This is a genomic window from Kamptonema formosum PCC 10802 (assembly GCF_000332335.1).
In the GTDB taxonomy this organism is placed as follows: Bacteria; Cyanobacteriota; Cyanobacteriia; order Cyanobacteriales; family Oscillatoriaceae; genus Oscillatoria.
Genome location: NZ_KB235948.1, coordinates 6854899 through 6899927 on the forward strand (window position 1 = coordinate 6854899; position 45029 = coordinate 6899927).

At 53.1% G+C, this 45029-nt stretch carries 51 protein-coding genes, 1 tRNA gene, 1 rRNA gene and 1 pseudogene (1 of these 54 running past the window's edge); 33 read left to right on the forward strand and 21 right to left on the reverse strand.

From position 1 onward, the window contains the following. On the forward strand, positions 1 to 297 hold the 3' end of the coding sequence (locus tag OSC10802_RS42475; protein WP_052334344.1) for a glycoside hydrolase family 31 protein. The gene continues 1416 nt to the left of window position 1, outside the view; 297 of the gene's 1713 nt are visible here — the last part of the coding sequence; its start codon lies beyond the left edge, outside the window; its stop codon occupies positions 295 to 297. Positions 298 to 446: 149 nt separating this feature from the next. On the opposite strand, the gene OSC10802_RS0130145 is transcribed toward OSC10802_RS42475, so the two are convergent. After that, positions 447 to 641 carry a heavy-metal-associated domain-containing protein gene (locus OSC10802_RS0130145; protein WP_017720503.1) on the reverse strand — a complete coding sequence of 65 codons (195 nt, stop codon included), beginning with the start codon at positions 639 to 641 and terminating at the stop codon, positions 447 to 449. Between the two features lie 384 nt (positions 642 to 1025). Then, on the reverse strand, positions 1026 to 1358 hold the full coding sequence (locus OSC10802_RS0130150; protein ID WP_017720504.1) for a four-helix bundle copper-binding protein: 333 nt from the start codon (positions 1356 to 1358) through the stop codon (positions 1026 to 1028). Positions 1359 to 1702: 344 nt separating this feature from the next. Between OSC10802_RS0130150 and OSC10802_RS55935 the strand changes: the two genes are divergently transcribed. The 4 genes from OSC10802_RS55935 (at position 1703) to OSC10802_RS0130170 (ending at position 4510) form a co-directional block, all read left to right on the forward strand. Beyond that, positions 1703 to 1825 carry a hypothetical protein gene (locus tag OSC10802_RS55935; protein WP_017720506.1) on the forward strand — a complete coding sequence of 41 codons (123 nt, stop codon included), beginning with the start codon at positions 1703 to 1705 and terminating at the stop codon, positions 1823 to 1825. Between the two features lie 128 nt (positions 1826 to 1953). After that, positions 1954 to 2487: a hypothetical protein gene (locus OSC10802_RS42480; RefSeq protein WP_017720507.1), complete on the forward strand. Its 534-nt coding sequence runs from the start codon at positions 1954 to 1956 to the stop codon at positions 2485 to 2487. A gap of 279 nt (positions 2488 to 2766) precedes the next feature. Next, on the forward strand, positions 2767 to 3138 hold the full coding sequence (locus OSC10802_RS0130165; RefSeq protein ID WP_017720508.1) for an AI-2E family transporter: 372 nt from the start codon (positions 2767 to 2769) through the stop codon (positions 3136 to 3138). A gap of 283 nt (positions 3139 to 3421) precedes the next feature. Continuing rightward, complete coding sequence (locus tag OSC10802_RS0130170; RefSeq protein WP_017720509.1) at positions 3422 to 4510, forward strand: AI-2E family transporter; 1089 nt, start codon at positions 3422 to 3424, stop codon at positions 4508 to 4510. A 23-nt stretch (positions 4511 to 4533) separates the two neighbouring features. Here OSC10802_RS0130170 and OSC10802_RS0130175 read toward each other — a convergent pair whose 3' ends face one another. From OSC10802_RS0130175 to OSC10802_RS0130190, 3 genes are all read right to left on the reverse strand, one after another. Then, the gene (locus OSC10802_RS0130175; protein ID WP_044171820.1) at positions 4534 to 5115 is read right to left on the reverse strand and encodes a DUF2238 domain-containing protein; all 582 of its coding nucleotides are present in this window, start codon (positions 5113 to 5115) and stop codon (positions 4534 to 4536) included. A 136-nt stretch (positions 5116 to 5251) separates the two neighbouring features. Beyond that, positions 5252 to 5755 (reverse strand): DUF421 domain-containing protein, encoded by a 504-nt coding sequence (locus OSC10802_RS0130180; RefSeq protein WP_232731790.1) that lies wholly within the window; start codon positions 5753 to 5755, stop codon positions 5252 to 5254. A 226-nt stretch (positions 5756 to 5981) separates the two neighbouring features. Beyond that, positions 5982 to 7250, reverse strand: coding sequence for a cation:proton antiporter domain-containing protein (locus OSC10802_RS0130190; RefSeq protein WP_017720513.1), 1269 nt, complete (start codon positions 7248 to 7250; stop codon positions 5982 to 5984). A gap of 125 nt (positions 7251 to 7375) precedes the next feature. Between OSC10802_RS0130190 and OSC10802_RS44980 the strand changes: the two genes are divergently transcribed. The 9 genes from OSC10802_RS44980 (at position 7376) to OSC10802_RS0130235 (ending at position 15061) form a co-directional block, all read left to right on the forward strand. Then, positions 7376 to 7804, forward strand: a complete 429-nt coding sequence (locus OSC10802_RS44980) for an NAD-binding protein (protein WP_017720514.1) — start codon at positions 7376 to 7378, stop codon at positions 7802 to 7804. Positions 7805 to 8044: 240 nt separating this feature from the next. After that, positions 8045 to 8683, forward strand: a complete 639-nt coding sequence (locus tag OSC10802_RS56820; RefSeq protein ID WP_369797106.1) for a DUF389 domain-containing protein — start codon at positions 8045 to 8047, stop codon at positions 8681 to 8683. After that, a complete protein-coding gene (locus OSC10802_RS56825; RefSeq protein ID WP_369797107.1) occupies positions 8587 to 9330 on the forward strand; it encodes a DUF389 domain-containing protein in 744 nt (247 codons plus the stop codon). The genes OSC10802_RS56820 and OSC10802_RS56825 overlap by 97 nt, the downstream gene beginning before the upstream one ends. Before the next feature lie 179 nt (positions 9331 to 9509). Next, positions 9510 to 10160, forward strand: a complete 651-nt coding sequence (locus OSC10802_RS0130205) for a hypothetical protein (protein ID WP_017720515.1) — start codon at positions 9510 to 9512, stop codon at positions 10158 to 10160. A 246-nt stretch (positions 10161 to 10406) separates the two neighbouring features. Next, the gene (locus tag OSC10802_RS0130215) at positions 10407 to 11420 is read left to right on the forward strand and encodes a mechanosensitive ion channel family protein (protein WP_017720517.1); all 1014 of its coding nucleotides are present in this window, start codon (positions 10407 to 10409) and stop codon (positions 11418 to 11420) included. 326 nt (positions 11421 to 11746) lie between these two features. After that, positions 11747 to 12268 (forward strand): SDR family NAD(P)-dependent oxidoreductase, encoded by a 522-nt coding sequence (locus tag OSC10802_RS42495; RefSeq protein WP_017720518.1) that lies wholly within the window; start codon positions 11747 to 11749, stop codon positions 12266 to 12268. Positions 12269 to 12385: 117 nt separating this feature from the next. Further along, positions 12386 to 12577, forward strand: a complete 192-nt coding sequence (locus OSC10802_RS46830; protein WP_071593368.1) for a hypothetical protein — start codon at positions 12386 to 12388, stop codon at positions 12575 to 12577. 344 nt (positions 12578 to 12921) lie between these two features. Beyond that, entirely contained in the window at positions 12922 to 14274 is a 1353-nt protein-coding gene (locus tag OSC10802_RS0130230) for a DUF2254 domain-containing protein (protein ID WP_017720520.1), read from the forward strand. Further along, positions 14246 to 15061, forward strand: coding sequence for an ion transporter (locus OSC10802_RS0130235; RefSeq protein ID WP_198525221.1), 816 nt, complete (start codon positions 14246 to 14248; stop codon positions 15059 to 15061). The genes OSC10802_RS0130230 and OSC10802_RS0130235 overlap by 29 nt, the downstream gene beginning before the upstream one ends. Before the next feature lie 8 nt (positions 15062 to 15069). Here OSC10802_RS0130235 and OSC10802_RS0130240 read toward each other — a convergent pair whose 3' ends face one another. The 4 genes from OSC10802_RS0130240 to OSC10802_RS0130255 all read right to left on the reverse strand — a co-directional run bounded on the left by OSC10802_RS0130240 (position 15070) and on the right by OSC10802_RS0130255 (position 21295). After that, positions 15070 to 15639, reverse strand: a complete 570-nt coding sequence (locus OSC10802_RS0130240) for a DUF3611 family protein (RefSeq protein WP_017720522.1) — start codon at positions 15637 to 15639, stop codon at positions 15070 to 15072. Positions 15640 to 15921: 282 nt separating this feature from the next. Beyond that, entirely contained in the window at positions 15922 to 17496 is a 1575-nt protein-coding gene (locus tag OSC10802_RS0130245; protein ID WP_017720523.1) for a Na+/H+ antiporter, read from the reverse strand. A gap of 128 nt (positions 17497 to 17624) precedes the next feature. Next, complete coding sequence (locus OSC10802_RS0130250) at positions 17625 to 18620, reverse strand: alpha/beta hydrolase (RefSeq protein ID WP_017720524.1); 996 nt, start codon at positions 18618 to 18620, stop codon at positions 17625 to 17627. Between the two features lie 239 nt (positions 18621 to 18859). Next, the gene (locus tag OSC10802_RS0130255) at positions 18860 to 21295 is read right to left on the reverse strand and encodes a glycoside hydrolase family 31 protein (RefSeq protein ID WP_026098946.1); all 2436 of its coding nucleotides are present in this window, start codon (positions 21293 to 21295) and stop codon (positions 18860 to 18862) included. A gap of 643 nt (positions 21296 to 21938) precedes the next feature. On the opposite strand from OSC10802_RS0130255, the gene OSC10802_RS55940 reads away from it, so the two are divergent. The 7 genes from OSC10802_RS55940 to OSC10802_RS0130290 all read left to right on the forward strand — a co-directional run bounded on the left by OSC10802_RS55940 (position 21939) and on the right by OSC10802_RS0130290 (position 27310). After that, a complete protein-coding gene (locus OSC10802_RS55940) occupies positions 21939 to 22070 on the forward strand; it encodes a hypothetical protein (protein WP_017720527.1) in 132 nt (43 codons plus the stop codon). A 70-nt stretch (positions 22071 to 22140) separates the two neighbouring features. Beyond that, positions 22141 to 22833 (forward strand): dienelactone hydrolase family protein, encoded by a 693-nt coding sequence (locus OSC10802_RS0130270; protein WP_026098947.1) that lies wholly within the window; start codon positions 22141 to 22143, stop codon positions 22831 to 22833. A 209-nt stretch (positions 22834 to 23042) separates the two neighbouring features. Then, the gene (locus OSC10802_RS42500) at positions 23043 to 23576 is read left to right on the forward strand and encodes a hypothetical protein (RefSeq protein WP_017720529.1); all 534 of its coding nucleotides are present in this window, start codon (positions 23043 to 23045) and stop codon (positions 23574 to 23576) included. Between the two features lie 104 nt (positions 23577 to 23680). After that, positions 23681 to 23875, forward strand: a complete 195-nt coding sequence (locus tag OSC10802_RS0130280; RefSeq protein ID WP_017720530.1) for a hypothetical protein — start codon at positions 23681 to 23683, stop codon at positions 23873 to 23875. 31 nt (positions 23876 to 23906) lie between these two features. After that, complete coding sequence (locus tag OSC10802_RS55045; protein WP_155968584.1) at positions 23907 to 24077, forward strand: hypothetical protein; 171 nt, start codon at positions 23907 to 23909, stop codon at positions 24075 to 24077. Positions 24078 to 24089: 12 nt separating this feature from the next. Continuing rightward, entirely contained in the window at positions 24090 to 26060 is a 1971-nt protein-coding gene (locus OSC10802_RS0130285) for a transketolase (RefSeq protein ID WP_017720531.1), read from the forward strand. Positions 26061 to 26323: 263 nt separating this feature from the next. After that, complete coding sequence (locus tag OSC10802_RS0130290) at positions 26324 to 27310, forward strand: zinc-dependent alcohol dehydrogenase family protein (protein WP_017720532.1); 987 nt, start codon at positions 26324 to 26326, stop codon at positions 27308 to 27310. Positions 27311 to 27417: 107 nt separating this feature from the next. Here OSC10802_RS0130290 and OSC10802_RS51560 read toward each other — a convergent pair whose 3' ends face one another. Continuing rightward, a complete protein-coding gene (locus OSC10802_RS51560; RefSeq protein ID WP_155968586.1) occupies positions 27418 to 27618 on the reverse strand; it encodes a hypothetical protein in 201 nt (66 codons plus the stop codon). Positions 27619 to 27837: 219 nt separating this feature from the next. Between OSC10802_RS51560 and OSC10802_RS0130295 the strand changes: the two genes are divergently transcribed. The 4 genes from OSC10802_RS0130295 to OSC10802_RS0130320 all read left to right on the forward strand — a co-directional run bounded on the left by OSC10802_RS0130295 (position 27838) and on the right by OSC10802_RS0130320 (position 32789). Beyond that, positions 27838 to 28500 (forward strand): glycosyltransferase family 2 protein, encoded by a 663-nt coding sequence (locus OSC10802_RS0130295; RefSeq protein WP_026098949.1) that lies wholly within the window; start codon positions 27838 to 27840, stop codon positions 28498 to 28500. 403 nt (positions 28501 to 28903) lie between these two features. Next, positions 28904 to 30390, forward strand: a 16S ribosomal RNA gene (locus tag OSC10802_RS0130300). Between the two features lie 142 nt (positions 30391 to 30532). Beyond that, positions 30533 to 30606, forward strand: a tRNA-Ile gene (locus OSC10802_RS0130305). A gap of 1187 nt (positions 30607 to 31793) precedes the next feature. Further along, a complete protein-coding gene (locus tag OSC10802_RS0130320) occupies positions 31794 to 32789 on the forward strand; it encodes a nucleoside hydrolase (protein WP_017720537.1) in 996 nt (331 codons plus the stop codon). Positions 32790 to 33438: 649 nt separating this feature from the next. Here the strand turns inward: OSC10802_RS0130320 and OSC10802_RS0130330 are convergent. Both OSC10802_RS0130330 and OSC10802_RS0130335 read right to left on the reverse strand, forming a co-directional pair. After that, complete coding sequence (locus OSC10802_RS0130330) at positions 33439 to 33795, reverse strand: hypothetical protein (protein WP_017720539.1); 357 nt, start codon at positions 33793 to 33795, stop codon at positions 33439 to 33441. A 206-nt stretch (positions 33796 to 34001) separates the two neighbouring features. Continuing rightward, entirely contained in the window at positions 34002 to 34802 is an 801-nt protein-coding gene (locus OSC10802_RS0130335) for a DUF362 domain-containing protein (RefSeq protein ID WP_017720540.1), read from the reverse strand. A 97-nt stretch (positions 34803 to 34899) separates the two neighbouring features. Here OSC10802_RS0130335 and pip point away from each other — a divergent pair, with 97 nt between their 5' ends. Together pip and OSC10802_RS0130345 are read left to right on the forward strand one after the other, a co-directional pair. After that, on the forward strand, positions 34900 to 35850 hold the full coding sequence (pip, locus tag OSC10802_RS0130340) for a prolyl aminopeptidase (RefSeq protein ID WP_017720541.1): 951 nt from the start codon (positions 34900 to 34902) through the stop codon (positions 35848 to 35850). 75 nt (positions 35851 to 35925) lie between these two features. Continuing rightward, positions 35926 to 36156 carry a hypothetical protein gene (locus OSC10802_RS0130345; protein ID WP_017720542.1) on the forward strand — a complete coding sequence of 77 codons (231 nt, stop codon included), beginning with the start codon at positions 35926 to 35928 and terminating at the stop codon, positions 36154 to 36156. Here the strand turns inward: OSC10802_RS0130345 and OSC10802_RS0130350 are convergent. The 4 genes from OSC10802_RS0130350 to ccmP all read right to left on the reverse strand — a co-directional run bounded on the left by OSC10802_RS0130350 (position 36137) and on the right by ccmP (position 39301). Further along, entirely contained in the window at positions 36137 to 36859 is a 723-nt protein-coding gene (locus tag OSC10802_RS0130350; protein WP_017720543.1) for an iron-sulfur binding domain-containing protein, read from the reverse strand. The genes OSC10802_RS0130345 and OSC10802_RS0130350 overlap by 20 nt on opposite strands. 202 nt (positions 36860 to 37061) lie before the next feature. Further along, a complete protein-coding gene (locus OSC10802_RS0130355; RefSeq protein WP_017720544.1) occupies positions 37062 to 37502 on the reverse strand; it encodes a KTSC domain-containing protein in 441 nt (146 codons plus the stop codon). A 235-nt stretch (positions 37503 to 37737) separates the two neighbouring features. Beyond that, complete coding sequence (locus OSC10802_RS0130360; protein WP_017720545.1) at positions 37738 to 38484, reverse strand: pentapeptide repeat-containing protein; 747 nt, start codon at positions 38482 to 38484, stop codon at positions 37738 to 37740. 175 nt (positions 38485 to 38659) lie between these two features. After that, complete coding sequence (ccmP, locus tag OSC10802_RS0130365) at positions 38660 to 39301, reverse strand: beta-carboxysome protein CcmP (protein WP_026098951.1); 642 nt, start codon at positions 39299 to 39301, stop codon at positions 38660 to 38662. Between the two features lie 383 nt (positions 39302 to 39684). Between ccmP and OSC10802_RS0130370 the strand changes: the two genes are divergently transcribed. Beyond that, entirely contained in the window at positions 39685 to 40164 is a 480-nt protein-coding gene (locus tag OSC10802_RS0130370; RefSeq protein ID WP_017720547.1) for a GAF domain-containing protein, read from the forward strand. Between the two features lie 142 nt (positions 40165 to 40306). After that, on the forward strand, positions 40307 to 40930 hold the full coding sequence (locus tag OSC10802_RS0130375) for a metallophosphoesterase family protein (protein ID WP_017720548.1): 624 nt from the start codon (positions 40307 to 40309) through the stop codon (positions 40928 to 40930). Positions 40931 to 41060: 130 nt separating this feature from the next. Here the strand turns inward: OSC10802_RS0130375 and OSC10802_RS0130380 are convergent, their stop codons facing one another. After that, positions 41061 to 41387, reverse strand: a complete 327-nt coding sequence (locus tag OSC10802_RS0130380) for a hypothetical protein (protein WP_017720549.1) — start codon at positions 41385 to 41387, stop codon at positions 41061 to 41063. 63 nt (positions 41388 to 41450) lie between these two features. Continuing rightward, a complete protein-coding gene (locus OSC10802_RS0130385) occupies positions 41451 to 41990 on the reverse strand; it encodes a hypothetical protein (protein ID WP_017720550.1) in 540 nt (179 codons plus the stop codon). A 111-nt stretch (positions 41991 to 42101) separates the two neighbouring features. Here OSC10802_RS0130385 and OSC10802_RS53415 point away from each other — a divergent pair, with 111 nt between their 5' ends. Continuing rightward, a complete protein-coding gene (locus OSC10802_RS53415; protein ID WP_198525318.1) occupies positions 42102 to 42317 on the forward strand; it encodes a hypothetical protein in 216 nt (71 codons plus the stop codon). Here OSC10802_RS53415 and OSC10802_RS56830 read toward each other — a convergent pair. After that, positions 42228 to 42776: a YHYH domain-containing protein gene (locus tag OSC10802_RS56830; RefSeq protein WP_155968588.1), complete on the reverse strand. Its 549-nt coding sequence runs from the start codon at positions 42774 to 42776 to the stop codon at positions 42228 to 42230. The two genes, OSC10802_RS53415 and OSC10802_RS56830, sit on opposite strands and share 90 nt — an antisense overlap. 343 nt (positions 42777 to 43119) lie before the next feature. Then, the gene (gene cas2, locus OSC10802_RS0130400; RefSeq protein WP_198525313.1) at positions 43120 to 43407 is read right to left on the reverse strand and encodes a CRISPR-associated endonuclease Cas2, Ssr7093 family; all 288 of its coding nucleotides are present in this window, start codon (positions 43405 to 43407) and stop codon (positions 43120 to 43122) included. On the opposite strand from cas2, the gene OSC10802_RS57240 reads away from it, so the two are divergent. From OSC10802_RS57240 to OSC10802_RS51575, 3 genes and pseudogenes are all read left to right on the forward strand, one after another. Beyond that, complete coding sequence (locus OSC10802_RS57240) at positions 43390 to 43551, forward strand: hypothetical protein (protein ID WP_512699235.1); 162 nt, start codon at positions 43390 to 43392, stop codon at positions 43549 to 43551. The two genes, cas2 and OSC10802_RS57240, sit on opposite strands and share 18 nt — an antisense overlap. Positions 43552 to 43686: 135 nt before the next feature. Then, positions 43687 to 44076, forward strand: a pseudogene (locus OSC10802_RS51570) (transposase); the annotation flags it as partial. 396 nt (positions 44077 to 44472) lie between these two features. Next, positions 44473 to 44766 carry a transposase gene (locus OSC10802_RS51575; RefSeq protein WP_155968590.1) on the forward strand — a complete coding sequence of 98 codons (294 nt, stop codon included), beginning with the start codon at positions 44473 to 44475 and terminating at the stop codon, positions 44764 to 44766. A 106-nt stretch (positions 44767 to 44872) separates the two neighbouring features. Here the strand turns inward: OSC10802_RS51575 and OSC10802_RS57080 are convergent, their stop codons facing one another. Further along, on the reverse strand, positions 44873 to 44974 hold the full coding sequence (locus tag OSC10802_RS57080) for a transposase (protein WP_445727660.1): 102 nt from the start codon (positions 44972 to 44974) through the stop codon (positions 44873 to 44875). Positions 44975 to 45029 lie beyond the last annotated feature (55 nt).

Sequence of the window (45029 nt, forward strand, 5' to 3'; positions counted from 1 at the left end):
TGGTATGATTTTTGGGAGGGTGCCGTTGCGGAAGGTCCGGCGCAGATTGAGGTGGCGGCACCCCTGGAGCGGATTCCGCTTTTTGTCAAGGCGGGAACTGTCCTGCCAGTGGAACAAGACCGGCAGTTAACTCTCCACCTCTACCCGCCGGCAGAAGGAGCCGGTGCTGGCTCGCTCTACAGCGATGCCGGAGATGGTTTTGGAGAGTGGCGGCTCGACCGGTTCCGCATGGCGATCGGCGGAAGCGGTTTGCAGCTCACCTGGGAGGAGCGCGGGGATTTTGCTTTTCCTTATTGAGCTGTTCAGCTGCATTTCCACGGGTTCCAGCCGCAGCGCGCTCTGGTGGATGGCACAGAGGTTGCCTGTCCGGGGTTCCAGCTGGAGGTCGGGCGCTTTCAGGAGGTGCGCTTTCCGGGAGAAACGCCCGCTTAAAAGTCAATGAACAATTAAACGGCTGGATAGCCGGCAGCGGCAATCGCTGCTTGAATAGCTGCTGCCGGTGCTTCAGTTTCTACCCTGACGAGCTTGGTTTTTGGATCGGCTTGAACAGTCGCGCCGGCATCCACTGTCCTCACTGCTTTGGCGATCGTATCCACACAAGCAGAACAGGCCATCTTAGGAACGGTTAGTTGCAGTACCATAATCTCAGAATCTTCCCGAAGTAAACCTAATATAATTCTATGCTATACTTATTAATTGACGGAAATACTTAAAACAATTCTCAATCGCCTCTCTTTTCTTCTTGGCGATCTTGGCGTCTTGGCGGTCAACACAACGGAAACCATTCCCCTAAATCCAGTTTGGGCAGGGGCGCTTTTATTTACCACTTTTGCATCTGGCAGATATTTGCGGCCACCCCGCCCTCCCCTAAAACAAAGATGCCAGCGAAATTGATATCATTGCGGGGGAGATGTGAATGGCTGAATCCGAAAACCCTCCAATAGATGTTTCCGTGCTGCTGCGGGAGGGGGTCGCATATCGCCAGCGAAGCAGTATGCGCCCCCGCCTTATCGCTTCAATTTTTACTAGGCGATCCCGGCAACACTGGCGATTTTGCGGTACTCACCAGCAGCCCGCCGGCAAGCTTCAGCGCACTTCTGGCAGTGTTCGTCTGAATGCTTCTCGCATTCGCTGGCACACGCTTCGCAGATGGAGATGCAGGAGCGAGCGACTTCCGGAATGAAGCCCGAACTGCGACTCATGAAAGCAGCAATAGTCCAGCACATTTGGGCGCAATCTCTGCAGAGGCTGGCGCATTTGGGCATATTGCCAATGCACTTGTCGGCACAGTGTTCGCACTCATAGGCGCAGTGAACTGCAATATCCACACTGGATTTGGAGAGTTGACTGGCAAGCATGAAAGTTCTCCTTACAAGACTTGATTGATTTTGCCGGCCCATTTGGGCGCTGACTTTTTGGGAGCGACTTTTTAAATTTATCGAAAACAGTTCATCTTTTGCAAGAGCCGCCCTCCCAGTTATTATTTAAAATCGCTGCCTTTGATTTGGCATCTTCCTAATGGCAGACCTCTGGCTTCTTTCTAATGAGATAGGAGAGGCTCACTCAAATTTAATTTTTTTAGGCGGGGGAACAGAAGCTTGCGGGCGATTTTGGACAGACCTTTTTCGGTCTGGCAGAGCCCGTATAATCTGGAGGCGCTGGCGCTCGCACGCTTGGGTGAGCGGAATAAAAGTTGCTTACTATGGCTAAAAACGTTAGTGCCAGAACTTTGTGGCAGTTTGCTTTAAAGTCGAGTTTGCTGGAAAGCGAAATTTTCTTTCTTTTGGCAGACGCTAAACAGGAGTTGATGCTTTTACTGTGGTAATTGGGCACTTTTCCAGCGCCACAAGTCGGCTGTCTAAAGGGGCGTGACGGTGCCGGGGCTCTACTGGCGCAACGACTGACGCATCTTAGAAAGAGTAGCCCAGAAGTATGCTTTAGGAGGTTCTTTCAATGAAGAATAGACTTGCTGATAGCCTTTTTGCTGAGCGCGTTCGCGCACACGGTAACGGTTTCGCCCGAGGGCTGTGGAACTGTCGGGGAGTGTTCGCCTTGGCAAGCGTCGCTCTGCTTTTTTCCGCTTGCAACGTAGAGGAGAGACAGGCGGGTGTTCGCGAGCCTGGGGTACCTGCGGCTCCCGGAGGCACAACCGTGGAAAGAGTGGCTGAAGATCCGAACAGACTCCTGGGTCAGACAGTGACTGTGACAGGCGAAGTCGAAGAAATATTTGGCCCGCGCGCGTTCCAGATCGAAGACAAAAGCATCTTCAGCAGCGACGAAGTGCTGGTCGTGAATGCGACTGGGACAGCAATTCCCATTGTTGAGGGCAGGGATATCCGGGTGACGGGGGAAGTTCGCAAGTTCGTGCTGGCTGAGTTCGAGCGCGATTACGATTTGGGCTGGGATTTGGACTTAAAGAGAAAGGTAGAAGCGGAATATAGAGACAAGCCGGTGATCGTCGCTCGGTCAATCCAAGAGGTGCGATAATTTGTCTAGATCCCAATAGATTTTGGGAGCCGGTCGCTCTCCCTTGCCTGCAAAATTGTTGGTTTGGGGACTGTCAAGTCTAGCTGCCGGTCAGGGGTTTACAGTCAGAATGGGAACCCTAACCGATTCTTGCCGAGTCGGAACGGAGCCAACTGGCCGGCTTTTAACGCCGGTGACAAAAGTTGTCTAATGGCTTAACCTAAGTGGATAGTGCTATAAGTTGAAAAAAAAATAAACTGATCGCAACAGCTCGAACAGCCAGCAGAGGGAGGCAGCACTGTGCGTCTCGGACAATGGATCGGCTTAATCGCCCTGCTCATCTCTATCTATATCCTGTGGCAAATTAGGCCCATATTTTTTTTAGTTTTTCTATCGGCGATTTTGGCAACGGCTTTAAACTGGAAAGCCGGTGCGGTAATAGTTCTGTACTTCGCTATTCAGCCAATTGAGGGAAATTTCGTCACCCCCGTGATTATGGAAAAGCAAGTCTCTTTGCTGCCGGCATTCACCTTGGCACTTATGACTGCTTTCGGACTCTTTTTTGGCCTTTTGGGATTGTTCTTGTCTCTCCCGATCTTGGTCGTCGCCCAAATTTGCTTGAAAGAGATACTGATTAAAGACGTGCTGGACAAGTGGCAGGAAATAGATTAAGGCCATTGGGGTCTGTTTTGGCCAAGAATCGCTTGAGGCCAAGTGTAACAGAGGGGGATTCACTGCGCTCTCCTATCCCAGCGCCATCATATTTTTACTTTTTATAACCCAGCACCGAATGAGGCAGAGCCTCCTTTCATTGCCTTCCCAGGCAGAGCCTGGGAATGAGGGGACGAGGGGAAAAGTGAGTGCCAGTATGAGATTTATAGAGTTGAGCTAGCTGTCTTTAAAATCCCAAATCCCAAATCCCAAATCCTAAATTGGCCTAAATGGGGGAATCATTGTGACTTTAGGAAAATGGATCGGCTTATTCGCTCTTATAGTAGCTCTCTACATTTTGTGGCAAATTCGGCAAGTTATTTTGCTGCTGTTTGTAGCTGTAGTATTGGCGACAGTCTTGAACAGGTTCGTGGAGCGACTGCAGCGCTCCCGCATCAAGCGAGGCGTTGCCGTTGCCCTATCAGTTTTTATTGTAGTGGTGCTCATCGCTGGCTTCTTTGCCTTGGCTGTACCGCCCATTATCGACCAATTTCAAAAGCTAGTTGAGCTTTTGCCGCAGGCATTAGAGCGGTTGCGCGGGTGGCTGTACGGGCTGCAAAATGTCATCCCCCAGCAACTGATAGACGATATTCGCAACCTCAGGGGTTTCACGCAAAATCTGCAAACTTGGGGCACTCGGATATTTGGCAACTTTTTTACCTGGTTTAATAACTCGATTGGTACTGTACTGAACATTCTATTGGTTTTAGTCCTGACCGTCATGCTCTTGGTGAACCCTTCACCTTACCGGCGGGTTTTTATCCTGGCATTTCCTGCCTTCTACCGACGGCGAGTCGCTCAAATCCTTTCTGAATGTGAGAGCTCTTTGGTTGGCTGGATTAAAGGCACGCTTTTTAATATGTTTGTCATTGGTTTACTTAGCTATATTGGCCTGCGGATTTTGAACGTGCCACTGCCGTTCGTGAATGCCATTTTAGCAGGATTATTAGAGTTTATCCCTAATCTCGGCCCCACCCTGAGCGTGATTCCTCCAATGCTGCTGGCCCTGCTCAATGCGCCTTGGAAAGCCGGTGCGGTGCTAGTGATGTACATTGTAATCCAGCAGTTGGAAAGCCTTATTTTGGTTCCCTTTGTCATGCAGGAAACGGTATCTCTGCTGCCAGCATTTACGCTGCTAGCCGTAGTGATTTTTGCCGCTTTTTTCGGATTTTTAGGTTTATTTATGGCGGTTCCCCTGCTAATTGTGTCACAAATTTGGATAAAAGAAGTCTTGGTTCACGATATACTTAACAAGTGGCACAAAGATGCAACAGACGACCGCCGGCAAGATTTCCCAACACAAGATTTACCAACAGAGCCTGGGATGCGTTAATAACGCACTGTGCTGGTATGGGTTCAGTGATGGTGCGCTCCCACCGGCTGCCGGTTGCCGCTCCCTGGATGGGTGCGCTCTTGCAACGCCCACAGACTCATCCCCGCCGCCAGACCAGCCCCGAGCGCGTCCATCATTAAGTCAACAATGGTGTCATTGAGGCTGTCGATCACTTGGGTCAGCCACTCAACTATCTCCCAGAGCGCACCGATGGAAATTCCGAAACTGGCGATCGCCAGCAGATACAGCCAGCGGTGATCCTGGAAAAGGGGCAGCATCGGGCTGTAAAACAGGAAACTCAGGGCCAAGGTTACGGAAAAGGTTGTGAAAGCGTGGGTAATTTCATCATAAGGGCCGGGCATGTAAAATAGATCCCACACCCAGCCCCCCGCATTGAGCAGCGCCGCTACCACAAACAGAAAATCGAACAGCGTCGGCAGTCGCTGGTCAGCGGTAACGAAAATAAATGAGCCTACTAAAAAGCAAGCTAGGGCGGTCGCGCCCTTCCAGTCGCCCTGAGCCATTTCATAGGCAGTCGCTACAGCCAGAAGAAACTGCCCGACCCAAGCCGCTACTCGATAACCTCGCCAATTGGTACTTAACACGGTTTTTCCCTGATTATTTGCCAAAATATAGATAGCGGTTTTAATCCCCTCCTTCCCCAACTCTGCCTGGGAATGAGGGACTCGGAGGCTCCGCCTTCTTTTCGGAGGGAAAGCCTACTAAAAGCGTAACAGCTTATCATAAAGTCCGGCTCTCCGGTACTTTGTCTTCCCTGTCAGAGTTTTTCGGGATGACACTGATGCGACCGTCCCCCTCAATATAAGCCCTTTTCACCTCGGATACCTGTTCCACACCCTGCAGGCGCAGCTGGTTCATCAGCTCATCTTCAGTGATTAATTCCTTGCGCATATTGTGTCGCAGCAACTGGCCCTCTTTCACTAGCGGTAGGGGGTCTGGGTGGGTGAAGCGCTGAAATCTCGGAAAATAGTACCCGAGCAGATTGAGGAAGTAGCTCCAAAAAATAATTGTCCCGACGAGAATTAACCCCTCAGAGATAGACTTGTATTGGCTTGCCATTGCATTCTGGGCAGCATCGGCGATCAGAACCACTACAAGCAAATCCGTGATTCCCAGCGTCCCCGACTGACGCTTCAAAACTAGGCGCAAGAGTGATAAAAGCCCTAGGTAGACAAGTGTTCCCCGCATAACCATCTCGGCGATGGAGGCAGTGGGAACGAACATCTCCTCCCAATTAAGTCTAAAAAGAATATCCATTAAACTAGCGGTATTCCAGCTCTCTCTGCCTATAGCTTATTCGTTCAACTCGCCGCCGCTATCTCACAGGAGAGGGAAATATAGCTCTGACTTTGGGCATATTTAAGAAACCGCCTGCCGTTTCCTTGTTTTTGCATTCCTGCTGCGAAACCGGCCCGAATGCTATTGTCGGGGCGGCGTTTCTGTTGAGAATTCATTTAGCCCCCTCTGGCAACCCACTCGCGCTTTGAACGCGCTTTCCATAGAGTTTAGTCAGGGGGACAGCGGTCAAACCGTGGGCGAGTATGGAGGCGCAAATTATCAGGCTGCCAACTGCCCAAGCTTCCTCCACTCCCGTCGCGCGCTGCGAGAGCATGGCATAGAAAAGCGCTGCCGCGCCGATAGGGCCGAACCATCCCACAAACAGGGCGTCCTGAAGTCCTTGCAGTCGGGGCAGGAATTTCCTCAGCGCCACCACCGCCGGCAGCCGGCGCAGCAACAGCACCGCCACTGCCAAAAACAGGCCGCGCCACCCCAGCTCCAGCCATTTCTCCCAGGGGAGCGCTAAACCCAGCAGCACGAAAATATACATCGTAAAAAAGCGGTCTACTGCCTCCTGCACCTTCCCTTCTTCTGCTCTTTCATGACCGCTCACGACCATGTTAAAAACCGTTCCGGCGGCGAAAACTGCGAGGATGCCATCGCCGCCCAGCAGCTTGACTAACCCCAGCACCGTCAGAGAGAGGGAGACACTATAGGCTAAAAACGACTGCTTGTCTATGGTTTTTTTTGCTTCAGCCCACTGCAAGAGCTGGCCAGCTGCCCAGCCTAAAATTGCTCCTAAAATTACAGCTGCTAGCACTTCCCATAACAGGGTTTTAGTCAGCCAGTCAAACAGGGCTTCCCCAGGCCGTTTGGTCAGTATCAGAATCGGCAAAAGTACAAAAGGGTAAGCTAAACCGTCATTGGCGGCAGACTCAGCAGAAAGGGTGTGCCGTATGCGTTCGGGCAGGTTCCGCTCTGCAATCTTGCCGGTAACAACGGAAGTAGAAACGACCGGATCGGTGGGAGTAATCACAGACCCGACCAGCATGGACGCCCAAAAAGGCAGGCCCAAGATCAGCCACACCAGCAAACCGCTGCTCAGCCACATGAGGAGCATTACCGGCCCTAGCAGGAGAGATAGTGACCGCCAATGTTTGAGAGGGTAAGCCTTTGGCAGTCGCAGCGCCACCCCCATCAGTTGGATGGAGATTGCCAGGCGGGCTCCCTCTTCCAGAATCCCCTCCGGGCTGCCCCAGTGAGCGAGGTCAATCCAGCCAAAGACCGCTGGACTGAGCGTCACCCCGACTAGCAGGGCCACTAAAGGGTCTGAGAGAAAAAGGCGCTCTTTGAGAAATCCAGAGAACAGCCCGAGCACTATAACGAGCCCGCCAAGGGCCAGCAGGACTATATTGATCTCACTCGCTCCTAACTGACTCATAACTTAAATTTTTATAGCTATAGGGGTCATGTATGCGAAACCAACGATCTTTTCACCCGTGACCCGCAACCGGAAAAGAGCGGCTCATATCGGCGCTCAATACTAAAAACTCTATCCAATTCCAGATGCCTCGCACTCCTCTCAAAGGTAGATTCAGAAGCAGAGGTCTGCATGCAGCCCAGCTGGGTGAAGTTGGGGAAACGCGCTCGCCGGCAAGCATGCCGGTCTGGCTCTGTCCTGTCAGCGAACTGCTATGTATCTATATGTATTTAATTGTCGTCGGTGCGGGGCCGGAAGGCTCCAGCCTAGCAGAATTAGCGCTTAAAGACGGTCACGAGGTCGCCATCATCGAGGCTTCCTCAGAACGCGCCCGAGCCGTCTTGCAGAAGTGCGACGCCCGAGTGTTCCACGCCAGCATCGCACAGGGCGAGATTTTGGATGAGGCGGATGCGGATCGCGCGGACGCCCTGATTGCCATTATCCCTGTACTGCTCCTGTTTTCCTCGCTGCTCCGTCCCTTGAGGCGAGCCATTCACCGGCAGCGGCGGTCGTGAGATCACTTCCTTTATAGCGCCTCTCAGTTGCGTGATCTCCCGCCTTTGAAACCCGGTTTCTTAAAGACCCCGGGTTTCTCAGTCCCTCACAAAGGATGAGAGACGCGCTGCTCTCTACTGAATCTTAAACACTCGTGAATCAGCCTTGCGACTGATGAAGGTGCGGGAGTTTTTGCGTCAAGCTAGTTTGTGACCGCTGGTGAGGGCTGCGGCTAGCGCCGGCACAGGAGAGAGAGAAAGATGCGCCAGCTACTGATTCAGGTTCCTCGGGGGTGCGGGAAAACTGTCCTCGACATCGCCCAGTCTCATGACGGGGTGAATCTCGCCCAGTTTGAAGCGACTGGAAAAGATCAGCCGGTAGAGGTGGTAATCGCTCACGTTTCTAATCAAAAAATTGAGGATTTGCTAGAAAAATTGCAAGACCTGCCGGATGTGCACGTCACCCTAATTCCGACTGGGGTAATGGCCCTGCAACCGCCGGCTTCTGAGGCTCCGCAGCAGGTGAAAAATGTAGAGGAGCGCAGCCCCATTGAGGTGTTTCTCGCCGGTTTGCAGAGCGTCGGTTCGTGGCGGGGCTTTTTGGGGTATGCGGCGGCGGCGGGCTTTGTGGTCTGGACCGGCCTTTACACCAATACAATTTACCTGCTGACTGCTGCCATGCTGATTGCGCCGTTCGCCGGGCCGGCAATGAACGTGGCCATCGCCACAGCCCGAGGCGACCGGCAATTGCTCTGGCGGAGTCTGTGGCGCTATTTTGCAGCACTGGGGGTGACGGTACTGGTGTGTGCGGCGCTCAGCCTGCTCCTGCGGCAAGAAATCCCGACGAGTTTAATGGTGGAAAGGAGTCAGGTTTCCTCGGTGGCGGTGAACAGCCCCTAGCGGCGGGCGCTGCCGGTGCCCTGAATCTGGTTCAGTCGGAAAGGAGCAGCTTGGTGTCGGGTGCGGCTGTCGGCATGCTGGTGGCGGCTTCCCTGGCACCGCCGGCGGGCATTGTGGGCATGGCCAGCGCTATCGGCAAGTGGGATATGGCGGTCAGCGGTTTGTTCCTGCTGCTGCTGCAACTGGCCGGCATCAATTTAACCGCCTCCCTCCTGTTCCGGGTTTTTGGCTTGTCGGCGCGGGGAGCTCGCTACAACCGGGGGAAGAAATGGGTGTTTCCCGCTGCTTTGGGGGTGACGGTGGCGGTACTGGCGGGCTTGCTCGCGTGGCAGTTTTCCACCCCCCCCAATCTGCAGCGCTCCACTCGCGCCGGGCGAGCCGCTGCCCAAATCCAGAACGTGGTGGAGAGCAGCGGTCTGGCAAAACTGGTGGAAGCCAATGTCCGCTTCACCCGCCCCAGCATTAAAGGTCAGAATACCCTGCGGGGCGTTGTCTACGTCCAGCGCCAAGCCGGCGTCACTGAGCCAGACCAGCAGATCCGCGCTCGCCTCACACGCGCCATCCAAACCGATTTGCTCGCCGAGGGATTCAATGTTACGCCGCTGATTGATGTCAGTGTTCTGGAACCCCCAACTAGCAGTCAATAATTGGCACGACAGCTTGCCTGTTTAATTATAGCGTATTGCTTTTTCATTCCTACAGATCGGCTCACTATTCCATTAGATAGAAGCAAAATCGTTTCCCAAGTGGTTAAGGTAAGTAAAAAGGGAACGGCCAGACTTATTAAAGAGAAAAATGCTTGCTGACAAGGAGGCTTTGCAGAACTATGACACGCACGAATAATTTTGTTGCCACATGGATGCGGGTGAGCGGGGCAACCGTCCTGGCACTGCTGGCGGGTTCAGTCGCCGCTTGCCAAAGGACACCAGACCGCCGCGATGTCGCCACCACCCCTCCGCCGCAGCCCGAACCCACTCGGACGGTGGTGATCAGCCCCACTCCGCAACCGGCACCCACTCGGACGGTGGTTGTCAGCCCGGCACCGCAGCCGGCACCCACTCAGACGGTGGTTGTCAGTCCTAGCCCGCAACCTGCGCCCACTACTGCTGCGGTTCCTCGCGAACCCATCACCAATCTCGTCGTAATTGCCGCCGCGCCGAACCAGGAGTTGCTTGCCGGCAAACGGGTGCAATTTACCAACGTCAGGGTTCGCAGTGTCGTGGGGGACAGGACCTTTTGGGTGGGGCCAAATAATACCCAAAAGCTGTTTGTTGTTCTGGCACCGCCACTGGATGAAGGGAGTGCTGAGGAGCGGATTGTTGTTCGAGAGGGACAGACTCTCAATCTGACCGGCGTGCTCAAAATCTTGCCAAACCCACAGCAAGCCCAGCAGCAATGGGATTTGAGTTCCGCTGAGGCTCAAGAACTGAACGGCAAAACGCTCTACATGGAAGCTGAACAAATCAAATTTAAGTAGAGATGGCGCTCAATATTTATAGCGTTCTGTCTACTTTTTTAGTACCTGAGCAAGCCGGTGACTGTAGGGACGCTACCGCCACGTTACTTCCGGCTTTATGGGGCGAATTTCATCCAACAGCTTCATCTGGAGCAAGCCCCATTTAACAGCTATTTTGGATTGTGGCTTCTGCATTTATAGACGAATAAGTCAATACTATTTCCGGAAATTAAGGACAGAGATGTTTTCAAGAGAGCCCGAGGTGTGATGAATCTCCACAAAGCAGTCCTGGCAGCGTGGTCAAAAATTCAGGGAATGTTAAGCGGCACAATCGTCATGCTGCCAAACCTTGTGCTGGCTTTAATCGTCTTCGCGCTTTTTTGGTGGGCCGGCAAGGGGTTCAGAATGCTGGTCAAACGCCTCACCCGCCGGCACCGGCAGGCGAGGAATTTAGGGCTTGTACTCGGACGCCTGTCGCAGGGCATAACCATTTTAATCGGTTTATTTGTCGCCCTGTCTATCGTCATCCCGACGTTTAAGGCAGGGGATTTGGTGCAGCTGCTGGGGATCAGCGGTGTGGCGATTGGTTTCGCGTTCCGCGACATCCTCCAGAACTTCTTAGCCGGCATCCTGATTCTGTTGACTGAGCCGTTCGAGCTGGATGACCAAATTGTCTTTAAAGGCTACGAGGGAACGGTGGAAAATATCCAAACGCGAGCCACGACGATCAGGACTTACGATGGCCGGCGGGTGGTGATTCCCAACGCGGAACTTTTCACGAATTCGGTAATTGTCAACACCGCTTTTGAGAAGCGCCGGCTGGAGTACGATGTCGGTATCGGCTACGGCGACGACATCGAGCGGGCGAAGCAGCTGATTTTGGAAGCGATGTGGGGCGTGGATGGAGTTTTGCGCGATCCGCCTCCCGACGTGCTGACGATGGAACTGGCGGAAAGTACCGTCAACATTCGCGCCCGCTGGTGGATTCAACCGCCGCGAAGGGCGGACGCTCTCGACATGCGGGATAAAGTGCTCACGGAGATTAAGAACAAGCTGGTTGCTAACGGCATTGACCTGGCTTTTCCGACAGTGCAGGTGCTCTTCCACGACCAAACCGAGGAGACGGATGGCGACCGGTCCAGGCAGCGTGAGGGATGGCCGGCAGGTCAGGGCGAAGTGCCTTCGCCGCGCAGCATTGCCGGTGGGCTCAGGAAACTTGCCGAAATCCGGGAGCGAACAAATGGGAGCCGGAGCGCTCAAAACGCGGACGGCACTCCATGAAAATCAAACTCAGCGCTAGACTGGGTTGAGCTAAAAACCCCCTCTCTCTCAGGGAGAGTTTCTTTACAGTTTTTTTACAAATTGGCTAGAATTATAGGGGGGATACTGCGCTATAATGAAAGCAAAATTGGAGCCAGCAGTGTGTGGCGTGGAAAACCTTACTGCTGGAGCTTCCCAAAGCAGGCTGTCAAGTTAAATGTTTTAGGTTTAATTAGATAATTCTACTTAACTGAACCAGTAGGTCTGCGTTCAGGAATTAGCTAAGCTGGCTGCTGAACTCTACCTCAGATTGGCTGGATTGCCTATTTCTTAAGGAGTAAAATTATATGCCTCGCTCGATTAAAGATTCAGTTATCGCGCTCACCGGCGCATCTAGCGGTATTGGGCGCGCTGCTCTAGAGCTTGCCAAACAGGGCGCAACCTTACTTTTAGCAGCCCGCCGAGCAGGTGTATTGGAAGAAGTTGCTGCTGAGTGCGAAAGACTGGGTGGGCGCGCCCGAGCCGTGCCAACTGACGTTACCAGCGAGGAAGCTGTACAGGAACTGGCGCAGCGGGCGGTGAATACATTTGGCCGCCTGGATGTCTGGATTAATAATGCTGCCGTCACCTTATTTGCCCGTTTTGAAGACGCCCCCTCCCAAGTTTACCGCCGGGTGATTGAAACCAATTTATTTGGTTACATTCATGGAGCGCGGGCGGCGCTTCCTTATTTTCGCGAACAGGGGAGCGGCATATTAATCAATGTTGACTCGGTAGTTGGCGCTGCCGGTCAACCGGGAGCATCCCATTTTTGTAATCCCCCTCACCCCCAACCCCTCTCCCACAAGGGGAGAGGGGAGAATGCTTGATTTTTCCCCCCTCTCCCATGAAGGGAGAGGGGGGTTAGGGGGGTGAGGGTGACAGTCTTTGCTTGCTTCGGGATGCTCCCGGTCAACCTTACACCAGCGCTTATGTAGCGACTAAGTTTGCCATTCGCGGATCGCTATCGCGTGCGGCGAATTGTGTTTCAGGAACCAGAAAATCTCAGCCAGTTTGTGGCTGAACTCTACCGCTGGCAGTACAGACAGCGCAAAATTTTTAGCAACCGCTTAGTCGTTGAGTATTTTATATTGCTTGAACCCCTGTGGGCGTTGCGAACGGGTTCAGTCCCCTTCTGAATGAAGTTCAATATGGAACCCACTGGTGCGGCGATAGAGGGCGACAGAGTGAGAGCCGAGCCAACTTTTTCAGGTTTTGCATCGCAAGTTTTTTTTAGCTGTTGCGCATTTATAGCGGTTTTCATCTGCGTGAGGTACTGACCAACCCGGTTTCTTAAAGAAACCGGGTTTCTGGCATGTACTTCATCCAACTGAAAACCGCTATAATTTTTGCTATCCATCTCTATCCCTCGTTCGGAGGGCGGCCACTCTGAAACGCCCCTACGGCTCTGCCCCCTCTGTACAATAAGCATATTAAAAGCGTAACAGCATACTTACATCCGGCAATACGCCGGCGGCACTGTATGAAAACCAAACTCAGGCAAATTTGGGACGCGCTGCGCACCAGCTACTGGTTCGTGCCGGCGCTGATGGTCGCCAGCGCCATCTGGCTTTCCGTCGTGACTGTTGCGCTTGACCAGCGGACAAACGAGTGGTTCGGAAGCCTTGCCTTTACCTACACTCGGGGACCGGAGGGTGCGCGGGCGATTTTGTCAACGGTTGCCGGCTCAATGATGACTGTCGCCGCCACCGCCTTTTCCATCGCCATCGTCGCGCTGCAGCTCGCTTCCTCCCAGTTTGGCCCGCGACTGCTGCGCAACTTCATGGGGGATACCGGCAATCAAATTGTACTCGGCACGTTTATCTCCACATTTATGTACACTTTGCTCGTACTCAGGACGATCCGAGCGGGAGAAGAAAGCGAATTTGTGCCGAACATTTCTGTGACGCTGAGCGTTTTCCTGGCGATCGCCAGCGTCGGCGTGCTCATTTTCTTCATCCACCACACGGCATCATCGATTCAGGCAGACACCGTTATCGCCGAGGTAGGCGTTGAACTGGACCGGGCGATCGACCGGCTATTCCCGAAAAAAATAGGGCGCGGCGCATCGGGGGACTCCCAGCAGCCGGTGGGAGAGGACATCCCAGAAAATTTTGACCGGGAAGCGGGGGCTGTTTTAGCCGGAAAAAGCGGTTATATCCAGGCCATTGATGAGAAAAAGTTGCTGGAACGAGCCACAGAAAATAACTTAATTTTGCGTCTCAACTGTCGCCCGGGAAACTTTGTCGTGCAGGGGAGCCACCTCCTGAAGGTTTGGCCCGGGAAGCTGCTGAATCAAAAGCTTGCCAAAGAAATCCATGAGGCGTTCATTTTCGGCAACCAGCGCACTCACCAGCAAGATGTGGAGTTTGCTGTGAACCAATTGGTTGAGATTGCCGTGCGCGCGCTTTCTCCTGGCATTAACGATCCCTATACTGCCATCCGCTCCGTTGACCAACTCAGTGCGGCGCTCAGCCATTTGGCGGAAAGGAATATCCCCTCCGCCTACCGCTACGACGAGCACAATAAACTTCGCGCGATCGCCGAGCCGGTGACATTTGCGGGAGTAACCGACACTGCCTTCAACCAGATCCGGCAGTACGGGAAATCGAGCGTAGCGGTTACGATTCGGTTGCTGGAAGCGATTGCAGCTATCGCTCCCCACACCGGCAGCGAGAGCGACAGGGCGGTTCTTTTGCGTCACGCCGGCGAGATCGAGCGCAGCAGCCGCGAGACTGTGACGGCAGAGTGCGATCGCAAGGATATTGAGTCGCGATATCAGGTGGCATTAAAAGCCCTAAAACCCGATGAGCAACCCGATGAAAAACCCGAATAAATTTGAAAAACAGGAACTGGAAACAGAACGGCAGGAAATCCTGCAACAGCTAGAAGACTGGCTGGAAATCCCCATGCTATTGCTAGCCATCGCGTGGTTAGCGCTGCTGGTCGTCGAGCTGATTTGGGACTTAAATCCGCTGCTCGAAGCCGTCAGCAACGCCATCTGGATTGCCTTCTTACTCGACTTCGCCTTGCGATTCACTCTGGCTCCTCAAAAAGTCGTCTATCTCAAGCAAAATTGGCTGACAGCTTTTTCTTTGCTACTCCCAGCGCTGCGCGTTTTGCGGATAGGGCGGGTTTTCCGCCTGCTGAGAGCCACCCGGGGACTGCGACTGGTGCGCGTCATCACTTCTTTAAATCGCGGTATGCGCTCGCTGAGAGCGGCGATGAGGCGTTACGGGTTCAGCTATGTCCTGGCGCTGACTGTGACTGTCACCCTGGTGGGAGCTGCAGGAATGTACGCATTTGAAAGCAACACTGCTGGTGGGGGGGGACTGAATGACTACGGCGCGGCGCTGTGGTGGACGGCGATGCTAATGACAACAATGGGTTCGGAATACTGGCCAAAAACGCCAGAAGGTCGGGTGCTCTGCCTGTTTTTAGCACTGTATGCCTTTGCTGTATTTGGTTATGTGACGGCAACACTCGCCACATTTCTTGTCGGGCGCGATGCCGAAGACGAAGAGGCAGAAATCGCCGGTGCCAAATCCATCGCAGCCCTGCACGAGGAAATCGCCGCATTGCGGGCTGAGATTCAGGCGCTTTCCCGCCAGCACCGCACCTGACTGACCGGCTACTCAGACTGAATCCAGTTGAGCAGCCCCAGAGACGTTAAAACAGCCACAAAGTTAGCAGCAATGCCGTTGATGTTCGCGACTTCCACAAAAACGTCAAGCGCTCGAATAATCCTGTTGGGGTCGGAGATCGCCACTCCAGGCGGTTGGGATACCGCTTTTGCCACCAGCACTCCTGAAGTCGAACCGGCACCCACGAGGCACAGGAATATCCCCACCAAACCGACAATTAATCCCAGTCGCAGGAGCTGAACCGTATCCCCTTTCTTGGGGTGCCGGTCGGTATTTGGATTTTCTAGACCTTTGGCTATGCGAGTGTAGCGAAACGCCAGAAAAGTATTGAATAGCAGCGCGATAACGCCGCCTATCGCCCAAAATATACCGATTCCAATGCCGGCATTGGTTTCCGCTGCGAAGTTCTGCCCGGAAATAGCAAACAGCAACACTAATCCAGAAGCGAGAGCGAGCGCTAACTCTAACCAGAAGGCCATCCAGCCCACCAGGCGAAAAGTTGTTACCGTTTTTTGTTTAGCCGGCGAAATCGAGGAGTAGTCTGACTGAGTTTGCATATCTGTATCCCTGTGCGATCGAGCCCGATATATAGCGGTTCTATATGATTTGCGCGTCTGGGTTTGGGGCCAGAAACCGGGAAGGGGCGTGGCGGGACGCGCCCCTACGAAACCGGGTTTCTCTGCTGTCACAACTGAAATAGAAACGCTACACTACCTTTGAAGAATAACTCCACCGGCATTTCTTGCACCTCTGCCCACAGAGAGAATGCGGCTCCGCCCAAAGATGATGGCAGCGAGGACAGGCCGGCGTGCGCCGGCAGGCAAGGGTATTAGCGCACCCTATTCCTTTTTCTCACCCCCATCCTGGAAAACTTCCCGCAGCAAGGGGGAGGGAAATTCACTCAGCCGGCCAGTCCGAACAAAATCTGCATAGGTATCTGATTCTAGCGCTATTAGCTCTTGCTGAATTTGCTTGATAGAGAACTCCTGCAATTCCGGGGATTGCCGGCGCAATTCCTCAATTTCTTCCTGAACGCCATTCAGCTTTTCTCCCACGCGATTTAGCAGTTCCCGCTGGTACTCAGGCTCAATTTCCGGGCGGGTGGCGAGCTGAGATATGCGGTCGATAACCCGATTTAGGGCAGCCCGACGAGCGAGCGCCTCCAAATATTCCTGGCGCTTGGGTTGCGCATTCAACAATCCCAATTTGTCAATGACTGGTTTAACTGTCAAACCTTTCACCAGCAGCGTAAACAGGACCACTCCAAACACAATCGCGATTGTATCTTGCCGGTCTGGCAAGCTATTTGGTATACTTAACGCCAGCGCTATCGATACCGAACCCCGCAAGCCCCCCCACCAGATCACGGTTTGATCCGGTAAGGAAATTTGTGATTTGGCTAGCCTATTGCTCAAGGCGCTCAAACTGTAGATGGCGACCCCTCGCGTCAGGATGACAGCCGCAATCGCTACAGCAATTGGGGTTAAATTTTTTGCTAAAATAGCAAAGTGGATCTGGTCGCCAATCAGGAGAAAAACAATTGAATTGACGAAAAAAGCCAAAAATTCCCAAAATTCAGTGACAATCAGCCGGGTTCGCGGGTTCATCCCGATGCGCGAGCCAAAATTTCCCAAGATCATGCCGGTGGTGACAACGGCAATCACACCAGAACCGCCCAAGTCTTCCGAGATCAGATAGGCACCGTAGGCTGAAACCAAAGTAGCCGATTGCTCCACAAAGGGCAAATCGAAGCGTTCGGTGAGGTAAGAAATCCCAAAACCGATTAACGCCCCGATGCCTATCCCAATTCCCATAAAAGCAAAGAATTGAGCCACACTATTCGTCAGGGAAAATTTCTCGGTTCCGGCAGAGATGCCCACCAGGAGACTGAAAGCGACGACAGCAATGCCGTCATTAAACAAACTCTCCCCTTCCATCAGGGTGGAGAGGCGTTTCTCCACTCCCAGTTCGCGGAATAAGGCAATCACAGAAACGGGATCGGTTGCGGAGACGCTAGCGCCCACCAGCAAGGCTGTCGCCAGGGAAATTCCAGGCAATGACTTCAGCCCGAAAGCCACGCCGGTGACAGAAATGATCACTCCCACCACAGCGTACAAACCAATCGGGATCAAATCCCGCTTCAGGTTAGACCATTCCAGATTCCACGCAGCTTCAAATAAAAGAGGGGGCAAAAAAATTAAGAGAATCAGTTCAGGCGAGAGATTAACCAGCCGGACATCCACAAAGGCTAAGCACAGCCCCACAATCACTAGCAGCAAGGTGTAGGGGATCTTGCGAAACCAAGTGAAGGATTGAGATAGCGTCGCCACGCTTAAAGAAACGAGAAGAACCAGCAAAAATTTCTTCAGATTTTCTTCAATGAGAAGTTCGCCGGTGAGATTGGCTAAGAGCATGGGTAACTGGCCAATGTGACTTTACGAGTATTCAATATAAGTGTAACGCCACACCGGCACTCCTGTAAAGAGCCAAATGTGCCAGCGCTTTGCCAACTTTGGGCCAGTCCGCAGCCGGCTCAACCTCTCTAACCAACTTTTGCCACCGGCGCAAGACGTGTGACAATCGCCGGCAGTTCCCGAGAAACCCGCTGACTCAGGTGGAGAGTCTTAACCGCCGTCTCGAAAGAGTAGCCCTCCCTCATGCGCTCGCCAATCCCCTCAACTTCCGCCCAAGTCAAATCGCTCCCCACATAAGCTTTCGCTAAAGCAATCAGCAAATCTATACAGCTGTTCCCCTCAGCTTTTGTCATCATCGTGTGGGGAATATCCAGCCCTCGCTCAAAACAGTGATACCAGGTTTTGGGCTGAAACTTGAGTGCCGCCTCAAACAGAGCTTCGTGATCCTCCTTGCCAACAGCGGCGTCGCTGTCACTCGACACAATCAGCATCGGAGCGGCAAAACTCTTTTTTGCCCGTTTGAGAACCCGCTCTCCCATATCTAAAAAAATTCGCAAAGCCCGCATGCGAAAGCCCTTATAGCCAAAACGCACTCTTCCCAGTTGAGTTTTCCATTCAAAGTAGATATTAAATAGGCGCACGAACCAATCCACCCACTTGTTGCTGCCACTCAAATAGGGGGCAAACAGCAAAGCCTGGGAAATTTCTTCGGGGCGTTCTAGCGCCAGCCAAGCCGCCAGCGTGCCGCCGCTGGACAGCCCGCCGGTGACAACTTTTTTCCCCATTTGTCGAGCAATTTCTAGCCATTCCAAAGCGAAGTCTTGATAAATCTGCGGATCTTCGGGCAGGGGAGGGGGGTTGTTTCCATCCCAGCTGCCGGCAATCCCGTGTCCAGGCTGCAAAGGAATCAACACATTGCAGCCGGCATTAAAGAAAGCTTCTCCTAAGGGCACAAACTGCTCTGGCGTTGCGGTAAACCCGTGAAAAAACAGGCACACCTTATTTGTTGGGCTGGGGTGAAGAAAAAACCGAGAGGGACAGGTTTCATCCATCAGGTGCCGCGCATCTTCACGCGCTTCTGTCTCTTGAATAATTGCTGATGTTAGCTGCGAATAGTTAGACATTTCTGCTTTTAAACTGCGATTGTTTGTCGTGGGCGCTTTAGCGCCTATTCCTCAGGTAAGTAGGGGGCAAATTTGTAATTTTGGATTTTGGATCTCTTTCGTTCCCAGCCTCAGGCTGGGAACGCCGTCCTGGAGGCTCTGCCTCCTTGGGGCAGATAGGAAGATTAAAAGCCTAAAAGCTTACTATAAACCCGCACCTGCCTTAGCCTATAATAGCAGTGCCTCCGGATTTGATCCAACTAGCACCTGTTCTTAAACTCTCCAGAAATGCGAACGTGTTGAAAGCGCTCGCACTCCACCGGCTGCCCCTGACAGACAACCTCTGTGCCGTCGGCACAGACTTGCTGCACCACAATCCCGTGCGGATGCAGTCTCACACTTTTATAAGGGAAAGGATAATTCCCTTCCTGATTCCAGCTTAGCTCTAAACCCTTCTCGGAGCGCGCCAAAAGGAATTGATCGAGGCGACTTTCTCCATACCCATCCCCCGCATCGCTGCAGACAGAAGCCTCACAAGTTCCTGCCACCGGCGGGTAGAGGTGGAGAGTCAGCAGCTCCCCTTCCCCCACAGGCAGAATACTTCCCGCCCTCACCAGCAGCGGAATCCGCTCTAGCGGCGCTTCCAGCTCAACCTGCTGCGAACCTTCCATCACCGAACCATCCCAGAAACTGTACCAGCGCCCTTTCGGCAAGGTGACTTTCCGCGAACGCGCCCCCGGTTCCAAAACCGGACACACCAGCAGCGCATCCCCCAGCAAGAAAGCATCATCCACACCCCAGAGCGCCCCGTCACCGCTATCGCGCCAGAAGACAGGGCGCACCGGCGGATAGCCCTTCTGACTCGCTTCCCACGCCAGGGTGTAGAAGTACGGCATCAGCCGGTAGCGCAGTTGCAAGAATTCCCGAATCAAACTCAGGTAAGGTTCGCCATAGGTCCACGGCGTGCGGTGTTCAGCATTATTAGAGGAGTGGGTGCGGCAGAAGGTGAGAAAACTGGACATCTGGCACCAGCGCAGGTAAAGTTCAGCCTCTGGATTTCCCTGGAAGCCGCCGATATCTGGCCCGCTGTACGGAATTCCCGACAGTCCCAAACCCACGACTGTGGCGACAGTTTGGCGCAGCGCCGCCCATGTGCACTCAATATCTCCTGTCCAAGTCCAGGCATAGCGCTGCAACCCCGCCCAACCGGCACGCGAGACAATGAAAGGGCGCTCGTGAGATCGGTAGTTGCGCAGACTTTCATACGCCGCCTGAGCTTGCAGCAACCCGTAAACGTTATGAGCCTCGCGGTGATCGCCGCCTCTCCCTTCCATATAATGCTGCGTGACTTTGGGAAGCGAGCGATCGCCCCAGAGGATAAAGGCTGCCGGCTCGTTCATGTCGTGCCAGAATCCCGCCACGCCCACATCGAGCAGGTACTGGTACTGCCGGCTCCACCACTTGCGCACGGCGGGATTGGTGAAATCCGGGAAAACGCACCACCCAGGCCAGACCGGGCCGGTGGCCAGCTCGCCGTTGGGGAGCCGGCAAAACCCGCCCAGCACCTGACCTTCCAGGAATAAATTGCTCTGCCGGCTGTACTTAATTCCAGGGTTGAGAATTGCGATAAACCGCACCCCTTGCGCTAACAGTTCTTGCGTAAAACTGCCCAGGTTGGGAAAGCGATCCGGGTCGATGGTGAAAGCGCGGAATCCCACCTGACAGTCAATATCCAGGTGAATCGCACTCAAAGGCAAATTGTGCGACTGAAATCCCTGAGCTTCTTCTCGGACGGCTTGTTCGGTGCGGTATCCCCAGTGCGACTGGTGGTAGCCCAAAGCCCAGCGCGGAGGCAGTGGCGGGCGTCCAGTCAGCTCCGTATAGCGCTCCAGCAGTTGCGCCGGCTCTCCTGCAGCGAAGTAGTAGCGCAGCCCCCCGCCCTGGAAGTCGGCTGTCGCCATCTCCCCAAAGGTAAAATAAGCCTCAAAAGAATTTTCATAGAAAACCAGGTAACTGCCTCCCTCGTGCAGGCCCAAATATACAGGAATGCAGATATACATCGGGTCGGAACCTGGCCCGTATTTCCCCGCTGCGTCGAAGTTCCACATCCGGTATTTGCCTTCCAGCCTGCCGTCTTTTGGCCGGCGCAAGTCCAGAGGGGCGGCGCGCTCTCCCAATCCGTAGAGGCTTTCTTCTTTTCGCAGTCGCGCTTGATGAACCCACCCCTCGTTTTTTCGCCTTGGGGGCAATTCTTCTCGCAGGGTAACTCCAGCTGAGTCACTCCATTTCAGGCTGCCATCTACTCCCACGGTGACTTTCAGGCTCTCGCTCGACACGCTCCAGCCCTCATCAGTCTTTTCCAGCGCCTTTTCTACTTCGGGCCAATCGTGGCGGCAGATGCCGTAGGGAACGGGAGGAATGCCAGGAAACCAGTCAACTCGGACGAAATCGGGAGCCAGAAAACTGACTTCAAGCTCGGCTCGCTCGAAATAGAAGTGAGCGCCTCTGACTGCCGGCTCAGCCTGCAGCAGTTTGCCTGGGCTGTCAAAACCTTCCCCTGCCGGCGGAGTGAGAAACTGGCGCTCTATGCAGTCGCGCTTGCGCGAGTAGAGGAATGCCTGCGGGGCGTAGCCCAAATAGAAGAGTGAGCCCAGAAAATATTTTAATTTCAGTGAAATTTGCTTGAATAGATTCATGGCACTACCTTCAGGCGGGAGAGTTTTCACCGGCATGACCCTTTATTTTCTTACCAAACTCTTCAATTATTGACACGGGTTTGACCGTAGCTACATCGACCTTTAGAGGGATTTATAGCGGTTTTCAGTTGGATGGAGTGCATGCCAGAAACCCGGTTTCTTTAAGAAACCGGGTTTCTCAGTACCTCAGATGAAAACCGCTATAAAAGGGAAAGTGAGCCCTAGACTTCGCTACCTCCCGTAAACCGGCTCTCACAGCTAGCGGGAGTGAAGACAGTTAACAAATCAGGATTTAGGGAGCCCATCCTACGGGCTCAAATGCCAGAGGAGTTTAGGGTTCGCTTTCCGTCGCTATACCGCCAGCAAATGATCGGGAATGGGGCCTGCAATAACTATAGCGAGTAACTGCTTTATCGGAAAAAATAACATAATTTTAGGGGGGGCAGAGGGCGGCACTCTCTGCCTGATTTTGAGAAAAATTTTAGCGGGCGCTGGGGGAATATATTCCCAAAGGAGGATGAAACTGCAAGCGGCTTTGGCTAAACTTGACTTTCAGATAGAATGCCCAGTAATTTGTGAGAGGAAAAGACCGAGGGGGAACTGCAAACACCCGTGGAGTTGAGATAGGGCCACACAGGGCGCAATGAAATGGGCAGGCGCGGTTGTGATGGGTGAATTGGATGAATGTCTGGGCAGCATGCCGGTGCGTGCCGGCCTTGAGAGAGATTTGGCCCAAATGGGTGGGGCAGCTGCCGGCAGGACCAGCTGTGGCTGACGCCCTTCCGGCACCTCTACAGCTATTGCCGGCGAATTTGAAACGTTAATAACAGAATAGGAATACAGCAATGGATAGAACATCAAAAATAAAGGTTGAACATCGCTCAGTCCAGGTGCCATCAGGCCCAATCAGCTTGGAAGGCCATTTGAGCGTGCCGGAAAACGCCCGTGGGGTTGTGCTGTTCGCCGACGGCAGCGGCAGCAGCCGGCACAGCCCCCGCAATCGCTATGTGGCAGAAACGCTCAACCAAGCGGGGTTCGCCACCCTGCTGGCAGACTTGCTGAGCCCAGATGAAGAGGCGGAAGACCGCCAAAAAGAACACCTGCGCTTCAACATTGACTTTTTGGCAGAGCGGCTGATTGACGCCACGGAATGGATCGCCCAAAGCCTCGACACTCACCACCTGAAAATCGGTTACTTCGGTGCGGGCACCGGCGCTGCAGCCGCCTTGGCTGCAGCTGCGAAACTCGGAGAAGCCATTAGCGCGGTTGTCTCGCGGGGGGGCCGGCCTGACTTGGCTGGGACAGCCTTGCCGAATGTTAAGGCACCGGCACTGCTGATTGTGGGCGGGAATGACCTGCCGGTGATTGACATGAATCGGGGGGCGCTAGAGAAGCTGGGCGGGGAAAAGAAGCTGGAAATCGTTCCCGGAGCGACTCACCTTTTTGAAGAGCCCGGTGCCCTCGAAGAAGTGGCGCAACTGGCGCGTGAGTGGTTCGCGCACTATTTGGTGCGCGTCAAGCAGCCGGTGGCAATCTAAGCGCAATTTTGGATTTTAGATGCCCGGATTTTGGATTAGAAACCCCAGACATCTAGGGGTTTTCGCCGTGAGGAAAAAACGGGTGCCGGCCCTTGGGCGTAAGTTCGGGAAAGCAGCAAAAAGTTTACAAAAAGTTTAAATAACCAGCAGCCCGATCGCTCACTGGCTGCTGTCAGCGATCAGTCTCACACACAAGGAGAACAAAAAAGATGGTAAACGCTCTGGGCAGACATCGCGCTATTGGCGTATTTCCGACCCGCGAAGCCACAGAAGCAGCTCTCACGCAGCTGAAGAATTATGATTTTCCTATGGAGAAGGTTTCTGTGGTGGCGCGGGAAGTCAGCGAAGGTGATGAGCTAGCCCGCACTCCAGAAAAATTCATTCAAGATAAATCTATTGAAGGCTTGGGAAAGGGCATCGTTGCGGGGGGATCTTTGGGAGGAATTGCCGGCTTGTTAGCGGCGGGTCTGACTGCAGTGGCGGTTCCTGGATTGGGTTCTGTCGCCCTGGCAGGAGCTGCTGGGATGTTTGCCGGTGGCTACTATGGCGCAGCTGGGGGCGGCATCATCGGCGCGATCTTGGGAAACGGCGTCTCGAAAGAGCAAACCCGACTTTACAGCGAACACCTCTCCGAGGGTCATTATTTAGTCACGGTGGAGGGCACGGATGAGGAAATCCGTCAAGCTGAATCTATTTTGACCGGTCAGGGCGTTCAAGACTGGGGAGTCTACAGCACCGCCTGAGTTTAATACCTTTGGCAGAGATGGGAGATAAGCCTTAGGATAGTTTATTTCTCCCAACAGCTGAATCTAAGCTTGAGATATGTTGAGTCAGGGAGGAAAAAATCATGCCGAGCGGTCATGCTAGCCACAAAGGCTATTCCGTAAAACCCAATACGAATGCTGAGGGTCGGCTCGATACTGCTGCTGACACGGAAGTGGAGCCGCAAGATATTCTCGGGGAAAGGGCGAATGCCACTAGAGATGGCGAAGAAACCGTGGTGAATCCGGCGGCTACTGAGCGACCGAAAAATCCATCATAAGGCAGGGAATAACAGGAGTAAATCTGTCAGGATGGAGGCAGCGGTTCTGGGAGAGAGGCACCCTGGGGGAATCGTGTTTGAAGCAACTGCCGGTCTAACCCGCCGCACAGCAGTTCCCCTATCAAAGGCTCCGCCGGCACGCTATGGATTTTCTATTGGCCGAGGGCTGCCGGTCTGCCGGTTTAAGATTGCGTCTGGTTGATGAATCTTAATAATGAACCGCCAAGACGCCAAGGACGCCAAGGACGTGATATCACCGGTTCAAGACGCAAAGGAGATGGCGATGGCTACTTTAACTCAACCGCACGAATGGCACGAACTAGCCCAACAGTTGCGAGCGGACAGCATTCGCGCTACAACCGCCGCCGGTTCAGGACACCCCACCTCGTCGATGTCCGCTGCTGACTTGATGGCGGTGTTGCTGGCTAAATACCTGCGCTACGATTTCAGCGATCCGGACAGCCCCAATAATGACCGCTTTGTCCTCTCTAAAGGGCACGCCGCACCGCTGCTGTATGCGATGTATAAGGCAGCCGGCGCTATTTCGGATCAGGAGTTGATGTCGCTGCGGAAATTTGGCAGCCGCTTGGAGGGGCATCCCGTGCCGGTGCTGCCTTGGGTGGATGTGGCCACCGGCTCTCTGGGACAGGGACTGCCAATGGCGGTAGGGCTGGCTCTCGCCGGCGAGTATTTGGACAAGCTCCCCTACCACGTCTGGGTGCTGCTGGGCGACAGCGAGATGGCTGAGGGCTCGGTTTGGGAAGCCTTCGAGCTCGCCGCGCACTACAGTCTGGACAACCTGATCGCGATCGTAGATGTCAACCGGCTGGGGCAGCGCGGACAGACAATGCTGGGGTGGAAAACCTCCTGTTACTGCGATCGGGCGAAGGCATTTGGGTGGGAGGTGATTGAAATCGACGGTCACAATATTGAGGAGATTGACCGGGCGTATGGCGAAGCGGTGAGTGTCATTGACCGCCCCACATTAATTGTGGCTCGCACCGTGAAAGGGAAGGGCGTTGCTTCTGTGGAGGATATCAATGGCTGGCACGGCAAAGCGCTCAAACCCGACCAGGCAAAGGAAGCGCTGGCGGAACTCGGCGGGGAGCGGAATATTATTGCTGAAGTAAATAAGCCGGAAGAGGGAGCGCAACCGGCACCAGCAGCACAGGCTGAATCGCTACAGCTTCCCACTTACCAGGAAGGCTCGCAAGTGGCAGCGCGCCGGGCTTACGGTGACGCCTTGAAAGCTTTGGGAGCCGCCCGACCCGATGTGGTCGCTCTCGATGCGGAGGTGAGCAACTCAACGTATGCGGAGGAATTTGCGAAGGAATATCCGGAGCGCTACTTTGAAATGTACATTGCCGAGCAGCAAATGGTGGCTGCGGCGGTTGGTTTGCAGGTGCGAAAATATAAACCATTTGCCTCAACTTTCGCGGCTTTCTTGACGAGAGCTTACGATTTTATCCGCATGGCTGCTGTCTCCCGCGCTAGCATCAAGCTGGTGGGATCTCATGCCGGTGTGTCCATCGGTGAGGATGGCCCCTCGCAGATGGCGCTGGAAGATTTGGCGGCGTTTCGGGCGGTCTGGGGCAGCACGGTGCTCTATCCCTGCGACGCCAACCAGACGGCTAAACTGGTCGCTCAGATGGCGGACAGGGAGGGGATTGTTTACCTGCGCACCACCCGCGAAAGCACGCCGGTTATTTATGGGGCGGATGAAGATTTTCCCATCGGCGGGAGCAAGGCGGTTCGCATCTCTGACCGGGATGCGGTGACGGTTGTCGCTGCCGGCATCACTGTGGGCGAAGCGCTGAAGGCTTACGACCGGCTGAAAAAGGAAGGCATCACGGCTCGGGTGATCGATGCCTATTCGGTTAAGCCGATTGACGCGCAGACGCTGCATCACGCGGCGCACGATACGAATGGCAATTTTGTGGTTGTGGAAGATCACTGGAGTGAGGGGGGGCTCGGTGACGCTGTGCTGGATGCTTTTGCCGGTGCCGGTGCCGCTCCTAGCTATGGCCCTGCGAACCTGTCCCTGATTAAGCTGGCCGTGCGGGACATGCCCGGTTCTGGCACGCCTGAGGAACTGCTCCACGCCGCTAAAATTGATGCTGATGCCATTGTTGAAGCGGTGCGGTCGCTGGTCAAGCAGGCGGTTTGGGTGCCAACGGAACAATAAGCTGTTAAGTTTTTAATCTGCTTTTTTTAGAAAGGAGTCAGAGCCTCCATAGCAGGGTTGCCAGGAAGAGCCTGGGAACGAAGCATGGATAGTTGTAATGCGAATTAAATGCGTATTAATGCGCAGCGTCCGATCGAATCGGTTGTGTGCCGGTGATTCATTTGGCGGGACTGTAGGGTAAGGGGATACCCCAGCCCTGCACTTGGGCGTAAAGGCTGACCGTATAATAAATATGTCCTGTGCGGCTATTGGTGTTTGCGGTCATGCGCGCAATGATTTTGGAAACGCCCGGTCAACCCCTGCGCTTTGCTGATTTACCCGTGCCAGTGCCGGGTGCGGGGCAAGTTTTGCTCCGGGTTCACGCCTGTGCTGTGTGCCGGACGGATTTGCATATTGTCGATGGAGAGCTCGCGAGTCCCAAACTGCCTTTAGTGCCGGGGCACCAAATTGTCGGGACAGTGGTGCAGACGGGTGAGGGGGTTGAGAAATTTGCTGCCGGCGACCGGGTGGGGGTTCCCTGGCTGGGCTATACTTGCAACCGCTGCCGCTACTGCCGGTCAGGGCGGGAGAATCTTTGCGATTGTGCGGCGTTTACCGGCTATCAAATCGATGGGGGTTATGCGGAGTGTGCGGTGGCGGACGAGCGCTTTTGCTTTCGCATTCCTGCCGGCTATCCGGATTTGCAAGCGGCTCCTCTTTTGTGTGCGGGATTGATTGGCTATCGCTCTTTGAAGATGGCCGGTGATGCGGAGCGCATTGGTTTTTATGGATTTGGCGCGGCGGCGCACATTCTGGTGCAAGTCGCCGGCTATCTCGGGCAGCAAGTGTTTGCTTTCACTCGCCCTGGGGATGTTGAGGGGCAGGCGTTTGCGCGTCAGTTGGGAGCGGTTTGGGCCGGCGGGGCTGACGAGTTGCCGCCAGAAGAGTTGGATGCTGCGATTATTTTCGCACCGGCAGGGCAGCTGGTGCCGGCGGCGCTGCGGGCTGTTGCCAAGGGAGGGGCGGTGGTGTGTGCCGGCATTCACATGAGCGATATCCCTTCGTTTCCCTATGAAATTCTGTGGGGAGAAAGGATGTTGAGATCCGTTGCCAATTTGACTCGCGAGGATGGGGAAGAGTTTCTCGCCTTAGCGCCTTTAGTGCCGGTGCGCACGGAAGTGCAGCCCTTTCCCCTGAGCGCCGCCAACGAAGCTCTGGAGGCGCTGCGGGCAGGAAAAATTCAGGGGGCTGCTGTGTTGGTGGTTGATTGAGAAAGCTCTGGAGATCCGATTTGATTTTAACGGATATTTTGTCTCAAATAAAGGCAGCGTCTCGATGTTCTGGTTTCCGGGCGAGAGGCTGAGAGGGGGTGAATCTATCATCGCCCACAACGCGCCTTTAGTGCCGGTGGCGGCAGCACGTCCAATGCTCCAACGCTGCTAGGCTCGACCGCTCCTGTCAGTATAAGAGTGCGGAACGCGCCACCCACTCCCCCCCACAACTCCTTGGGGAGTCCGGCTGGTGATGGCCACAGGTGGGCGTGCCGGTGGCTGTCCCCTGAGGCCGCAATCCAGCTCAAACCCCTGCCGGTACAGGACTTGAGGGCATCAGGAAAAATTTTTCAAAAAATTTACTCAAAGGTATTGACAGCCCCAGACAGGCTGGTTATCTTAGTTAAGAGCCATCAGGAAAGGGGTAGCGCCAGCGCCCCCGATCGGCCCATATTTTCACAGCTCTTTATCAGGGTCAAAAGTTTCTATTTATTGAGTCCGCCTAAGTTAATCGGGAGAGATCTACTATGATGACTTTAAATTATGACCTAAGTCCAGAAATCAGCATTATATTATGCACTTACAATCGAGCAAAATATCTGAACGATTGCATTGACAGTGCGATCAATCAAACTTTTCAAAATTGGGAGCTTTTGGTAGTTGATGATGGCAGTCAAGACAATACTTTTGAAATTGTCAATTCTTATATACAGAAGTTTAAAAATATTCGGTACATTAAGCATCAAAACAGAAAGCAGGGCTTTTCTAGAAATGTAGGTATTCAGGCATCGTTAGGGAAGTATATAACTTTTATAGATAGCGATGACACCTATAAAGTGAATCATTTAGAATCCCGTCACGCATATATGCAATCCAATCCCGATGTAGACTTAATTTCGGGCGGATTATTCAGTGAGGAAGAATTTTATTGTACTGATTATTTTCAGCCCGACAGAATAATTAATATACGGGACTGCGTTATGGGACCCACTTTTTTTGGCAAAAGGGAAGTTTTTTTTGAATTAAATGGGTACAGCGACTTATCCTATGGGGAGGATACGGACTTCTGGCAACGGGCGGAAAAAAAATTCAAAACCCAAAAACTAACGGAGCCGGAAACCTATGTTTATACAAGAGCGGAAACGAGTATTACCAAAAGCGCGTTAGATAAAATATCGTCACCGGCCTAAACAGCCAACAGGGGAAGGGCCACGGGTGGGGCGGGCCGGCGGTGGCCAAACAGCGGTAGCCCTCACCCAACGTTCTCCCCCAGCCGGTGCCACCCCGCCCCAAGCTAGCTCAAACCCTTGCCGGTGGGGCGATTCAGCCATCGGGAAAATTTTTTCAAAAAATTTGGGAAAAATGCTTGACAAGCTCAGAACGGCTTGTTATAGTAGTGAAGCGCGATGAGGAAAGGGGCAGCGCGAGCGGCCCAGGGCCTCACAGCACCGAACCAAGATAAGAGAATAGTTTGAAAGCCAGAAAGCATCAAAAACCTCGTCAAAGCAATTAGAGGTCTTCAGAGTCCATCTCTGGAGATGTCATTATAACAAAACGGAAACAATAGTTTCCGGAGTCACAAACTCAACGAACACCACGGAGAGTTTGATCCTGGCTCAGGATGAACGCTGGCGGTCTGCTTAACACATGCAAGTCGAACGGGAGGAGAAATCCTCTAGTGGCGGACGGGTGAGTAACGCGTGAGAATCTGCCTTCAGGTCGGGGACAACAGCTGGAAACGGCTGCTAAGACCCGATGTGCTTAGCGGTGAAAGATTTATCGCCTGAAGATGAGCTCGCGTCCGATTAGCTAGTTGGTAGGGTTATAGCCTACCAAGGCGACGATCGGTAACTGGTCTGAGAGGACGACCAGTCACACTGGGACTGAGACACGGCCCAGACTCCTACGGGAGGCAGCAGTGGGGAATTTTCCGCAATGGGCGAAAGCCTGACGGAGCAAGACCGCGTGAGGGACGAAGGCTCTTGGGTTGTAAACCTCTTTTCTCAGGGAAGAATTCTGACGGTACCTGAGGAATAAGCATCGGCTAACTCCGTGCCAGCAGCCGCGGTAAGACGGAGGATGCAAGCGTTATCCGGAATTATTGGGCGTAAAGCGTTCGCAGGTGGCTGTTCAAGTCTGCTGTCAAAGACTGGGGCTTAACCCTGGAAAGGCAGTGGAAACTGAACGGCTAGAGTGCATTAGGGGTAGAGGGAATTCCCAGTGTAGCGGTGAAATGCGTAGAGATTGGGAAGAACACCGGTGGCGAAAGCGCTCTGCTGGACTGCAACTGACACTGAGGGACGAAAGCTAGGGGAGCGAAAGGGATTAGATACCCCTGTAGTCCTAGCCGTAAACGATGGATACTAGGCGTTGCCGGGCTCGACCCTGGCAGTGCCGGAGCTAACGCGTTAAGTATCCCGCCTGGGAAGTACGCACGCAAGTGTGAAACTCAAAGGAATTGACGGGGGCCCGCACAAGCGGTGGAGTATGTGGTTTAATTCGATGCAACGCGAAGAACCTTACCAGGGCTTGACATGTCGCGAACCCCGCTGAAAGGTGGGGGTGCCTTAGGGAGCGCGAACACAGGTGGTGCATGGCTGTCGTCAGCTCGTGTCGTGAGATGTTGGGTTAAGTCCCGCAACGAGCGCAACCCTCGTGTTCAGTTGCCATCATTAAGTTGGGAACTCTGAACAGACTGCCGGTGACAAACCGGAGGAAGGTGGGGATGACGTCAAGTCAGCATGCCCCTTACGTCCTGGGCAACACACGTACTACAATGCTGCGGACAGAGGGTAGCGAGCGCGCGAGTGCAAGCCAATCCCGCAAACCGTGGCTCAGTTCAGATCGCAGGCTGCAACTCGCCTGCGTGAAGGAGGAATCGCTAGTAATCGCAGGTCAGCATACTGCGGTGAATACGTTCCCGGGCCTTGTACACACCGCCCGTCACACCATGGGAGCTGGTTTAGCCCGAAGTCGTTACTCTAACCGAAAGGGGGAGGACGCCGAAGGCTGGGCTGGTGACTGGGGTGAAGTCGTAACAAGGTAGCCGTACCGGAAGGTGTGGCTGGATCACCTCCTTTTTAGGGAGACCAACTTGTACTGAAACGCATTACCCAACAGAAATAAAGCGTGCAGTCAAGTCATCCCAAGGTCGAGCGAGGTTTTTGAGGAAAAGGCTTTCAAACTAATTTCCGGTTCGGGACGATTCCCGGTTCGGGTTGCGGGCTATTAGCTCAGGTGGTTAGAGCGCACCCCTGATAAGGGTGAGGTCCCTGGTTCGAGTCCAGGATGGCCCATCTCCTATGGATTTTAGATTTGAGATTTTGGATTTTAGATTGAATGTCAAATCTCAAATCGTCAGATTCCTGGTTGGAGGCCAGCATGGCCCACTTGCCAGGAATTTTAGATTTTAGATTCAAACCAAAATTCGGACATCCAAAATCCACAACCCACACAGTGTGTGTGGCTCTCAGCGAGCGCTGCCTTTGTACGGGAAAAGTCAGCCGTTCCCCTACCGCTTACCTCCACCAGAAAAAAAAGGTTTTGGACTTGACAGTGCTGCCCGGCAGTGCTAAACTCAAGAACAAATAAATAGAAGTGTGACATTTCAGCAACGCCCCTTGTCAGGAACAACAAGGTCAGCTGGATTCTCATGCAGTCCTAACCTGGTGAGGTAAAAGAAGATGACAATTGCGACCACTGAGAAGACTGCAACTGCGACCACAGAACGGTATAAAAAGTTTACGATTTTGCATTCAAATGACATGCGACTTTCTGGCAGAAGCTAGCGGTGCACAAGAAGGTCATTTGATTGGTGGGCTGTCCCTGCTTTGAGGATATATCAATAAAGTGCGCGCAGAAGAGAAAAACGTGCTTTATGTGATTTCAGGCGATATGCTCCAGGGTTCTATGATTGATGCCGAATTCAAGGGGCTGTCAACCATACAGGGCAAACGCATCTTGTCAATAAGCACGGGTTTTAGCACAATAACTCGGCTTTATTCTTCCTTGTTGAGAATCTCTAGTCTACATATAGTGTTTTGCCTTCCTCTAAGGCACTACATATAGAAATTTAGAAATTAGATGCGTTTGCCCTGGTCAACCATAGAAATTATGAATTACTTGGCTCCAGACCTAGTGACTTTGGGAACGAATTAGATTATGGATTTCCTCACTTGCTATTCCTGGAAAAGATGGCAAACTTCCCCATCGTCAATGCAAACTTGTATATTAAAAAGTACAGTAAGCGATTGAGGAATCCATATCTTATCCTCAATGTTGATGCTGTCAAACGCGGTCAAGCTACAAAGGACTTCCCGAAAAAGGGAGGTTAAATGCAGCTGCGGCTAAGATAATTGTCGGGGCAGTGCCGGGGAAAATAGCTCGGTTCCAGGGGAATTTATACTAAGTACACGCAGATTCCTCTGCCAGCGCTCGCCTGCTTTTACTCTAAACTCCAGAACAATTCCTAGAAGCCGGAAAAATGACAGCTCAAACAGCTCAACTCACTCGTCCCAAAATTATTCTCGACACCGATCCGGGTGGAGATGATATCCTTGCCTTACTGTGGCTTCTGAGCTTGGTCAAGCAAGGACACGCTGAACTTGTCGCGGTGACTTCCACTTATGGCAATGTCGATGGCAAGCTCACGTTTTCCAGTGCTAGCCAGATTTTAAATTTAGTAGGGTTACCACAGATAAAGCTGGGGCGCGGTGTCCCCTTAAAAACAGAAAATGTGGAAGATGCCTCCTACATTCATGGGGCGGATGGCATGGGCAATCTATCCCATACCTTACCAAAGCCCACCCATAACTTTGAGAAAGCGGAATACTCCGACGATATCATCATCAAGGAACTGAACGCCGATCCGGGGGAAATTACCATTCTAGCGATCGGTCCTTTGACCAACCTGGCGGCTGCGGAAGCGAAAAGTCCGGGGATTCTCAAAAAAGCCAAAGAAATTATCATCATGGGGGGCGCTTTCTTCTATTCGGGTAATGTGACTCCCCATGCTGAATTCAATATTTGGTTTAACCCAGAAGCTGCTCAGGCTGTATTTGACAGCCGAGACGATATTGTCGTGATGCCGGTAGACGTGACCCATCAGTTGATCTTCACACGAGATATAGCTGAGAAGATTACTCAGGAAAATCCGAATAGTCAACTTTCTCAATTTTTGAGAGCTCTTTGTGAGTTCTTGATTGGCACAGCCTTGGGCTATCGACAAACCTTAGGAGTTCCTGGTTTTCTTGTCCACGATGCGGCAACTTTAGGATACCTATTCTATCCAGAAACCCTGATGTTGAAAAGGGCAAAAGTTCAGGTTGAAACAAAGGGTGAGCTGGCACGGGGACTGACATCCATCGACACTCGATCGGGAGTGAAAACAGGAGCAAATGCCTGGGTGGCGTTGCAGATAGAACGGGACAAATTTTTCTCCTGCTTGATTGAAGATGTGAAGTGCCTATTCAAAAAGTAAGAGATGATGGCTCTGCAGTCAGAGCCAAGTCTGGTTGTCTAGCAAAACCTGCATCCCTAACTTGAATCTTTTGAAGACTGCCAATATCCCTGTTGGCAGTCTTCTACGTTTGTGTTCAAATCTTTGTTTCTGGTTTGTTTCTGGGGCGCACCCCCACCAGACTCTGCTAAGGGGCGTCCCAGAAAGCAGGCTAAAGCCCAACTACAAACTTTTGGGCTAAAGCCCAACTACAAACTTTTGGGCTAAAGCCCAACTACAAACTTTTGGGCTAAAGCCCAACTACAAACTTTTGGGCTAAAGCCCAACTACGAACTTTTGGGCTAAAGCCCAACTACAAACTTTTGGGCTAAAGCCCAACTACGAACTTTTGGGCTAAAGCCCAACTACAAACTTTTGGGCTGAAGCCCAACTACGAACTTTTGGGCTGAAGCCCAACTACGAACTTTTGGGCTGAAGCCCAACTACAAACTTTTGGGCTAAAGCCCAACTACGAACTTTTGGGCTGAAGCCCAACTACAAACTTTTGGGCTAAAGCCCAACTGCAAACGGATCGCCGGCAGCACCCCGATAGAACTTGGTTGCGATCGCCCTCTCCGCAATGACTTTTGCCGCACCGGCAATCCGCCGCATCTAGCATGCAAGCAGCTTTCTACGCCTCCAGGACCTGACGGATGCGCCGCTCTAACCGCTCGAGATCCAGACCTCCTTCGTCGCGACAAATACGGCGCACAGTTGCGTTGACGCCAGTCAAATCTGCCAGCAAATCTTGCAGAATGTCCTGCTGCTGGCGCGACTGGATAACCTCACGCGGTTCTTGCACCAGATCCCGCACGATCGTGTCTTCAGCACGCGCCGCGACAATCGGGTCGCTTTGCCCTTCTATATGAACGAAAGTCCGCCGCCCCGGTCCGCGATCTTCCTCCACCGGCACCAGCGCTGTTACCCGATCCGAACGCACATATTTGCCGAATCCAAGATGGACTAACACTGAAGATTGAACTTTCATAAAGATTCGCGTTTACTTTATTAACTCCCTCTATTTTAACTCAAAATAACTCTGCCATCAACTTGCCAAAAAATGCGGCTTTTATCCCGAAAATGTACGGTTTTACTCACCTGTAAAGCGCCTCAAAAAAGGCGTCTGCAACCTCGATTCCAGCCCCTATTGATGAGGTCACACCCCCAACTCTCCCACCAGTCGAGAAAGGAATCTCAACCGTTCATCCACTCAGCTCGCAAACCGTCAATCTTATCCAGATAGTCAGGCACCGGCTCCCCGCCAACCCGACAAGCTTCCCTGTCCACATCAATCAAATCGTCCCCCCAAAACACCTTCCCCAACACCACAGATTTTCCTCTGTCCGGCTTCCAGTCCGCACTGAAATACTTGCGGTCGCCATCCACAACCGCCCCATCAAATAAATGCCCAATGCAGAAATAAACATCTTGCAAAACTAAAGGCACAGATGGCCGGTGCAGCTGCCCTCGCGAATTGGGACTTCGCGCTTTGTAGTGCGCTCGCGGAAACAGCCCGTACAGATTCTTCAAAGAAGCCGAAATCAGCGGCTCTCCATTCAAATGAGTGCGTTTCAGTGCGCCCACCGCAATCCGGCAGTCCACTTCAGCCAGCAGTGCCGGTGCTAGCATCGATTTGAAGCGCACCGGCACCGGCGAGAGATTCCGATAATCCGCCAGCGGGAGCGTGTCAGCATCCAGCACCCGCATCCCCTCATCCAGCACCCTGCAAACCCCATTGCGGCTGATAATTTCTGCCAAAGAGACTGGCGAACACACTCCCTCCACAATCAAAATTTCCGCATTCGGACTCGCTTGTCTTAACCCGCGCAACACCTCTCCCAACACCCCCACACTGACAGTCACCGGCGGCTTAACCGGATACCCCAAGTTGGGTTTGACCAAAATTCGCTCAGCCGCAATCGCAGCCTTGGGTGGAGTGTAGGTAAACGACGCTGTACTCGCAACCTGAACCTCTGCGCTAGACAAAATCCGCATAGTTGGGCTATTCGACACTTATTCCCCTCTCTTATGTTAGCATAAATCGGACAATTCAAATGCTTATCAGCCACCGGCAGCGGTGGTTCCCAGAAAAATGCGAGAGCTCTACCCCCCAATCGAACCCTACAGACAGGGAACCTTGCAAGTTTCCGATTTGCACACCCTGCATTTTGAAGAATCTGGCAACCCCCAGGGAAAGCCAGTCATCGTGCTGCACGGGGGTCCCGGCGGTGGGTGCCTGCCCTCTTACCGGCAGTATTTTGACCCCAGCCGGTGGCGTACAGTAATGTTCGACCAGCGGGGCTGCGGGAAAAGCACCCCCCACGCCGAACTGCGCGAAAACACCACCTGGGATTTGGTCAGCGATATTGAAAAACTCCGAGAGCATTTAGGCATAGATCAATGGACTGTTTTCGGTGGCAGTTGGGGGAGCACCCTGTCCTTAGCCTACAGCCAAACCCACCCCTCCCGGTGCTCTGGGCTAATTCTGCGCGGCATTTTCATGCTAAGACAGGAGGAATTGCGGTGGTTCTATCAAGAAGGTGCCAGTTACATCTTCCCCGAAGCTTGGGAAGAGTATCTCAAACCGATTCCCCCAGAGGAGCGCTCCGACCTGATTTCAGCCTATCACAAGCGCTTGACCGGCCCTGACCCAAAAATCAGACTTGAAGCCGCCCGCGCTTGGTCAATCTGGGAGGGCAGCACCAGCCGGCTGCTGCCTGATTCCCAGCTGGTGCAAAGATTTGGGGAGACGCAATTTGCCGAGGCTTTTGCCCGCATTGAATGCCATTACTTCGTCAACAAGGGATTTTTCGAGCCGGAAAATCAATTGCTTCTCAACGCTGGGCGCATCCGCCACATCCCTGGCTTTATTGCTCACGGACGCTACGATATGGTCTGTCCGGTGAAAAACGCTTGGGAGCTGCATAAAGTCTGGCCAGAAGCTGAATTGAGGATCGTCCCGGATGCCGGTCACTCCATGAGCGAACCGGGCATTCGCAGCGCCCTGATTGAGGCAACCGACAAATTTGCCGGCTTTCCTTAAGCCCACAGCTCGCCACCGACACGAACTGTGCGGTAAATTAAAAAGTGTCGGATCGCCAACACGAGGACGACTGTAATGAAATCCCAATCCAAATCCAACAAACCCAAATTACCCCCTTTAGTTCCCCGGGAGTCCGAGGATCTGCTGCGAGCGATTTGCCTGCTGGGAAACCGGACAAAAGGCGAGTTGGGAGCCAAACCTCGCGCTGAGCTAATAGACCTAGTTGGCAAATATCCCAAAACTGTCGAGGAAGCTGCAGAGTGGAAAGCAGCCCTCCGCCAAGTTGCTAAGGACAGGGAGTCCTGATCTGCTGCGCCGCCCAGTCGCACTGCGAGCGCAGGGGACACTCGGCGCAGCGAGGGTTCTTGGCGGTGCAAACTGCCGCCCCAAAGTCCAGCAGGGCCAAATTCCACACTCCAACTTGCTTCTTGGGAGCAGCTGCAAGGGCTGCCTCCCAAAGCAAACTGGAGCGCCACTTCACCCGACCTCCCTCCAATCCAAAGAATCGCTCTAAGATTCGGGCGACATTGGTGTCGAGAACGGCTAAGGGCTGTCCGTAGGCGTGGGCGCAAACAGACCGGGCAATGTATGGCCCAACTCCGGGCAGTTCCAGCAGTTCCGCTTCTGTGCGGGGAAATTTTCCCCCATATTTTTCCAGCACGATTTGCGCTGACCGGCGCAGTCGCTCCGCCCGTCCAAAAAGACCGAGCGGCTGCAACAGACTGACCACTTCTCCCACCGGCACTGCTGCTAGATCCCCTAGCGTGGGATATCGCGCCACAAATGTCTGGTAAATGGGAGCTACTTTTGCGGCATTGGTTTGCTGCAGCAAGAACTCCGCTACGAAAATCGCATAGGGGTCTTTTGTCCTGCGCCAGGGGAAGTCCCGAAAGTGCCGGTCGCCCCACGCCCCAAGGTGCCGGCGGAACCACTTGACTTTTCCTGTACCTAGATGTTCTTGAAGGTTCTTTTTTGAGCGCTGTAATCTTTCTTGTGCTGCTGCTACCATTTTTTCGTTTTTTAATAAACCGCCAAGACGCCAAGAGCGCCAAGGAAAGGGAGAGGATTTCACAAATTATTTAGCATCTGTAGGGTGCGTTCCGCCGCACCCCTTATTTGTGATAAGGTGGAGCGCACCCCCCTGTAGCGGTGCGTTCCGCGTGCGAGTCCCTCCCATTATGTGTGCGAGAATGAATGACGCGGAACGCACCCTACTTTCTGTCCTCAACACGCTCGCAGTCGTAATAGCCTTTGATTTCGGAGTTGTAAAATTTTCCTATTGAGTCTGAGTCGAGCAAGTCTTCCCAAGTCTCACTTTCGACACCAGAATATTGATAGACCGCCCCATTATAAAACTCGACTTGCAAAATTTGCCGGTCTTCATCGTATCCTATCGCTGAGGCCATCGTTGAGCGCACCGGCAGCATGGCGATCGGCTCTTTTCCTGCCGGCAGTTCTGTCTCTTCATCGGAAAAGGACGAGATGTCATTATTAGCAATATAGGCGAGCTGTTGCAGGCCCTGGTACGCGGCATAGGGGGCGTTCAGTTCCAGATATTCCATCTCCTCGCCCCGGTCGATTAACACCTGCAATTGCCCGTCAGAGTGACCGATAGCCACGACAGAACTTAAGTCAATCTTATCTAGCCTCATGCCGATTCTCCCTTCCTATTCCGCAGGATTGGTCAAGTGCTGTTTACATCACATATAGAGAGCCTATACCCTTATCTTAGCGTGCGTTGATTTTTTCGTCAAGTAGCGGGGCGAGAGATTTCTCCGCTCCCCGTCAGGAGCCGGCACACTCTCTCCTCTTCCTTGGCGACCTACCCAACGGGCAAGCCGCTAGCGCGTCTAAGGCGTCTTGGCGGTTCAATATAAAAAATACCGGCTAATCGTGAGCTGTGCCATCCGGGAGAATTGCCCCCTGGAGGTTAGCGCCGGTCAGGACAGCCTTAGTCAGATTCGCGCCTCGGAGATTCGCGCCTCTGAGGTTCGCGCCTCTGAGGTCAGCGCGGGTGAGATTGGCCCATCGCAAGTCAGCACCGGCCATCTCAGCCTCCCTGAGCTTCGCCCGGAAAAGGTAAGCTCCATTCAGGTGCGCCCGACACAAGGACGCTTTGGAAAAGTCCGCCCGGTAAAGGTAAGCTCCCATCAGCTCAGCTTCGTGGAGCTTAGCGCTGCTGAGGTTGGTATTGCTGAGGTTCGCGCCGGTGAGGTTGGCCCCACTGAAGCCGGTGCCGGTGGCGTTGGCGTCACTGAGATCCGCGCCTTTGAGGTTGGCCCCCCTGAACTCGGCCCCTATGAGGTTGGCATCGCACAGATCCGCGCCTCTGAGGTCAGATGCCATCAGGGTGGTGCCGGTGAGGTTGGCTTGGCTGAGGTTAGCTTCCATCAGTTCGGCTTCGTTGAGGTTGGCCAAGCTGAGGTTGGCGCTGCTGAGATTGGCGGCAATCAGTTTGCTGCTGGACAGCTCTGCCCGTCTCAGGCTAACATTGCAGAGGTTGGCACCTCTGAGGTTAGCGCCGGCGAGATACGCTTCGCTCAGGTCTGGTTCTGCGTGGGGGTTGCTCGCTCTCCACTTAATCCATGTTACCGCACCCTCCTTTAGTATGGCGAGGTGCTCTGTATTTACCATTATCTGTCTCCTTTGCTGAATTAATTGCCGGATGAACCCGGCACCCCAACCCCCTCCTCGACGGCGGGGAGGGGGAGTGAGAAGGGTCAACGCCCCAATTTTGACTTTATCCTGAGGCTGCGCCTGAAATTACTGTGAGTTCGCACCGGCAGCCGGTTGGGCCAGCACCGGCGGGCTATTCCTTGCGCCGGCTGAGGGGATTTTCCCGACCGGCCACCCTTTCTATCGCCGCCAGCGCCCCCCTGGAGCCGGCGAGTATGTCCCGCTCTTCGCCGCCGAGGTAGAGGCGTCCGAAGCTTCCGACGGCCTGAACTTCCAGGATATTGATGGCGGCGGCTTTTTCTGCTTCGTTCGCCGCCAGCGCTGCATAAGCTGCCGGTTCGACTTCCAGGACGTACAGGGTTTGGCCCGCCAGCAGCAGCTGCCCCCGCCGGGTGCGGTTGATCAGCTGTGTTTGGTGGGGGTCAATGTTGCGGATAATCTGGCTGGAAATGACGCGAGGTTTGAGACACTCGTCCCTGTGGACTCCCAGCGTCTCCAGAATCGCTTTGCCTGCAGCTCGCGTGTCGCTCTGCCGGCTAGAATGAATTTCCAGGAGGCCATAAAGGCGCTCCACCACCTGCACCCCCGGACGTACAGAGGCGGCTTTCAGGGCGATATCGGTAATCCGGTTAATTTCGATGCCGGGTGAGATTTCGATCCACAGCGAGGTATCCCCCGGCAGCGGCAAGAACCCCAAAGCCACTGTCCCGATGTAAGCCGCGTGCTGGGGCTGCAAGCTGTCGAGAAATACATAACTGCGCAGTTCTATACCCAAAGCTGTTCTCCTTTCCACTCTTTTGCAGTCCCCGGGGGGTGGGGACAAGCGCTACCCGGATCTCACGCCGGCGATCTTGATGTTTCCATTCTTTGGGAGTCTCCCGCGAGTGGGGACTTCCATCCACCCAGGCAGTAGGATGGGTTAGCCGAGACTGCGCCACCCAAGTTAAATTAGCACAAGAGTGGCGTGCGTTAGTCAAGAGTGCAGCACCCTGGTTGGGGTTGGGCGGGTGCCGGTTCCCCAGCGTTGGGGTTGCGCGGGTGCCGGTTCCGCTCGGTTTTGGGGGTGCCGGGGTGCGTTCCGAGCCGCACATCCGCACCCTACTTGGCTGTATAATCAGGGCGGAAGTTCAACAATTTTTCTTATGCCCGATCCGGGGAATGCAACACGTTATCAACCGGCTCTCTTCTAATCTCTTTCGGGACTTTTTGGTTCAGGAAACGGTGAGTTATTTAAGAGCGGTTATCCAGGTTGATCGCACAGTTTTGTATTATTTCTATCGGGAGTGGAATGGGCAGGTCACTTTTGAGTCTTTGAGCTCTAGCGATCTGTCTATTTTGGGGATGAAGGGGCCGGATGAGTGTTTTAATGGTGAATATGCGGCAATGTACCAAGCGGGACGGGTGCGGGGAATTGCTGATATTGAAGTAGAATCTATTCAAGATTGTCACCGGCAGTTTCTCCGCAGTCTGCGGGTTCGCTCTAATTTAGTTGTGCCGGTGCTCAATAGGAAAAGGCTGTGGGGGCTGCTCATCGCTCATCACTGTCAGGACACTCGCTGCTGGGTTGCGTCGGATATTGAAGCGATGCAAAAAGCTGCGGAAACTTTGGCAATGGCACCGGCTATCCGAGATAGTTAGGCTTTTCACCGGCATCCGGGGAACCCGGCACCCAACCCCCCTCTCCGCACGCGGGGAGGGGGCTAAGAGAAGAGGGGTTTATCTTGCTATGGCGGGGCTTGCCGGTGGGTAAACTGAAGGGGGGACTGTTTGGTGAATCAATATGGATAAAATTGCTATAATTTCGGATATTCACGGGAATTGGGCTGGGTTGCAGGCGGTTTTGGCGGATATTGAAGGGTGCCGGTGCGACAGGATTGTGTGTTTGGGGGATTTGGTGGATGGGGGGAATTTCAATGATAAAGTTGTCCGGTTTTTCAGGGATAATCATATTGTCTGCGTGCGGGGAAACCATGATGAGTTCAATGATTTGGTGTTGGCTGAGGATGTGCGAAGTTTCCTGATGCAGCTTCCGGAGAGTGTGGCGGAAGATGATGCGGTTTACACTCATATCTCTCCCCGCAAGAAGAATAAGGTCAGCAATTGCATTGAGGCTTGGAATGTGTTTGATGAAACGCCGCACAGGTTGGTGTTTGTGGGACACGTTCACGTGCCTCTGATTTTTGGGGAAAGGTCTGAGGAGTTCGGCTCGGCGACATGTTATAATTTCAAGTATGGGGAACCTTTTCTCTTGGAGGGAGAGGACCGGCATATTATTTCGGTGGGGGCGGTTGGCTACAGTCGCGATCGGCTTCAAAAACTGCGCTATGCTATTTATAATAAGAGGGACAGGACTGTTGAATTCAGGGCGGTTGATGGGGAGCTCCTTCCTTTTGGATGGCTGTAGTGCGACGCGGTTTCAGTTTGTAGTTGGGCTTTAGCCCCAAGGTTCGCAGTTGGGCTTTAGCGCCAAGGTTCGTAGTTGGGCTAATGCCCAAGGTTTGTAGTTGGGCTAATGCCCAAGGTTTGTAGTTGGGCTAATGCCCAAGGTTTGTAGTTGGGCTAATGCCCAAGGTTTGTAGTTGGGCTAATGCCCCACCAGAGTTTAGACTGCCGGCATGGCTGCCGGTGGTGCACCGGCGGATTTGCTGCACCGGCAGTGCCGGCAAGATGCCGGTTCTAATGTCCATTGCTGTGCCGGTGTCGAGCAAGGGAGCTCCATCCGCAGTAGGGTGCTTTTGCCGGTGGCACTTGAGTGAGATGGGTGCCGGCACAGGGGGTGCTTTTGCGGGCGGCACTTGGGTGAGATGGGTGCCGGCACAGGGGGTGATTTTGCCGGCGGCAACCCTAAACTTTGTTTCCATTCTTTTGGAGTCCCCAGCGAGTGGGGACATGTTGCGTTTGGCTTTAGAGCGACTTGTTAGGCGCTACCACTTCATAAAAGGAGGAGGACTAAAGGGATGTTCTGAAAACCAATCTTTTGCCCCCTTTATGAGGAATTTGTGAAACCCGTTGTTGGGTATGGTTTCTTTGACTTGGTTTACATAGCGCCTGGGAAGACCAAAAGTGAAAAAGCCTAGGGAAAAATCAATGAGGTCGCCTTGACGAAACAGCTCAACTAGCGGGTAGCGGTCATCTCTATAAGGGCGGACTTTATGGTGCATTTCGACCATCAGTCCTATTTCTTCCGACCATCTTTCAAGGCCGGCGTTAGATAAATATTGCTTGACCTGTGCTACTGATGGCGAGATGTAGTCCACGGTATGGTCTGACCATAAACCAATGTCATGGAAGCAAGCGGCAATAGCCAATTTGGTGTTTTCTTCTTCCGTGCAGGAGCGCAGTGCCAGACAGAAGTTGAACATGCGATAGACATGCCCTCTGTACCCCGGATAGTCGTCCCCAATTCTTTCCTGCCACACGGAAAGAATCTCTTCGATGAGGGGGGAATTTGTCTCAGTATTCATAGCACGGAAAAAAGTGATAATTCATATTACTACAGGTTCTATATTATCAAAGTTTCCATTATTTTGGGTTTCCATTCTTTTGGAGTCCCCAGCGAGTGGGGACGAGACTCTGTGCCGCTTGCACCCACTCCGGAACCGGTTTCCATTCTTTTGGAGTCCCCAGCAAGTGGGGACCGGCAAGCCTCAGGGGGGAGACTGCCCACACTTCTGATGCCGCAAGGCGTGGCGTTGATCGATTTACTGGTAGATGGCCCGACAGGCGTCCCAGATTCCCTGGTGTGCCGGTTCGCTTCCAGGCTTTCTGTAGAGCGCCCTTTTGAAATTTAGCAAAGCGGTTTGGTAGTCCCCTTTTTTCATAGCGTTCTGAGCGTTTGCAAGGCAAGCGTTATGGGTGGCGCAAGAGCCTGGCAAGAGAATGCCTAGGCTGTATACGTCGGCAATGGATAGAAGTGCTTCAACCTCGACATCTCGCGAAGAAAAAGATTGAGCCATCGAAAGCTCTATCCGCGCCATATTCCAGTTATAGACTGCCATGTGTGCGCGGGCCGCTCTCAGGCATGTATTGCGATCATTGCATAGAGCACTGTCGCCATAACCGCCAATATTGGCGTTACTGCTGCCGCCGTTACCACCACCGCCTCCATGACGGTGATATGTGCCTGTTTTCCTGTTTGTGTGCCCGCCGCTGGCGTCGGTGCGGCCTGGGTGTGCGAGAGTTGGTGCTGGCAGTGTCAGGCAGATGCTGGCACTTGCCAAAATGATAGCCTTACGGCAGTGGCAGAACATATTTGTCTGTTTCTATTCTTTTGGAGTCCCCAGCGAGTGGGGACCCCTAATCCAGCCGACAACGGCACCCTAATCTGCCCAAACTGGTTTCCATTCTTTTGGAGTCCCCAGCGAGTGGGGATCCCTCGATTGTAAATCCTTACCACACCGGCAGTCTAGAGGCGGTTTGCGTTAGCGAAGCGGCGCGGAACGCGCGGGGGGGTGCCGGTTTGTACTAACAAAACCCGATTTTTCCCCTTCCGAAATCGCTGAAACCCTTACAGAGAGCGGCAACGCGGGGGTTGGCGAAAGAATCGGCATTCCAGCCATTTCCCGACCCCCTTGCTAACCCGCCATTCCCCCACTAGAGAACCACCGAAGAGGGCGGCGGCGTCAGGGGTGGCCCAACCCCCCAAGTGTCCACCTGTCCCAGCATGTGCTTGGGCACAACATAAAACCGCAGGCTGTCCTCCTCCAGCTTCACCCGTTTCCTCAGCCTTTTCTGGAGCTCCTCATACTTTGGCCCAGTCAGCACGCATTCAAATACCGAATACTGCACCCGCCGCCCATAGCCCTCCAGCAAATCGGACACCGCTTTGCGGCGCTTGTCGCAGGGAATATCGTAAACCACAACATAAAACAAAAACAGCATCAGCAGAGGGACATCAATAAACTTGACACCTACTTGACACAGATAGAGCAGCAGACAGCTCAGAAATGGGCATTGGGCATTGGGCATTGGGCATCAGCGCATGCATGGTATTGCGATGAGTCTTCCCCATGCGCCATACGATGATGCGCCATGGGATGATGCGCCATGCCATTATAGCAGTATGCACTTAGGTTAGAACATTAGACCTTCAGGGCAGGCGGGACGCTCCCCCTACGTCTATAGAGCAGTAAGCATTTAGGGAAGGTACATTCCGGCCTCCCTTGCTCCAGAGCTGCCAAAGCTCCTATTGTCTTAACCCATATGACTACTGCTATACAACCGCCACGCCATCACATAGGGCGAACTTCTTTGCCGCCGGTCTTAGTTCAAGTGATATGCGCACTCGAAGAATACCCACCACCTCTGGCAGAACCTATTAGGTGGTTATTGTTGACAACTTTACCTGTCAGTGCCTTCGATGAGGCTGTTCGATGCGTGCGTTGGTACAGTTATCGATGGCTGATTGAACGCTATCATTATGTACTAAAAAGCGGTTGCCGGCTCGAACAACTGCAACTAGAAACAGCAGACCGTATAGAGAGGGCAATAGCAACTTACAGTATTGTGGCTTGGCGTTTATTATGGCTGACCTATGAAGCGCGTCGCCACCCTGATGCCACAAGTGTTGAATCTTAACAATTCGACACAAAAAAGCGCCCAAAACGTGCTATGTTTTCGGATAGTGTCAAATAAATCTTGTTAACAAACTGTGCTCTACTCTTTTCCCAAGCTTGTCCAAAAATGGTTGGCATCTGTGCCCACAAATGATTATCCTGTCCTTAACACCCGCTTGTTTATGTCCATATGGTTGAGCTATGCAATGGATAAAAGCTTGACCAGTATGAGAGATATATTCAAGCGACTAAATGCCAGGGGCTTAGAAATCAATATTTCAATTTTATCCAAAGCTAATAAGCGCAGAAATCGAGAGCTATTTTTAATGGTTTATAAACAGTTTAATGAAAAATTTGTAGTCAAAAAAATAAAAAATTATATCTAATTGATTTGAACGTCATTATTCTGACAAGTAAATTGCTTTGGCTGCCAGAATACTATCAAGTCAAGCTTGTTAGCTCCTTAAATTTAACCACAGGAGTTCCAGAAGAAAACTTAATAAATTTTGGATACGACTCTGACTACAGATACGGTCAAGAGATATTAGATACTTTGCCCTCTAACGGCGTATCAGTAATGGATAGGGGCTTTTCTGGTTTAAATTTTTTACGGGTGGCGAGCCAGTCAAAGAAGTATTTTGTATTGCGCATCCCTAACAGCTATAGCAGTATGCACTTAGGTTAGGACATAGATAAAACTGCTGCATCAACTGATTGCCTTAACTCCTCACCCCTGATGAGAGCTTGACGGATATAGTTTTTAAGTCTTGCCCAACATCTTTCAATTGGATTCAGGTCTGGGGAGGCGGTAAATAAATTAAATCGCACCCCGCTGATTTAATCAGTTCCTCAATCCTCCCACCTTTATGAAAACTGGCATTATCTAAAATCACAATTTGGCCCGCTTTTAAAACGGGAATAAGTTGAGTCCCGACCCAGCTTTCAAAG

Excerpts from the sequence above, each read along its gene's own strand:
- OSC10802_RS0130335 (WP_017720540.1), bottom strand. The coding sequence starts at position 34,802 with ATGCGGATTTTGTCTAGCGCAGAGGTTCAGGTTGCGAGTACAGCGTCG.
- OSC10802_RS0130150 (WP_017720504.1), bottom strand. The coding sequence starts at position 1,358 with ATGCTTGCCAGTCAACTCTCCAAATCCAGTGTGGATATTGCAGTTCAC.
- OSC10802_RS55940 (WP_017720527.1), top strand. The coding sequence starts at position 21,939 with ATGAAATGGGCAGGCGCGGTTGTGATGGGTGAATTGGATGAATGTCTG.
- OSC10802_RS55935 (WP_017720506.1), top strand. The coding sequence starts at position 1,703 with ATGGCTAAAAACGTTAGTGCCAGAACTTTGTGGCAGTTTGCTTTAAAG.
- OSC10802_RS0130190 (WP_017720513.1), bottom strand. The coding sequence starts at position 7,250 with ATGAGTCAGTTAGGAGCGAGTGAGATCAATATAGTCCTGCTGGCCCTT.
- OSC10802_RS0130215 (WP_017720517.1), top strand. The coding sequence starts at position 10,407 with ATGAATCTCCACAAAGCAGTCCTGGCAGCGTGGTCAAAAATTCAGGGA.
- OSC10802_RS0130380 (WP_017720549.1), bottom strand. The coding sequence starts at position 41,387 with ATGGAAACAAAGTTTAGGGTTGCCGCCGGCAAAATCACCCCCTGTGCC.
- OSC10802_RS0130255 (WP_026098946.1), bottom strand. The coding sequence starts at position 21,295 with ATGAATCTATTCAAGCAAATTTCACTGAAATTAAAATATTTTCTGGGC.
- OSC10802_RS0130345 (WP_017720542.1), top strand. The coding sequence starts at position 35,926 with ATGAAATCCCAATCCAAATCCAACAAACCCAAATTACCCCCTTTAGTT.
- OSC10802_RS0130145 (WP_017720503.1), bottom strand. The coding sequence starts at position 641 with ATGGTACTGCAACTAACCGTTCCTAAGATGGCCTGTTCTGCTTGTGTG.
- OSC10802_RS0130290 (WP_017720532.1), top strand. The coding sequence starts at position 26,324 with ATGCGCGCAATGATTTTGGAAACGCCCGGTCAACCCCTGCGCTTTGCT.
- OSC10802_RS0130280 (WP_017720530.1), top strand. The coding sequence starts at position 23,681 with ATGCCGAGCGGTCATGCTAGCCACAAAGGCTATTCCGTAAAACCCAAT.
- OSC10802_RS56830 (WP_155968588.1), bottom strand. The coding sequence starts at position 42,776 with ATGTTCTGCCACTGCCGTAAGGCTATCATTTTGGCAAGTGCCAGCATC.
- OSC10802_RS0130180 (WP_232731790.1), bottom strand. The coding sequence starts at position 5,755 with ATGTTCGTTCCCACTGCCTCCATCGCCGAGATGGTTATGCGGGGAACA.
- OSC10802_RS0130295 (WP_026098949.1), top strand. The coding sequence starts at position 27,838 with ATGATGACTTTAAATTATGACCTAAGTCCAGAAATCAGCATTATATTA.
- OSC10802_RS0130385 (WP_017720550.1), bottom strand. The coding sequence starts at position 41,990 with ATGAATACTGAGACAAATTCCCCCCTCATCGAAGAGATTCTTTCCGTG.
- OSC10802_RS0130205 (WP_017720515.1), top strand. The coding sequence starts at position 9,510 with ATGACACGCACGAATAATTTTGTTGCCACATGGATGCGGGTGAGCGGG.
- OSC10802_RS55045 (WP_155968584.1), top strand. The coding sequence starts at position 23,907 with ATGGAGGCAGCGGTTCTGGGAGAGAGGCACCCTGGGGGAATCGTGTTT.
- OSC10802_RS0130375 (WP_017720548.1), top strand. The coding sequence starts at position 40,307 with ATGGATAAAATTGCTATAATTTCGGATATTCACGGGAATTGGGCTGGG.
- OSC10802_RS44980 (WP_017720514.1), top strand. The coding sequence starts at position 7,376 with ATGCCTCGCACTCCTCTCAAAGGTAGATTCAGAAGCAGAGGTCTGCAT.
- OSC10802_RS0130350 (WP_017720543.1), bottom strand. The coding sequence starts at position 36,859 with ATGGTAGCAGCAGCACAAGAAAGATTACAGCGCTCAAAAAAGAACCTT.
- OSC10802_RS42480 (WP_017720507.1), top strand. The coding sequence starts at position 1,954 with ATGAAGAATAGACTTGCTGATAGCCTTTTTGCTGAGCGCGTTCGCGCA.
- OSC10802_RS0130250 (WP_017720524.1), bottom strand. The coding sequence starts at position 18,620 with ATGTCTAACTATTCGCAGCTAACATCAGCAATTATTCAAGAGACAGAA.
- OSC10802_RS42500 (WP_017720529.1), top strand. The coding sequence starts at position 23,043 with ATGGTAAACGCTCTGGGCAGACATCGCGCTATTGGCGTATTTCCGACC.
- OSC10802_RS0130320 (WP_017720537.1), top strand. The coding sequence starts at position 31,794 with ATGACAGCTCAAACAGCTCAACTCACTCGTCCCAAAATTATTCTCGAC.
- OSC10802_RS0130370 (WP_017720547.1), top strand. The coding sequence starts at position 39,685 with ATGCAACACGTTATCAACCGGCTCTCTTCTAATCTCTTTCGGGACTTT.
- OSC10802_RS0130245 (WP_017720523.1), bottom strand. The coding sequence starts at position 17,496 with ATGCTCTTAGCCAATCTCACCGGCGAACTTCTCATTGAAGAAAATCTG.
- OSC10802_RS0130235 (WP_198525221.1), top strand. The coding sequence starts at position 14,246 with ATGAGCAACCCGATGAAAAACCCGAATAAATTTGAAAAACAGGAACTG.
- pip (WP_017720541.1), top strand. The coding sequence starts at position 34,900 with ATGCGAGAGCTCTACCCCCCAATCGAACCCTACAGACAGGGAACCTTG.
- OSC10802_RS0130330 (WP_017720539.1), bottom strand. The coding sequence starts at position 33,795 with ATGAAAGTTCAATCTTCAGTGTTAGTCCATCTTGGATTCGGCAAATAT.
- OSC10802_RS42495 (WP_017720518.1), top strand. The coding sequence starts at position 11,747 with ATGCCTCGCTCGATTAAAGATTCAGTTATCGCGCTCACCGGCGCATCT.
- OSC10802_RS0130360 (WP_017720545.1), bottom strand. The coding sequence starts at position 38,484 with ATGGTAAATACAGAGCACCTCGCCATACTAAAGGAGGGTGCGGTAACA.
- OSC10802_RS0130355 (WP_017720544.1), bottom strand. The coding sequence starts at position 37,502 with ATGAGGCTAGATAAGATTGACTTAAGTTCTGTCGTGGCTATCGGTCAC.
- cas2 (WP_198525313.1), bottom strand. The coding sequence starts at position 43,407 with ATGCTGTTTTTGTTTTATGTTGTGGTTTACGATATTCCCTGCGACAAG.
- OSC10802_RS56820 (WP_369797106.1), top strand. The coding sequence starts at position 8,045 with ATGCGCCAGCTACTGATTCAGGTTCCTCGGGGGTGCGGGAAAACTGTC.
- OSC10802_RS0130270 (WP_026098947.1), top strand. The coding sequence starts at position 22,141 with ATGGATAGAACATCAAAAATAAAGGTTGAACATCGCTCAGTCCAGGTG.
- OSC10802_RS0130285 (WP_017720531.1), top strand. The coding sequence starts at position 24,090 with ATGAACCGCCAAGACGCCAAGGACGCCAAGGACGTGATATCACCGGTT.
- OSC10802_RS0130240 (WP_017720522.1), bottom strand. The coding sequence starts at position 15,639 with ATGCAAACTCAGTCAGACTACTCCTCGATTTCGCCGGCTAAACAAAAA.
- OSC10802_RS0130230 (WP_017720520.1), top strand. The coding sequence starts at position 12,922 with ATGAAAACCAAACTCAGGCAAATTTGGGACGCGCTGCGCACCAGCTAC.